The sequence below is a fragment of the Methylobacterium sp. TK31 genome (genome assembly GCF_055361545.1).
This window is the reverse complement of sequence record NZ_CM143964.1, coordinates 4,665,216-4,719,945: the sequence shown is the minus strand read 5'-3', so window position 1 is coordinate 4,719,945 and position 54,730 is coordinate 4,665,216. Positions and strand designations below refer to the sequence as shown.

Below are 54,730 nucleotides of genomic sequence, written 5' to 3'. Positions count from 1 at the left end.
CGGGGATGCGCGGCGCCGTCAGGCCCCAAAGCCACCGGTGGTATACATCCGCTGACGGCAGCTCAATAAGTCGCGATCTTCCGATGCCGGAGCATGCTGGGACGCATTTGCGTCCGCCGGGTCCCGTGGATGTACCGACTCGTTCGTCCGGTCCCGGGCCGCGCGCACGGCCTGTCAGGCAGCGGGAGATCGGATGAGAAAGGATCGCCCCGGAGACTACCGGAGGCCGGGATCGCACCGGACGACGGCTCGGGGTCGCGCGATCAGGCGGATGCCGAAACAAGTCGCGCCGCCCGCCGATCAGTCCCGTCCCGTCGGCGCGCGGGCCGCATGGCGACGGGCCTGAAAACACAAAAGCTCCGGACGATTGTCCAGAGCTTCGGTCGCTTGAGAGATTTGGTGGGTGCACAAGGGTTCGAACCTTGGACCCGCTGATTAAGAGTCAGCTGCTCTACCAACTGAGCTATGCACCCAACGCCTTGCGGCGGTCGCTGCGGCCCACCAAGTCCGCCGCGACGAGGGGGCTGATAGCAAACGCCCCGGGGGGTGTCCACCCCCGGGGCGTTATTTTCTCGGCTAAACCGAGGCCGGACTCTGGGCGTGCAGGCGCACGGCCCAGGCTTCGAGCTTGTTGAGGGCCGAGAGGTAGGCGCGGGCCGAGGCGACCAGGGTGTCGGGGTCGGCGCCGCGGGCGGTGACGCTGCGCTCGCCGCTCTTCAGGCGCACCGAGACCTCGGCCTGGGCGTCCGTGCCCTCGGTCACCGCATGGACCTGGTAGAGTTCGAGGTCGGCCTCGTGCGGCACCAGGGCCTGGATCGCGTTGAACACTGCGTCCACGGGGCCGTTGCCGTCAGCCTCCTCGGTGACGACCCGGCCCTCGATGTCGAGCTTGAGCGTCGCCCTCTGCGGGCCGCGGGTGCCGGCGATCACCGACAGCGAGACGAGGCGGATGCGGTGGTGCGCCGTGGCGAGGTTCTCGTCGACCAGCGCCTCGATATCCTCGTCGTAGACGTGCTTCTTGCGGTCGGCGAGCGCCTTGAAGCGCTCGAACACGTCCTGCAGCTGGTTGTCGCTCAGCACGAGGCCGAGTTCGTCGAGCTTCGAGCGGAAGGCGGCCCGGCCCGAGTGCTTGCCCATCACGAGCGAGGTCTTGGCGACCCCGACCGAGGCGGGCGTCATGATCTCGTAGGTCTCGGTGTGCTTGAGCATGCCGTCCTGGTGGATGCCGCTCTCGTGCGCGAAGGCGTTCCGGCCGACGATGGCCTTGTTGTACTGCACGGGGAAGTTCGTGGCGTGGCTGACGAGCTTCGAGGCGCGGGTGAGCATGGTGCTCTCGATGCCGGTCTCGTAGGGCATGACGTCGCCGCGGGTGCGGATCGCCATGACGATCTCCTCCAGGGCGGCGTTGCCGGCGCGCTCGCCTATGCCGTTGATGGTGCACTCGACCTGACGGGCGCCGCCCTCGATCCCGGCCAGGGAGTTGGCGATGGCGAGCCCGAGATCGTCGTGGCAATGCACCGAGAAGATCGCCCGGTCGGCGTTCGGCACCCGGTTCCGGACGTCCTGGAACATCCGGCGGTACTCGTCCGGCGTGGCGTAGCCCACGGTGTCGGGCAGGTTGATGGTGGTGGCCCCCGAGCGGATCGCCGCCTCGACGCAGCGGCAGAGGTAGTCGATCGGCGTGCGGGTCGCGTCCATGGCCGACCACTCCACGTCCTCGACGAGGTCGCGGGCCTGGGCCACAGTCTTGAGGATGATCTCCACCACCTCGTCCTCGGACTTGCGCATCTGGTGCGCGAGGTGGATCGGTGAGGTCGAGACGAAGGTGTGGATGCGCCCGCGCCTAGCCTGCCGCACCGCCTCGCCGGCCCGGGCGATGTCGGCCGGGATCGCGCGGGCGAGGCCCGCGATGGTCGCGCGCTTGGCCCGGCGGGCGATCTCCGAGACCGCCTCGAAATCGCCGTGCGAGGCGATGGGGAAGCCCGCCTCGATGATGTCCACGCCCATCGTGTCGAGGAGTTCGGCGACCGCGAGCTTCTCGTCGAGGGTCATGGTGGCGCCGGGGCACTGCTCGCCGTCGCGCAGGGTGGTGTCGAAGATGAGGACGCGGTCCTTGGGGCGATCCTTGGGGCGGTCCTGTCCGCGGGCTTCGGGCGCCGGGGTCGGGGAAGTGGTCATGACGGATGTCCTGTCGCGGCGCAGTCCGGGGAGGGACGCGGCGCCCTGAAGATCGAAGGGGTCCGGGCCGAGCGCCGCAATGCCGGCGCGGGCCTTCGCGAAATGCGCTCCCCTGAGAGCCCAGGCGCACGCGCCCGGACGGCCCTCAGGGGCGGATAAGGAGCAGCAGGGCGGCAAGAGACGCGCGCGACCGGGCGGCCGCGAAGGCGGCGTCGGTGATGCTGCGCGTGGAGCCGGCGCTGGCCAAGGCTCGTCTCTCCCGAGGGGCAGGGGCGCACCGCGGCGGCGCGCGAACCCTTGCGAAGGCGGTGTACCTAGCCGCTGAGGGCCGGCTTGACAAGGTTCGACCCGGCGACCCCGCCCCGTGCCCGGCCACGGGACGGGGACGAAGCCGACCACCGGGCCCGGTTGCCCACAAGGTCTTGACGGAATGCGCGATCGTTTCGGCCGGACGCATTGCCGTCGCGGCCGCGCCGCCTAGCTTCGCTGGTAGATCGAATACGATCCGGCGGCGCAATCAGTCCGTCCACGCAAGAAAAAATCTGGAAGGAACCCCCATCATGTCGCGGACGCTCTCGCGCACCCTCGCCCTGCCCGCCCTCGCCCTGCTCGCCGGAACGGCGCCGGCGCTGGCGCTCGATGCCGCCAAGACCATCGACGTCGCCGCGCCCCCGGCCAAGGTCTGGGCGACGATCGGAGACTTCTGCGGGATCGGCCAGTGGCATCCGGCCATTGAGAAGTGCGTGCTATCGCAGGACGGCGGCAAGACCCTGCGGACCCTGAGCCTCAAGGGCGGCGGCACCATCGTGGAATCGCAGACCAAGCGCGACGACAAGGCGATGTCCTACACCTACGCCATCGTCTCCGGCCCGCTGCCGGTGAGCGACTACTCCTCGACGATCTCGGTGATGCCGAAGGGCTCGGGCTCGACGGTGAACTGGACCGGCAGCTTCAAGGCGAAGGGCGCCCCGGACGCCGTCGCCATCGACGCGGTCTCGGGCATCTACGATTCCGGCCTGAAGGCCATCGCCGACAAGTCCAAGTAACCGACAGGTCCAAGTAAAATAGACCGCAATTCGACAGACCAAGGTCACGCGGACCAAGATCGTGGGCGGCTCTTCCCGGGCCGCCCTCCCCTCACATCCGTTCCGCCGCGCACCCGATTGACCGGCCGGAGCGCACGGCGCAAAACCGCCCCGGATCAAGCTGTGCCGTTTCCCGGCACGGGTACAGTCAGGAGCCGCCGTGTCCCGGGTCAGCCTCGCCGTCGCCGTCCTTCTCTCCGCCGCCCTGCTCGGCGCCTGTAAGCCGACCGCCTCGGCGCCGCCCGCGCCCGTAGTCGCCGCGGCACCCGCGGTCGCTGCCCCCCTGCCCCAGGGCAATGGCTGCGGCCCGGCCATTGCCCGCACCCAGGCGGTGGTCGACAGCGACGTCGCCACCGGCAACCTGAACCCACCGGTGGGCGAGCGCTTCAGCGCCGACCTGCGCCATGCCGCCGACGCCTGCGCGGGCGGCCGCGAGCGCGAGGCCCTCGGCCTCCTGGGCGCGGCCAAGGCGCGCTACGGCTACCGCTAGCGCATTTTCCTCACGCGAGCCGGCATCCACCTCCCTGGAAAATGCTCTCGTCGCCCGCGAAGGCCCGGGCGAGATAGGCGCGCACGAAGCCGGGCATCCGGGCGGCATCGAGGTCGTCCGGTCCGCGAACGACGGTGAAGCCCGCGAGTTCCGGCGCGGCCTCGCCCCGGCGATACGCCTCCATCCGGTCGTGCAGCGCCGCAGCGGTCTCGGCGAAGCGCACCGGGCGCAGGAAGGCGTGCTGGCTCTGGCCCGAGACCAGGACCCACGACGCCTCCGGCGCGTCGCCGGGAAGGGCAAGGCCCGTCTCCTCCAGGAGTTCGCGCGCGGCGCTGCCGGCGAGGTCGACGCGCCCGCCGTCGCGGATGTCGGCCCGGTCCGGGGTTCCGCAGGGAAAATAGATCTGCCCGGCATTGGCGGTGTGGCCGCCCATGATGCCGAGGAGGGCCGCGCCGTCGACGCTCCAGGGCACCACCGCCGCGAAGGCGTTGCTCACCGCCGGATCGGGGGAGCCCTCCTGGCGGAAGGCGAGGAACTGGGAATACGCCACTTCGAACAGGTCGATGAGGCAGGTCGATCCGTCGATGCGGCAGTCGCGGGCAAGGAGCACCCGCCCGTCGAACAGGTCCGGCCGCTCGGCGCGCCGGCCCGCCCAGATCTCGGCGATCGTCTTGGCCTGGTCGCGGGCCCAGGCCCAGTCGGACGCCACCAGCCGGGCTTCGATCCGCCGGAGCGGCGTCAGCGTGAAGCCGTCAGACAAGCAGCGTACCTTCGCTCACCAGGACCGCCGCCCCGCTGATCTCCACCGAGCGCAGGGCGCCGGCCTCGATCACGAGCTGGACCCCGATCGTGCTCGGCCGGCCCATGGCGACGCCCTGGTGCAGGACGATGTCGTGCTCGCCGTCGCCGAGGGGCTCGAACTGCATCATCACCCCGGCGAAGGCCGCCGCCGCCGAGCCGGTGGCCGGGTCCTCCGGCACGCCGAGATGGGGGGCGAACATCCGGGCCTGGTAGCGGTGGCCGACCTCCTCGGGATCGAGGGTGTAGCAGTAGAGCGCGGCCGGGGTGCCGAGGTTGTCGAGGGCGGCCGGTACCACGCGGGCCCGCTCGAGGGCCGCACGGCTGGCGAGGGGCACGAACAGGAAGGCGGGCCCGGCCCGGTGCCGGCTCGGGGCGTGGCGGCCAAACCCGATCTCGCCCGGCTCCAGGCCCAGGGCGGCCGCGACCGCATCCGCCTCGGGCCCCGCCCCCAGATATTCCGGCAGCACCGGCATCTTGAAGCGCCCGATGCCACGCCCCTCCCCGGGCTCGACCACGCAGGCCAGGGTTCCCAGCGCGGCCTCGAGCCCGAAGGCCACCGCGTCGGCGAGGCCCGCCCGCTGGTCGCGCAGGGCGAGCAGGATCGCGGTGCCGAGGGTGGGATGCCCGGCGAAGGGCAATTCGGAGGCGGGCGTGAAGATGCGCATCCGGGCGCGGTGCCGGGGCGCTTCGGGCGGGAGCAGGAACACCGTCTCGGAGAGGTTGAACTCGGCGGCGAGGGCCTGCATCGCGGCGGTGTCGAGACCCTCGGCATCGAGCACGACCGCGAGGGGATTGCCGGTCAGCGCGGTGTCGGTGAACACGTCGAGGGTCACGAAGCGGCGTGGCATCGCAGGGTCTCCGGGCTTCAGGAGCAGCGACCTTAGACGGTGTCGACCGGGAACGTCTCGCTCGGCGTGACGAACTCGTCCTGCGCCGCCACCGTGAGGATTTCGCGCGAGCCCGCCTCGGCCGTGCGGCGCAGGAGGCCGTAGATCGAGGCCCCGGCCATGCCGAGCGCCAGGGCGGCCGAGCGCGTCCGGGCGTAGTGCACCAGGAACAGGGCCGCGATGGCGTCGCCCGCGCCGTTCACGTCGAGGTGCAGGCGTGGCGTGCGCAGGCGCCAGACATGGCCGCCCTCCCCGGCCAGGAGGTCGATGGCGTCGTCCGGCGTGTCGTCGGTGATCAGCGAGGTCACGAGGACGACGCGGGGCCCCAGCGCCTGGACCGAGGCCACCGCCCGCTTGGCCTGCGCGAGGGTGCCGGTGGGCAGGCCCGAGAGGTGGTTCAGCTCGAACTGGTTCGGGGTCACGATGTCGGCCGCCGGCACCGCCTGCCCGCGCATGAATTCGGGGATGCCGGGGCGCACGTAGATGCCGCGGTCGGTGTCGCCCATCACGGGGTCGCAGGCGTAGAGGGCCTGCGGGTTGAGCGCCCGCACCGAGGCCACCGCCCGCACGATGGCGGTGCCGATGTCGGCCGAGCCCATGTAGCCCGACAGCACCCCGTCGCAGGTGCCGAGCACGCCGCGCTCGGCGATGCCGGCCACGAGATCCTCGATCGCCGGGCCGTCGAAGACCCGTCCGCGCCAGGCGCCGTAGCCGGTGTGGTTGGAGAACTGCACCGTGTGGATCGGCCAGACCTCGACGCCGAGGCGCTGCATCGGAAACACCGCGGAAGCGTTGCCCACGTGGCCGAAGGCGACGTGGGACTGGATCGAGAGGATGTTCATGCCGGTATCTCCCGAAGTCGCACGGCGAAGGAGCGGTGGCGCCAGCCCTTAACCCGGTTTTCCGGTCCGACGCACCCCCACGGGCGCCCTGCGCGCTTGCCCCGATGCGCACCCTCGGTCACAGCGAGGGCCCGAACCTCGAGCGAGATCCATGGACTTCGACGCAATCCGCACCAGCACCCTCGCCTTCGTCGAGGCGAACCAGGGCTGGACGCCGCTCATCGTCGGCGTGCTCGCCTTCTGCGAGTCCCTGGCTTTCCTGTCGCTGCTGGTGCCCGCAACCTTCCTGCTCCTCGGCATCGGGGCGCTGATGGGCTCGATCGGCATTCCGTTCTGGCCGGTGATGCTCGCGGGCGCCCTCGGGGCGGCGCTCGGCGACTGGGTCTCCTACGAGTACGGGCACCACTACAAGGAAGGCGCCAAGCAGATGTGGCCGATGCGGCGCTATCCCGCCATCGTCGCCCGCGCCGAGGAATTCTGCCGCAAGTGGGGAGCCGGAGGCATCCTGATCGGGCGCTTCATCGGGCCGGCCCGGGCCGTGGTGCCGCTGATCGCCGGGGTGTTCGGCGTGAAGCGCCTGCCGTTTCAGGTCGCTAACGTCACCTCGGCCCTGGCCTGGGCCTTCCTCATGCTGGCGCCGGGAGCCGGGCTTCTCGGCTACCTGAAGGGCTGAGGCGCCGTGCGCCGGTTTCCGCCCGAGCGCATCGTCTGCCTGACGGAGGAGACCGTCGAGACGCTCTACCTCCTCGGCCAGGAGGACCGTATCGTCGGCGTGTCGGGCTACGCGGTTCGCCCGGCCCGGGTCCGGCGGGAGAAGCCGCGGGTCTCGGCCTTCACCAGCGCCGACCTGCCCAAGATCCTGGCCCTCGCGCCCGATCTGGTGCTCGCCTTCTCCGATCTCCAGGCCGCGATCGTGGCCGACCTCGCTCGGGCCGGCATCGCCGTGCACCTGTTCAACCAGCGCGACCTGGCCGGCTGCTTCGCGATGATCCGGACGGTGGGCGCCCTGACCGGCGTGCCGGCCGAGGCCGAGTCCCTGGCGACGCGCCTCGCCGAGCGGATCGCCCGGGCGGCCGCGGAGAATGCCGGGCAGCCGCGTCCGCGCGTCTATTTCGAGGAATGGGACGCGCCACTGATCTCCGGCATCGGCTGGGTCTCGGACCTCGTCGCGGCGGCCGGCGGCGACGACGTCTTCCCCGAACTCAGCCGGCAGGCGGCGGCCCGGGATCGGATCGTGAGCCCGGAGGCCGTGATCGCGGCGCGGCCCGACGTGATCCTCGCCTCCTGGTGTGGCAAGCGCGTGAACCGCGAGCGCATCCGCGCCCGCCCGGGCTGGGACGCGATCCCGGCGGTGGCCGCGGGGCGCATCCACGAGATCAAGTCGACGCTCATCCTGCAGCCGGGGCCCGCCGCCCTCACGGACGGGTTCGACGCGATCCGCGCCGCCCTGCGGGACACCCTGGGGAACGGGGCCTGAACGCCCTCACGCGGCCGGCAGCGGATCGGCCTCCCGCCAGCGCGCTGCGACCCGCTCCCGACGGGGCCGCGCGCCAAGCCCGCGCTCCAGCCTGGCGGCGGCAAAGGGGTCGCAGGTGACAAGCCGCGTCGCGGCTGGTTTCCTGGGCGGCGTCCCGATTCGGGACGTCGTTCCGATGCATCAGAGCCGTATGTCCGCAGCCCTCGCGTCCGTGATCCTCCCGCCCGACCGGCGCCAGTCGGCCACCGCGCTCCAGGTCCAGCGCGGCGTCCGGCGCCTGTTCGCCGAACTCGGCCACGTCACCATCCCGGAATTCTCCCTGGCGAACGGACGGCGCGCCGATGTCATCGCCCTGTGCCCGGCCGGACGCCTGACCATCGTGGAGATCAAGTCGAGCGTCGCCGACTTCCGGGCCGACCGGAAATGGCCGGACTACCGGGATTACTGCGACCGCTTCTACTTCGCGATCCCCGAGACGCTCTCCACCACCCTGACCCCGGAGGATGCCGGTCTCATCGTCGCCGATGCCTTCGGCGCCGCGATCCTGCGCGACCCGGCGGACCACCCCCTGAGCGGCCCCCGGCGCAAGGCCGTCACCCTGCGCTTCGCCCACAGCGCCGCGCGCCTGCTGCACGCCCTGGCCGACCCCGGCGCCATCCGCGAAGGGGCGCTCTGAGCCACGGCGAATCGCCGCCGCTGCGCCGGCGGCCCGGCATGGTAAGGAGCCACGCCCACTCACCGACGGCCGAAGACATGCGCCTGCCCTCCCGTCGCCGTCCCAACGACGGCGATCCCACCATCCTGCGACGGCTCCAGGCCGCCTCGGGCCGCCGCTCCCTGGTGCTCTACCTCGTCATCGTCCTGGTGCTCGTGGCCACCGCCCAGGGCTACGACGGCTCGAGCCATTCCACCCATCACTGGATCGGCCTCGGAATCTACGCGGTGTTCTCCCTCGGCCTCGGCATCGCCGACTGGCGCGCCTCGCAGCGCGACGGCGGGGCGGAGCCCGGGACGGAATGGCTGGCCTGGACCGCGACCCTGCTGAATGCCGGCGTCGCGCTGTTCCTCATCGTCGAGCACATGCTGATCGGCGCCGTGGAGACCGAGGAGACCGCCACCGCGGTGAGCCGGCTGCCGGCCTTCCTCCTCCTGCTCCAGACCGGCCTGAGCATGCGGGTCTGGCACACCGTCGTCTTTTCCGGACTGGTGAGCCTCGCCTGGGGCATCACCATCCTGGTCGCCTACCTCGCCCCCGAGAGTGCCCTTCTCGGCCCGCACGTCACCCTGGAGGAAGAGGTTCCGGGCCTCCTGACCTTCCTGGCCGCGAGCCTGGTGGTGATCGACGGCGTCCGCCGCCTGCAGATGGCGGTGACGACCGCCCTGCGGATGGAGCGGGAGCGCACCAGCCTCGCGCGCTTCGTGCCGCGGCGGGTGGCGGGAGAACTTGCCGAGAGCGGCGGCGGCCTCGGCGCGGTCCAGTCCCGCCATGCCTGCCTGTTCGGCCTCGACCTGCGCGGCTTCTCGGCCTTCTCCCGGGATCACGACCAGGCGGAGGTGGTGCGGGCCCTGCTCGATGTCCGCGCCCTGACCCATGTGGCCGTGAGCGAGCACGGCGGCATCGTCGACAAGTACGTGGGCGACGGCATCCTGGCGCAGTTCATCGTCGGGCGACCGCAGGCCCAGGCCGAGGCGGTGCTCGCCTGCGCCCGGAGCATCGTCGCGCGCCTCGCGGCCCTGAACGGAGAGCGGCGCCGGGACGGCCGGCCGGAGCTGCGCATCACCATGGCGCTGCATGCCGGCGAGGTTCTGGTCGGGGTCTTCGACGATGGCCACAGGGCCGAATTCACCGTGCTGGGCACGGCGATGAACCGCCTCGCGCGGATCGAGGCCCGGGCCAAGGCCGCCGACCTGACCCTGGCGGCCTCGGACGAGGTGATCCGCCTCCTCGCCCCCGCCACCCGGGCGTCGCTGCAGCTCTCGGGGATGCCGCCGTCGGATTGCCGGGACACCCGCGACATGCAGCTCTTCGCGGTGGACTGGGCCGAGGGCGTCGCGGCGTCGGAGCGACCGGTCGCCTCCCTGGCGTGAGACGGCGCGCTCAGCCCGAGAACGAGCCGAAGCCTTCGAACCCGATGCGCTGGCTCGCGGCCTCGTCGGCCTTGGGCCGCTCGAGGAGTGCGGGATCGATCTCGGGGGCCGGGGCCTCCGGCCAGCTGGTCCGAGGCGGCGGGACATCGTCCGGGACGGAGGGCCAGATCGGACGGTCGGGCTTCAGGGTCTGGTTCATCGGGACACCCCTGGCATGCGCTGACGCTGGTCAGTGAAATACAGTATACCAGAAATGCCGCAAGCCAAGCCGCGTTCCCCTGTGGCTTGGGGAGAACCGATCCGGCTCAGCCCTCGGCCCTATCGCGCGGCCCGTCGGGTCTGTCGCGTCCGCGCCCTGGGCGGTCGCGGCCGGAATCGGCGATAGGGTCTGTCGGCGGGGTTCCCCCGACCGGAGAACGCCGCCCGTTGGGAGCCGGTTCGGATCAGGTCCCGCAGAAGGTCTGCAGCACCCGCTCGTGCGGCTGGGGCGGCTCGACATAGGCCGCGAAGGCGGGCTGGTCGTCGTAGGGCCGGGCCAGCACTGTCACGAGTTCGTGGAACGGCGCGAAGTCGTCGCGGGCGATCGCCGCCTGGATCACCGCCTCGACCCGGTGGTTGCGCGGGATGAAGGCCGGGTTGACCCGGTCCATCGCCGCCCGGCGCGCGGCCGGGTCCAGCGGCTCGGCGGCGAGCCGCGCCCGCCAGCGGGTCGCCCAGGCGTCGTATACGGTGGAGTCGCCGAACAGGTCGCGCACCGGTCCGTCGTTCTCCGGGCCCAGGGCGGCCTGCCCGAGGCGCCGGAAGGTCAGGGTGAAGTCGGCGCCTCCGGATTGCATCGCCTCCAGCAGGGCGCGGCCGAGTTCGCCGTCCGCGTCCTGGTCCGTGGTGAGGCCGAGCTTGGCCCGCAGGCCGCCGTAATAGGCCGCCTCGAACCGGGGCCCGAAGGCGGCGAGGCCATCCTGCGCCACGGCGATGCCCGCCTCGGGCTCGTGGGCCAGCAGGGGCAGCAGCGCCTCGGCGAACCGCGTCAGGTTCCAGTGCAGGATGCCCGGCTGGTTGCCGTAGGCGTAGCGGCCGTGCTCGTCGATGGCGCTGAACACGGCCGAGGGGTCGTAGGCGTCGAGGAAGGCGCAGGGGCCGAAATCGATGGTCTCGCCGGAGACCGCGCAGTTGTCGGTGTTCATCACCCCGTGGATGAAGCCGACGAGGAGCCAGCGCGCGACGAGGTCGGCCTGGCGCTCCACCACCCGGGTCAGCAGGGCGGCGTAGGGGTTGGGGTCGTCCGCCAGCTCGGGGTAATGCCGGCCGATGACGTGGTCGGCGAGCGCCCGCACGCCGTCCACGTCGCCCCGCATGGCGAAGTACTGGAAGGTGCCGACGCGGATGTGGCTGGCGGCGACCCGGGTCAGGACCCCGCCGGGCAGCACCGTCTCGCGCATCACCGAATCCCCGGTGAGCACCGCCGCCAGGGCGCGGGTGCTGGGGATGCCGAGTGCCGTCATGGCCTCGCTGACCACGTATTCGCGCAGGACCGGCCCGAGGGCGGCGCGGCCGTCGCCCCGCCGGGAGAACGGCGTCGGGCCCGAGCCTTTCAGCTGGATGTCGCGGCGCAGGCCGTCGCGCCCGACGACCTCGCCGAGCAGGATCGCCCGCCCGTCCCCGAGCTGCGGCACCCGGTTGCCGAACTGGTGGCCGGCATAGGCCATGGCCAGGGGCTCGGCGCCCTCCGGCACCCGATTGCCCGCCAGCACGGCGACGCCCTCCGGGCTCTCGAGCCAGGCGGCGTCGATCCCGAGTTCGGCGGCGAGGTCCCGGTTGACCCGGATCAGCCGCGGCGCCGCCACGGGCGTGGGATCGACCGACGCGAAGAAGTGCTCCGGCAGGCGGGCATAGGTGTTGGCGAAGGGGATGGCGGCTGTCATCGAGGGCTTGGGTCCCGTATGCGGCGCGGCGGCCGGCTCTGGCCACGAGGTGGGGCGCCGCGCCCCACAAGGCAAATCATGCCGGCCCTGATGTCCAGCCCTCCGGCGGGACTCTCAGCGGTCGGCGTGCCGTCCCCGGGCCGTGTGGTGGCGGACGGCGCGGTGGCGCCGACGCGGCGGAGCCTCGACCGCGTCGTCCGGCGCGAAGCGGGCACCGCGCAGGCCGTATCGCTGTCCCGGCCCGATCCCCTGCACGGCGTCGTAGGGGCCGCGCCCCGTGCGTGCGCGATAGGCGGCTCCGGCGAAATCGCCCGGGGTCGGCGGCGTGCCCGGCTGCGAGAAGCTGGTCTCGGGGCGATAGGCCGGACCCCAGCCGATCTCGTCGTCGCCGGCCGGGTCCTTGCCGGGAAAACCGGTGACGTAGCCGGTGCTCTGGGCCGCGACCGGCAGCGGCAGGGCGCAGGCCCCGGCACAGGCCAGGGCCGCCGCGAATCCGAGGCTGGGACAGCGCATGTCGATCCTCTCCGGGATGGGGCCACTCGGGCTGGGGCTACTCGGGATGGGACTACTCCGGGACGGGGGCGCACGGGCCGCGGCCCCACGCCCTCATCCCGGACAACGCGACCCGCACGGGGCGGGTTCGGGCCTGCGGCCCGATGGCCGGGCGCGGCGCCCCCGCAGGATCGCGCGTCCGCCGATGACCGCGACCGAGAGCACGAAGCCGGCGAGCAGGTCGGGCAGGTAATGCCCGCCGGCCCCGAGGGTCGCCACGACGACGACGGCGTTGAGGGCGATCGCCAGGGGGCCGAGGATCGGGATCGGCGCCAGCGCCCAGGCGGTCAGCACCGCGAGGCAGACGTGGAAGGAGGGAAAGGTCACGAGGCCGCGGATGTCCTCCAGGGCCAGGATCCGCAGGGTACCGGCGCGCAGGTGCTCCAGGGCGTCGAGGTGCCAGAGGGCGCCCAGGGTCTCGATCGACCCGTCTGGCACGGTGACGAGACCATACTGCACGAAGGGGCCGGCGGCCGGCACCAGGGCGGCGACGAGCACGACCGCGAGGAGCAGCACGGCGAACATCCGCACATAGGCCCAGAGCCGGCCGACCCGGAGGGTGGCGCTGAGCGCGATCACCGTGAGCCCGACCTGCGGGCCGCTGGTGTGGTAGGCGAGCGCCAGCCACCAGGCGAGGCGCGGATGCGCCTGCAGGGCGGCGAGGTAGGCCGGCCAGTCGAAGCCGAGGGCGGCCTCGGCCCGCGCCAGCCGCGCATCGGCCAGCGGCAGGGCCCAGGTGGCGGTGAGGTAGTGCAGCACCGCGAGCGGCACGGTCACGGCGATCAGGCTGGCGCTCGCCAGGGCCATGGCCCGCAGCTTGGGCTCGGACAGGATCGGGCCGAACAGGACCGCGAGGGCGAGGAGCGCCGCCACGAGGCCCGCCGCCAGGCCGAAGCCGGCCGGCGCCAGGGCGATCCCGGCCCGGCGCAGCCAGACCGCGTCGAGGAGGGCGACCGCCAGGGCGAGGCCCCAGAGCGCCGGATGCGGCGCCGCCAGGGCGGCCGAGATCCGGCCGATAGGGAGGACGGGTCTCGCGGGGGGGAAGCGCGTGAGCGGAGTGGGAGCGGAGTCGGCGAGCCAGCGGCGCGTCCCGCGCGCGGGCATCGAGATCGGTGTTGCGTCGCTCACCCGGGGTCCTTCGCAATTCGTCGAAGCCGGAACTCGGCTTTGCGCCGGTTTGTTGCCCGGCGTCGCTTCTTTTCCCATCCCGAGCCGGTTTCCGCCCCGAGGGTCCCGCCTTGAGCCGCATCGCCTTCCTGGATTTCGAGGCGTCCTCCCTCGCCAGGACCAGCTACCCGATCGAGGTCGCGTGGGTGTTTCCCGAGGGCGATTCGGAGAGCTTCCTGATCCGCCCGGCCCCGGGCTGGACCGACTGGGCGCCCGAGGCCGAGGCGGTGCACGGGCTCGCCCGGGAGCGCCTGGTGCGGGAGGGAATCGCCCACGACTGGGTGGCCCTGCACATGCTCACGGCCCTGCGCGACGTCACGCTCTACGCCTCGGCGCCCTCCTGGGACGGCCAGTGGCTGAGCCGGCTCCTGCGCGCGGCCGGCCTGCCGCGCCACGCCCTCCGGCTGAAGGCCACGGCGGAGGCGCAGCGCCGCGCGATCGTCGACGTCCTGACGACGGGCGGCCTCGCCCCGACGACGCGCGACGCCCTGGCGGGCAAGCTCATGGCCTCTTTGCGCCAGGATGCGCGGGACGATCCGGCCCCGGAGCACCGCGCCCTATCGGATGCGCGCCGCGAATGCCGGCGCTGGGCGCGCGCCCGCACCCGCGCCGAGGCGCTGCTCCGCGAGGAGGTCGCCCGCGGGGTGGGGTAAGCGGTCCGACCGCGGCTGGGCCGAGCCCTTGGCGTCCGCGGGTGCGCTTTGCTCAGACCGAGGGCGCTCCCTGCGTCGTCCGGCCGCCGTCTCAAGACCGATCCGAAGGGCTGACAGGCGTCGGTCCGCTGTCGACACCCGCCGGTCGCAGGCCCTGGCCCCGCTCGGTCCGGCGAGGGATCGCGGAGGCCGAGGGCGAGACGGGCCGCTTCGTGACGACCCCTCCGGACTGTGACCCTTCGGCGCCGAGACCCTGATCCCGAGGGTCGCCCTCCCCTCCGCTTGACCGTGTCGACGGCTGCGGAGGGTTAAAGCAGCCTCTGGGTCTTCGCCCCAAGGCAGACGGTCCGCCACGGACCCCACCCGTCCGCGCCGACAGGAATCCCGGCGCCCTGGCGCCGAATGTACCGCGCCGTCGTGGTCCCGAACGCCGGCTGGCGCAACGCACGCGCCGCGAGACATCGGTTGGCGCTACGAACGCAGGCCGGTGCGACCCTCGACCCGAGATCGGAATTTGGAATTATTCGCACTTGAGTGCATCCTGCCGGGGCGCCGGGCCGGCCCGCTAGAACAATAAAGCGAGACGCTCGGCCGTGGAGGAAACATGAACGAGATCGTCAAGCCCGACTCCCTGCTGGTCGCCGAGGCCGAGAGCCTGACCGAGACCTTCTTCGGCGGCTGCCCGCACGATTGCCCCGATACCTGCTCGATGCTGTTCGAGGTCAAGGACGGCGAATTGCTCGGCGTACGCGGCAACCCGGACCACCCGATGACCCGGGGCGGCCTCTGCGTGAAGCTCAAGGACTACGAGAAGCGCCACTACCACCCCGACCGGCTGCTCTACCCGATGAAGCGGGTCGGGCCGAAGGGCTCGAAGCAGTTCGAGCGCATCACCTGGGACGAAGCCCTCGACACCATCGTGTCGCGCTGGAAGGCGATCATCGACCAGTACGGGCCGCAGGCCATCGCGCCCTACAGCTACCTCGGCAACCAGGGCCTGGTGCACGGGCTGAACGGCGGCGACGCCTTCTTCAACCGCCTGGGCGCCACCGTGACCGAGCGCACCTTCTGCGGCGAGGGCTCGTGCACGGCCTGGCTGCTCACCGTCGGCCCGACGGCGGGCCTCGACCCGGACAGCTACATCCACTCCAAGTACATCGTGATCTGGGCCTGCAACTCGGTCAGCACGAACCTGCACCACTGGGCCATCGTCAAGGACGCTCAGAAAAAGGGGGCCAAGGTCGTCGTCATCGACGCCTACGCCTCGCGCACCGCCAAGGCCGCCGACTGGCACATCGCGCCGAAGCCCGGCACGGACGGCGCGCTCGCCATGGCGCTGATCAACTCGATCATCGAACAGGGCCTCGTCGACCAGGACTACGTCGACAACTACACGGTCGGCTTCGAGGAGCTGAAGGAGCGGGCCAGCACCCGCACGCCCGAATGGGCCGCCGGGATCACCGGCGTTTCCGCCGACGACATCCGCAAGCTCGCCCGCGAGATGGCGACCGAGCAGCCGGTCGGCATCCGCATGGGCGTGGCTTTGGAGCGGCACTACGGCGGCGGCCAGACCATCCGGGCGGTGTCGTCCATTCCGGCCCTGACCGGCGCCTGGCGCCATGTCGGCGGCGGCGTCACGCAATTCGGCGTCTGGGAACATCCCTACAAGTTCGACGTGATGTGCCGGCCCGACCTGATCCCGGAAGGCACCCGCGTCATCAGCAACCTGCAGATCGGGCGGGCGCTGACCGGCGAGCTGAAGCTCGATCCGCCGATCCTATCGATGATGTGCTGGAACTCGAACCCCGTCACGCAGGCGCCCGAGACCGACAAGATCGTCGAGGGGCTGATGCGCGAGGACCTGTTCATGGTCTCGGCCGAGCACTTCATCTCGGATACCGCCTCCTACGCCGACATCGTGCTCCCGGCGACGATGGGCGCGGAGATGGAGGACATGATCCTGTCCTGGGGCCACCTCTACCTGACCTACAACACCAAGTGCGCGGACGCCCCCGGTGAGGCGATCCCGAACAACGAGATCTTCCGCCAGCTCGCGGCCCGGCTCGGCTTCGAGGAAGAGAACTTCAAGTGGACCGACACGGAGTGCCTGGAGCACTACGTCGATTGGAACGCCCCGGCCTGCGAGGGCATCGACCTCCAGTACATGCGCGAGCACGGCTTCGCCCGGCTGAAGGTCGGCACGCCGGACGACCGCGCCCCACACCGGGAGGGCAACTTCCCGACGCCGACCGGCAAGTGCATGTTCATGGTCGAAGGGGCCACGAACTTCGTCGCGCCGCCGTTCCGGCAGATGTACGAGGGCTTCCAGCCCGGCGAGGCGCTCGATCCGCTGCCCGACTACCTCGGCCCGCGCGAGTCCCACACCAACGACCCCGAACTGGCCAAGCGCTTCCCGCTCAACATCGTCTCGCCGAAGAGCCACTACTTCCTGAACTCCTGCTACGCGAACATGGAGGACAAGCAGAAAGGCCAGGGCGAGCAGTTCGTGATGATCAGCCAGCACGACGCCGATGCGCGCGGCATCCGGGATGGTGACCGGGTCCAGGTCGCCAACGACCGCGGCGCCTTCAAGGGCGTGGCGCGCATCACCGAGGACGTCAAAGCCGGGATCGTCGTCGCGACGCTGGGCTACTGGCGCCAGCTCAACGAAGGCACCGTCAACAGCATCTCGTCGGGGGCCTTCACCGATATGGGCCACGCCCCGTCGTTCTCGGACAACCTCGTCGAAGTCGCCCGGGCGAACTGACGTCGCCGCCGATCGGCTGAACGACCCATCCGATCGACCTCACAAGCGCCCTGTCGGGCGCTTGTTTTTCGGGAGGACGCGAACAGGGCGCTTCGACGCCGAGCGGAACACGAGAACCCGAGGCCGATCAGCCTGACGGCAAGCGGACATTCGCAGCGTCCGCACACGGTCGAAGGCCACCCCGCCTGAATTGGAACGGACTGGAATCCGGCCCGACGGCTCCGCCTCCGGGGTCAGCGCAGACCGGCGCGCGAAAACGGCGTCGGCGATGCGCCGACGCAGCCCGGCCCCCCGTCAGGCGGCGCCCAGATAGGCGGCTTCCAAGCCGGCATCGGCGCTGAGTTCGGCGGCGGTGCCGGCGGTGACGACGCGGCCCTGCTCCAGCACGTAGCCGCGATCGGCCACCGTCAGGGCCAGGGCCGCCATCTGGTCGACGATCAGGATGGTGACGCCCTGGTCGCGCAGGTCCGCCACCACCGCGTAGAGGGCATTGATCATCGCCGGCGCCAGGCCGAGGGAGGGCTCGTCGAGGAGGAGGATGCGCGGCTGCGCCATCATCCCGCGGGCGATGGCCAGCATCTGCTGCTCGCCGCCCGAGAGCAGGCCGGCGCGGCTCGTGGCCCGGTCGCGCAGGCGGGGGAAGCGGGTGAGCAGCGCCTCGATCTCGGCCGGGTCGATCGGCGCCGCGCGGCCATGGGCGCCGAGCCGGATGTTCTCGATCACGGTCAGCTCGGGAAACACCTGCCGGCCCTCCGGCACCAGGGCGAGGCCGAGGCGGGCGATGGCGTGGGCCGGGAGATGCGCGATGCTGCGGTCCTCCAGGACGATGCGGCCGTCCACGGGGCGGAGCAGGCCGGCGAGCGCCCGCATCGTCGTCGACTTGCCGGCGCCGTTGGCGCCGAGCAGCGCTACGGTCTCGCCGGGGCGGACCTCGAGGGCGACGCGGTCGAGGACCGGGGCGGCGCCGTAGCCGGCGGTGAGGCCCTGGGTGGAGAGCACCGCGTCGGCCGGCGGCTTCCAGGGGGCGGCGCGGGGCCGCGCGGGCGTGTCGGCCCCGCCGAGATAGGCGCGGATCACCGCCGGGTCGCGGCGGATCGCGGCGGGGGTCCCGTTGGCGATCGGCCGCCCGGCATCCATGACCAGGATGGCGTCGGAGACGCCCATCACCAGGGGCATGTCGTGCTCCACCAGCACCACGGCGAGGCCCTGCCCGGCGATCCGGCGCAGGAGGCCGCCGAGCGCATCGGTGTCGGCCCGGGTCAGGCCGGCGGCGGGCTCGTCGAGCAGGAGGATGCGCGGCCGGCCGGCGAGCGCCCGGGCGATCTCCACCAGGCGGCGGTCGACATGGGGCAGCTCCGCGGCCGGCCGGTCGAGGTCGCCGGCATAGCCGACGAAGTCCAAGAGCGACGCGGCGGCGGCGCGGTCGCCCTTGCCGGAGCGGCGCCAGAGGCGGCCGGGCTCGAACGCGAGGGCGACGTTGTCGAGGACGCTCAGCGAGCCGAACAGGCGCGTGGTCTGGTAGGTTCGGGCGATGCCGGCCCGGGCGATGGCGTGGGCCGGGGCCCCGGCGAGGTCGCGACCGCCCAACCGGATCGCCCCGGCCTGGGGCCGGTAGAAGCCCGAGACCATGTTGAGCACGGTGGTCTTGCCGGCGCCGTTGGGGCCGATCAGGCTCGTGACCGCCCCGGCCGCCGCCGTCACCGAGACGCCCTCGGCCGCGCGGATGCCGCCGAAGCGGATGCCGATGCCCTCCACCACCAGAGGATCGCCGCCGCGCTGCCCGATGAGCCGGCCGAAATCGATCGCGGCCGGACGGGCGCCGCTCCGCGGCCGCGGCAGCAGCCGGGCGGCGCTGCCGACGATCCCGGCGGGCACCAGCCAGAGCACCACCAGGGTGGCGAGGCCGAAGAACAGCAGCCGGTACTCGGCGAGCCCGGCCAGCGTCTCGGGCAGCAGCACGGTGACGAGGGCGCCGAAGAGCGGCCCGAGCACGGTGCCGGCGCCGCCGACCACCACGGAGAGCACGAACAGGATCGACTGCGAGAACGGGAACGAACTCGGGGCGATGAACAGCATCAGCGGCGGCAGCACCGCCCCGGCGAGGCCCGTCAGCGCCGCCGAAATCGCGAAGGCGAGCGTCTTCACCCGGACCGGGTCGAAGCCGAGGGAGGCGGCCGCCACGTCGGCGTCGCGCACCGCCCGCATCGCCCGGCCGAGGCGGCTGCGGGCGAGGCCATGGAAGCCGTAGAGGCTCAAGCCCGCGCCGAGCACGGCGAGGAACGCCAGCTCGCGCTCGGCGAAGGGGTGTCCGAACAGGCTCGGCCCGGCGGTGACCACGAGGCCGTTCTGGCCGCCGGTGAGGGACCCGCCCTCGATCAGGGCGTGCTCGATGATGAAGCCGAACGCGATGGTGACCATCGCGAGGTAGGGGCCCTTCACCCGCATGGCCGGCACCGCGAGCCCGGCCCCGACCAGGCCCGAGAGCAGGCCGGCCGCCGGCACGGCGAGCCAGAAGGTCAGGCCGGCCCCGGTGAGGATCGCGCTCGCATAGGCGCCGATGGCGTAGAAGCCCGCATGCCCGAAGGAGATCAGCCCGGTCAGGCCGAGGAGGACGTTGAGCCCGGTCCCGGCGACCGTGGTCAGGGCCACGAGGGCGATCACGAAATGGCTGTAGCCTCCCGTCAGCCCCACCAGGGCGAGGCCCGCCAGGGTCAGGGCCAGGATCGTCAGCGGCATCGCCGCCGGGGCGCGCAGGGCGTGCATCGGGCTCAGACCTTGTTGATCGCGGCGCGGCCGAGGAGCCCATCGGGGCGCAGGGCCAGGGCCAGGATGATCACCGAGAAGACCACGAGCTGGGTGTAGGTGGAGCCGAGGGTCGCGGTGACCCCGGCCTCGAGGAGCCCGTAGAGCAGGCCGGCCAGCACCACGCCGGTGGCCGAGCCGATGCCGCCCAGGATCGCCACCGCGAAGGCCTTGATCCCGAACAGCGCCCCCATCTCGGCCGAGACCGAGAACAGCGGCGCGATGAGCAGGCCGGCGGCCCCGGCCAGCAGCGCCGAGAGCGCGAAGGCGCAGGCCACCGTGCGCCGGACGTCGATGCCCATCAGCCGCGCGGCGTCGGCGTTCTGCGCCACCGCCAGCAGCACCCGGCCCAGATCGGTGCGGCGGAACAGGACCTGGATCGCCGCCGCCACCGAGAGCCCCACCACCGGGATCAGGAGCTGGAGCGGGTAGATGCCGGTGCCGAGGATCTCCACCGGCGTCACCGCCAGGGACGAGGGCAGGCTGCGCGGCTCCTTGCCGAAGGTGAACAGCATCGCGTTGTCGAGGACGATGCCGCCCGCCACGGTGGCGAGCAGCCAGGCCTCCGAGCCCTTCTCGACGAAGGGCCGCACCAGGAGGCGTTCGACCGCGACCCCGAGGAGCGCGCAGCCGAGCAGCGCCCCGAGGATCGCCGCCGGCATCGGCCAGCCCAGCGTGACCGCCAGGGTGTAGCCCAGCACCGCCCCGAGGGTGACGGCGCTCCCTTGCGCGAAGTTCACCGTGCCCGAGACCGCGTAGGTGATGTGGAAGCCGAGCGCCACGAGCCCGTACATGCTGCCGAGGCCGAGGCCGGTGATGAGCGTTCCCGTGAGCATCGGCCCGGCGCCTTCAGTTCGTGACGGCGACGATCTCGCCGTTCTGGAAGCGGGTGAAGACGTAGTCCTGCGGCCCGAGGGCGTCGTGCTGGCCCGGCGCGAAGGGCTTGTCGTAGGTCTTGATCAGGCCCGGATAGGCCGCGACCTTGTAGAAGCCGTCGCGCACCTCCGGCCCCTTGGTCGAGCCGGCGGCCTTGATCGCCAGGGCGAGCAGGTGGGTGGCGTCGTAGGCGTTGGCGATGCCCACGGCCGGGGTGACGTCGGCCATCGACTTGATCGCCGGGTACTTCTTCTTGAGGGCGTCGAGGACGGCCAGGGCCTTGGGGCTGGTGTTGCCCGCGAAGGTGAAGGTCTGGATGAAGTGGACCTTGGCCGCGCTCGGCCCGGCGAGCTCGTCGAAGCGCCCGCCGGCCGGGCCCCAGTGCGAGACCACCGGCACGCTCCAGCCCATCCGGTCGAGGGACTTCACCACCTGGGCCGAGGGCCCGACATTGCCGACGAGGAACAGCGTGTCGGCGCCGGCCTCCCGCAGGCGGGTGAGCTGGGGCACCATGTCGAGGTCGGCCGCCTCGTACTTCTCGATGCCGGCGGCGGGCAGGCCGGCGGCCTTCAGCGCCGCGGTCAGGCCCTGCTGGTTCGACTCGCCCCAGGCGTTGTTGACCAGGATCATCCCGGGCTTCTTCGCCCCGTGCGTCTTCACCGCGTAGGCGACCAGGGCCTCGTCCACCAGGGCGTCCACGGCCGAGACCCGGAAGGCGTAGTTGTCGGACGCCCCGTTGCGGGTGATGCCGGTGCCGGCGGCCCAGGGGCCGAGGAAGGGCACCTTCATCTGGTTGGCGATGGGAACCAGCGCCATCGAGACCGGCGTGTCGAGGCCGCCGACCAGGGCCACCACGCCGACCCGCTGGATCAGCTCGCGGGCGGCGAGCACGCCCTTCGACGGGTTGGCCTCGTCGTCCCGCGCCACCAGTTCCAGGGGCCGGCCGAGCACGCCGCCGCCGGCGTTGATCTCGTCGATGGCGAGCCCGATGCCGCGGGAGATCGCCTCCCCGGACTTGGCCGACTGCCCGCTCAGCGCCGTGACGAGGCCGATCCGGATCGGTTCCTCGGCCCGGGCCGCGCCGGCCAGCGGCAGCCCGAGGAGCAGGCAGGCGCCCAGGGCGAGGCGGCGGGTCAGGGGCGGCATCGGACGGCTGCGCATGGGGGTGTCTCCGACGGGTGCTTCGCGCTCCGGTCCGCAACCCCCGTGCCAGCGGCTTCGGCCTTGACCTTGCTGGCGAAATTTCGCGACGCCCCGGCCCGGTGCCTCCGGAAGCGCCAAAGTGCATACACTTATTGCATGCACTTTGGCGGCATTTGCGGCAGGGAGGAGCGTGCCCCCGGAGATTCCGCCATGACCGCGCTTTCGACCGACACCACCGCCAGCGCCACCGCCCGCGACGCCGCCAACGTCACCGCCTATCTCGAAGCCTCAATGGTGCCCGACCCCGAGCGGGCGGCGACCTACATGGCGCCGGGCATCACCATCGTGTTCACGGGCGGGCGCACCTTCGGCCATCCCCGCGGGGTCACGGCCTTCAACGCCGGACGCTACGCCTGGGTGAAGAAGCGGATGGAGCGCCTCGACGTGGTGCCGGGCGAGGGCGTCACCACGGTCTACAGCCTCGGCACGCTCTACGGCGCATGGCCGGACGGGACGCCCTTCGAGGGCAACCGCTACGTCGACCGGTTCACGGTGCGGGACGGCCTGATCGTGACCATGGAGGTCTGGAACGACAGCGCCGAGCGCATCCTCAGCCGGCACGGCCTGAACACCTGAGCGACCCTCAGCCGCCCACGGGCTCGATATAGGGCGCGAGCAGGCGTCCGAGGTCGCGCTCCCGCGGCGGGGTCGCGACGATCCGGGCCCGCTCGGCCACCGCGTCGAGGTGGTGGTCCATCAGCGCCATGGCGCGCTCAAGGTCGCCCGCGACCAGGGCGGCGACCAGGGCGCGGTGCTCGCTCACCCCGCACTCGGCGGAATGCGGCCGGCTGTAGAGCGAGAGCACCAGGGCGCAGCGATAGCCGAGCTCGGCCACGTAGCGCTCCAGCACCGGGCTGCCGGTCATCTGCGCGAGCAGCAGGTGGAACTCGGTGGCGAGCCGGATCGAGGCCCCGTCCGCGCCGCCCTGGGCCGCCTCCTCCCGGCCGATATGGGCGTCGAGCGCCGCCTGCTGGTCCGGCGTGAGCCGGCCGGCGAGGCGCGCGACCACGAGGCGCTCCAGGCTGATGCGCACGTCGAAGGTGTCCCGCGCCTCCGCCCAGCTCGGGGTCGCCACCACGGCGATGCGGTTGCGCCGCAATTCCACCAGCCCCTCCCCGGCCAGCTGCCCGAGGGCCTGGCGGGCGATGGTGCGGCTGACGCCGAAGCGCTCGCCCAGCGCATCTTCGGGCAGGCGGTCGCCGGGCATGATCGCCCGCTCGACGATGGCCCGGCGCAGGGAGCGGCAGATCGAGCCCACTCGGTCCCGGCTCTCCACCCGTGTCTCGTCGTCCTGCATGTCGCTTCGATCCGTCTCGTCACCGTGCCCCGCTCGGAAGCAGGACTCCCGGAAGCAGGACTCTTGAAAGCAGGAGTGGGACCAGATCCGGTCCGGGTCAGGGGCGGCGCGCGTCCTGCGCCGCGGTGACCAGGGCGGCGGCGAGACAGCCGAGGCCGACCAGCAGGGCGGGGCCGAGGCGCTCGCCCAGCAGCAGGGCGGAGGACAGGAGGCCCACCGCCGGAACCCCGAGGGTGGCGTTCGCCATCGTGAAGCTGTCGATGCGCCGGCCGATCGTCGCGAAGATCACGAAGCAGAGCGACGTCGCGACCGGCCCGATGAAGACCAGGAGCCCGACGAGGCGCGGCGACCAGGCGACGGCGAGCGGCCCCTCCACCGCGAAGGCGGCGACGGCGAGCGGGACCGCCGCGAGCAGCATCTGCCAGGGGGCGAGGTCGAGGGGATGCGCCCGCCAGCGGTGGCGGCGGACATGCAGGATGACCCCGGCCCAGCAGAGGGCACAGACGAGCAGCAGGCCGTTGCCCAGGAGCACGTCGGGATCGGTCCAATCCATGCCCATCGGCGAGCACACCACGGCGACGCCCACGAGGCCGAGCAGGATCGCGACGCCCTGCCGGCGCGACGGGCGCTCGCGCAGCACCAGGCCGGCACCGAGCAGGACCCAGACCGGCGTCGTATAGGCCAGCAGCGCCGCCCGGCCCGCATCGGTGTGGCGCATCGCGATCAGGCCGAGGGCCGTAAAGGCCATCATCTGCAGGAGTCCCACGCTGGCGAGCACCGGCCAGTCGGCCCGGGGCGGCCAGCGCAGGCGGCCGGTGAGGCCGAGGAGCCCGAACAGGACCGCTCCGGCGCTGGCGAAGCGCAGGGCCGCGAGCCAGAGGGGCGGAGCGGCCTCGAGACAGAGCTTCATCGCCGGCCAGCTCAGACCCCAGAACAGCACCATCAGGCCGAGCCAGACCCCCGTCGGCACGGCGATGCGGGGACGGGCGGGTGCCAAGGGTGGCGAGGCCAGACGCGGCGAGCAGGAATCGGCCATGGGGAGGGTCCGCGGACAGGTCGCGGACGGGGCCGCATCCTGGGATGTTTATGTCCCGCGAGCCGGTATGTTCGTCCCGGTTTTCCGGCTAGAGCGGGACAATCGGAAGAACATGCCGCGTTCTACCGGCTCGGGGACAGATCATGCCGCCACGATCGATCACGCTGGATGACGCCTCCCTGCGCATCCTCGAACGCCTGCAACGGGACAGCGAGATCAGCGTCGCCGAGCTGGCCCAGGAGGTCGGGCTCTCGACCTCGCCGTGCTGGCGCCGGATCAACGACCTGAAGGCCAGCGGCGTCATCCAACGCTCCGTCGCGGTGGCCGATCCGATCGCCCTCGGGCTGACGGTCAACGTCTTCGTCCACGTCACGCTGGAGAAGCAGACCCAGACCACACTCAAGGCCTTCGACGAGGCGGTGCGCCACCGTCCCGAGGTGATGGAGTGTTACCTGATGAGCGGCGAGGCCGACTACATGCTGCGCGTCGTGGTGGAGGATCTGGGCCAGTTCCAGAAGCTCGTGCTCGATTACCTCACCCGGATCCCCGGGGTCGCGAGCATCCGCTCCAGCTTCGCCCTGGGACAGGTGAAGTACACGACCGCCCTGCCGCTCGGCCATCTTCGGCGCTGAGGGAGCCTCCGTCTTCGACAGCACGAAACCGTGGACGCGGACATCCCACGTGTCTTCGCAGACCAGGCCATCATACCGGACAGATCGCAAGACTTCTCGACACACGAAGCAATCCGCTAAACATCTCGGAATCAAAATCTGCCCAAAAAAACCAATTGCATTTCAGCCTTTCGCCGGAAGATCGACCTTCGAACATCATGCTTGCCCGAGCCGACTTACGATTGCCTATTGTCATACCATTGCACAGAACGTTCTCCTGCGCCTCGGTTAACCTGTCATTGAGCCTTGCGGTGGCATGAGTCGGGAGATTTGCAACCGGATCGCCGACCATGCCGCAAGGCTTTCACCGCCACCGCTTCCGACAGGGCCGTCCCGCCGTCGGTGCGCTGAGCCGCCCGGCCACGGCGGCGGACTGGCCGTAGCGATGGCCCGCTCCCTTCGACGCCCGCGGTCTCGCCTCCGCCTCACGGCCCTCGCCGGATGCGTCGGGCTGGCCCTCGCGGCGCGCGCACGCGCGGGCGAGGCGGACGCACCGGCCCCGGCGAGCCGGCAAGCCCCCCGGCAGATCACCTGGACCGTCTACACGGCCGCCCCCTACATGATCACCGAGGGCCCCGAAGCCGATACCGGGATCTCGGATCGGGTTCGGCAGCTCCTGATGACGCACCTCGACGACTACGCGCACCAGACGATCACCGTGCCGTTTCCCCGCGCGATCAGCGGCATGAAGCAGGGCGCGGCGTGGTGCTTCGTGGGCGGCGTCCGGACGCCGGAGCGCGAGGCCTTCGCGTATTTCTCCCGGCCCACGGGCCTGTTCTATCCCCTGCGCATCGTGGTCCGCGAGGACGCGCGCGCCCGCTTCGACGCCCTCTCGCCGCTCTCGCTGCGGAGCTTGCTCACGGAGCATCCGGAGCTCCGCACCAGCGTCCTGCGCAACCGGTCGATGGGGCCGGCCATCGACCCGATCCTGCGGGAGGCCGGCGCGCCGCAGCTGCATTCCGAGTTCGACGAGGCCTTCCGCATGTTCCAGAACGGACGCCTCGACTACGTGATCGAGTACGCCGACATCGCGGCCTACTACGCCCGGGCGCTGGGCGAGCCCCGGCCCTGGATCGGGCTGCCCATGACCGAGAATCCGGCTCCGGTCTTCAGCCGGGTGATGTGCGCGCGCACGCCCTGGGGGCGGGCCGTCATCGACCGGATCGACGCGATCCTGGCGGAGGTCCGCCCCACGGACGCGTTCCGGCAGATCGTCGAGGCGTGGTCCGCGCCGGAGGACCGCGCCACCCTCCGGGCGGTCTACGATTCGTCCTTCCTCTCCAGCGAGTAGGGTCGCCGATGCGCCGATCGCCGTTCCGTCGATGGAGGGCCGCGCCCGCCGGTCCGCCCGCGGGCGTCGAAGTCCCGATCCCCAGCCGCGCCCTCGCGACCCGCCTGATGCGGATCATCTTCGGCTGCTACATCGTGGTGGCGGTGGCCCTCACGGGGGTCCAGATGGCGATCGAGTACCGCCGCGCCAGCGATCGCCTGCAGGAGGACCTGTCCGCCATGGAGCGGACCTTCAGCCCCGGGATCGAGGACGCGCTGTGGCGCTTCAACGCCGCCGTGCTCACCGGCATCCTGACCGGCATGACGGAGCTGCCCGCCGTGCTCGGCGTCGAGGTGCGCGACGAGAGCGGCCGGCGCGTCCAAGCCCTCGGGACCGTGACCGGGCCGGACGGCAGCGCCGTGCGGGTGGCGCGCGACGGCGGCGAGACCCCGGTCGACCCCGGCTACGGCCGGCCCATCAGCCGCACCTTCGCCCTGGTCCACACCGAGCGCGACGGCCAGCGCTATCCGACCGGCGCGTGGACGCTCCACTCGAACGACGCCATCGCCATCGACCGGGTCAAGAACACCCTGATCGTGATCCTGATCAACTCGGCGCTGAAGTCGCTGGTGCTCGGGCTGATCTTCTTCATGGTGATCCGCCACATGGTCGGCCGGCCCCTGGCGCAGATCAGCCGCTTCCTGGCGCATCTCGACGCCGATACCCTGGGCGCGCGGCCCCTGAAGCTGACGGCGGGGGGACGCCACGAACTGCATGCGCTGGCGACCACGCTCAACACGATGGTCCGGCGCCTGCGCCGCGCCTTCGAGGAGAATGCCCGGCTGATGCAGGACCTGCGCGAGATGAACGCCTCGCTGCAGGTCCGCGTCGCCGAGCGCACGCGTGACCTCGAGCGCCTCGCCAACACCGATCTGCTCACCGGCCTCGACAACCGGCGCCGGCTCGACGGTGCCCTCGAGGCCGCGGCGGAGGCGGCCCAGGCGCAGGGCGCGCCGCTCTGCGTGATCCTGGCCGACGTCGACCACTTCAAGGCGATCAACGACCGCCACGGCCACAAGGTCGGCGACCGGGTGCTCGTCGCCCTCGCGGCGGTCCTGGCGGAGGGCGTGCGGCCCGCCGACACCCTCGGCCGCTGGGGCGGCGAGGAGTTCATGATCGTCTGCCCGGGGACCGGCCTCGACGCCGCCATCGCCCTCGCCGAGCGCCTGCGCCAGCGCCTGGCGGCGACGCCCCTGCCCGTCGCCGGCGCGCGCACCTGCTCCTTCGGGGTCGCGGAGTTCCGGCCCGGCGAGACCAGCGACAGCCTGGTGACCCGGGCCGATGCCGCGCTCTACCGCAGCAAGCACAACGGCCGGAACCAGGTCACGGCGCAGGCGACCGACCGCGTGGTCGGGACGGGCATCATGGCCCGCGGCGCCGCCTGACGGCGCCGGCGCCCCGCCACCGCGGCCCCTCGCCGCGCGGGCCCGGCCGAGGCGAAACAAAGCGATCCGGCGGCGGTTATCGACTCGGCGGTGGCAGCCTGCGGAAGACCCGACGGGGTCGGGCACGCCCCGATCCCGCCCGACGATCCCCGCGGCGCGGTCTCCGGCCAAGCCGATTCCGTCACGCCAGCCGTCCCGTGATCCTTGGATCCCGTGATCCATGCCATCCTGTGATCCCCCGCCCCGGAGCCCCGCGATGTCCGATACCCGCAAGCCGTCCGACGCCCCCGCCCGCCCGAACCTGCGCGACTTCGACCCCTACACCGATCGTAACGGCCAGGATCTGGGCCAGGACGAGGCCCGGGACGTCGGATTGCCGGACCGCCTGCAGCACACGCTGCAATCGGACCCGGGCGGCGAGGCGGAAGCGGCCCGGATCGCCTCCGACTTCCCGCGCCGGGATGCCGTCTCGGGCGGATCGATCGCCAGCGTCGAGGCGGTCGAGGCGGCGACCCCGCCGGAGAATCTGCGCCACATCTCGGACCCGAGCCCGAAGCCGAAGGGCGACGCCTCCGACCGGTCCTGAGCCCGCGTCGCGCGCCTGCGTCGCTGGGCGGCGGCGAACGGGCGAGGCCATGGCGCGTTGCCCCCTCGACCGATACGCGCCCCGACACGGAGCCCCCGATGACCTTGCGATCTGAAACGCCGCCCGCCCCGGGCAACCTCGCGGTCGAGACGCCGCCCGATTCCGACCGGCCCACCACCGCCATGCTGAAGGCGGACATCGACAGCGGCCGGACCGGCGACAAGGTCGCCCATTACGATCCCGGCCTGTCGCAGCTCGGCACCGACGACGAGGCGGCGGGCAACGCGCCCTCGCATGAGCGCATCGCCCTCGCCCGCAGGACCGAGGCGGCGCCGCCGAAGGCGCGGGAGGCCGCCAAGCCCGAGAACGGCAGCGGCTGGATCATGCCGCTGTTCATCGGCGTCGTCGCCCTGGTCCCGGTGGTGGTCGGTGTGTCGCTGTTCGTCTTCGCCCGCTGAGCCGGCGGGCGCGGGAGGTCAGGTCGTCCGGCCGCGCCGGCGGGCCACTTCCGCCAGGGCGGCGAGGTCCTTGTCGGCGTCGCCGTGGTCGATCGCCTCGATGAGGTTGTCGCGCAGCACGCTGGCGAAGGGCATCGGCACGCCGGCCGCCCCGGCGGCGGCGAGCGCCAGACCGACGTCCTTGGCGCCGAGCTTGAGGTTGAAGCCCGGCGGCTCGTAGCGCCGGGCGGCGATGAGGCCGCCGTAGTTCTTGTAGACCGGCGAGGCGAACAGCGTGCTGGTCAGGAGGTCGAGGAGATCGGCCCCCGCCACCCCGTGCCCCTCGGCCAGGGCCGCCGCCTCCCCCATCGCCTCGATCGCCGCGATCAGCATGAAGTTGCCCGCGAGCTTGACGGCGTTGGCACGGTGCGGCGCGGGCCCGAAGCCCCAGGTTCGGGCGCCCATGGCGTCGAGGAGCGGCTGGGCCCGGGCGATCGCCTCCGGGTCGCCGGCCGCCACGATGTTCAGGGCCCCGGCCTCGGCGACGTCCGGGCGTCCGAAGACCGGAGCGGCGATGTAGGGCACGCCGGCGCGGTGGTGGATGGCGGCGAGATCCTGCGCCAGGGCCACCGAGATCGTGCTCATCGAGAGGTGCAGGCCCGGGCGGGTGCCGCCGTCGAGGAGGCCGCCCTCGACGATCACGGCCCGCAGGGCCGCGTCGTCCGCCAGCATGGTCACCGCCGCGTCCCCCGCGAAGGCCTCGGCGGCGCTCGCCACCGGCGTCACCCCCGCGAGCCCCTCCGCCGCGCCCGGCGAGCGGTTCCAGACCCGGACCCGGTGCCCGGCCCGGACCAGGCTGGCGGCCATGCCGCGGCCCATCCGGCCGAGGCCGATCACGCCGACATCGAGGCTCTGACTCATGACGTATCTCCCGTTGCGGTGGCCCGGCGCTCAGTGACCGTCGAGGAATTCGAGCGTCAGGGCGTTGAATCGGTCCGTCGCTTCCATGTGGACGAGGTGGCCGATGCCCGGCAGCACCACGGCGCGGCCGCTCGGCATCTGGCCGGCCAGCGTCCGCGCATGCTCGGCGTTGCGCCCCATTCCGGCCCGCAGGGCCTCCGGCGCGAAGGGCTTGCCGGGGGCGTTGTGGTCGTTCTCGCCCATGACGAAGAGCGTCGGGACGGCGATCAGCGGGATCTCGTGCACCACCGGCTGGCCCCAGATCGCCTGGTAGGAATTGACGAAGGACTGCAGCCAGCGCGGATACTCGCCCGACCCCTTCACGCGCTCGCGCAGCGACACGAAGGGCTCGATGGCCGAGGCCGGCAGCGACAGGGCGTAGTTGGTCATGAGCTGGCGGCGGTAGGATTCCGCCGTGGCGTCGCCCTCCAGGCGCAGCAGGGTGGCGTCGGAGACCGGCGGCACCGTGAACCGGTAATCCTCCAGGCCGATCGGCGCCTCGAGGACGAGGCTGTTGACCCGCGTCGGGGCATTGCGCGCGAGGCGCACCGCCAGCATGCCGCCCATGGAATGCGCCACCACGTCGACCCGCGCCAGGCTCAGGGAATCGAGCAGCGCCACGGTGTCGGCCGCCATGGCGTCGAAGGTGTAGGGCCCGACGGGTTTCGCCGACTTGCCGAAGCCGAGCTGGTCGACCGCCACCGCGCGGTAGCCCGCACGGCTGAGCGCCTGGATCACCGGCTGCCAGTAGCTCGACGGGAAATTGCGGCCGTGCAGGAGCAGGACGGTGCGCCCGTTCGCCTGCCCCTCCGCCGGCACGTCCATGTAGGCGAGGCGCTGGCGCTCGCCGTCGCGCATCCGCTCCAGGAAGAAGACCGGGTAGGGATAGGCGAAGCCCTCGAGCCCGATGCCGAGGGGCGTCGCCTCCGCGGCGGCGGAAGTCTGGGCGGCCGGCTGGGCAATGGCGGGCGCCAGGGACACAGGCATCAGGGACATCTGGGCCGCCAGCACGAGGGCGGAGATCTTGAGAAGCGCGTCCATCTGAGTTCCCGGCAGCGGCGCGCAGCGGGGCGCGTCCGCCGTGACATAGGGCGGATCCGAGCCGAGCACCGCCCGGCCGAGGTGACAAAGGACACCTCGGAACGCGCCGCCCCTTGCGAAACCCGGCGCCGCGTCCCAGGGGTCCGTCCATGACGAAGGATGCCCCAAGCGCCGAAGCGAAGCCCCCGACGGAGGGCGGGATGGATGGCGGGACGGACGGGTTGCCGGTGCGCGAGCGCATGCTGGCGCTGCTCGCGATCGGCCTCGCCATGACCATGGCGGTGCTCGACGGGGCCATCGTCAACGTCGCCCTGCCGGTGATGGCCAAGGACCTCGCGGTCGAGCCCTCCGCGGCGATCTTCGTGACCAACAGCTTCCAGATCGCGGTGACGGCCTCGCTACTGCCGCTGGCCTCGCTCGGCGACATCCTCGGCTACCGCCGGGTCTACCTGACCGGGCTCGTCCTGTTCACGGCGGCCTCCGTGGCCTGCGCCTTCGCTCCCAGCCTCGACTGGCTGGTGGCGGCGCGGATCGCGCAGGGGCTGGGCGCGGCCGGGATCATGAGCGTGAACATCGCCCTGGTGCGCTTCATCTATCCCCACCGGCTGATCGGGCGCGGCGTCGGCAACGTCGCCCTCGTGGTGGCGATGGCCTCCGCCGCGGGGCCGACGGTGGCGGCCGCCATCCTCTCCGTGGCGACCTGGCCCTGGCTGTTCCTCGTCAACCTGCCGGTGGGCCTGATCGCCCTCACGGTGGGGGCCCGCACCCTGCCGGTGACGCCCCGCAGCGGCGGGCGCTTCGACATCCGCAGCGCCGTCCTCAACGCCCTCACCTTCGGGCTCCTCATCATCGGCGTCGACGGGCTCGGCGACCCGGCGAGCCGGGGCGTGGCGCTGGCCGAGATCGGCGCGGCGGTGGCGGTGGGGGCGGTCTTCGTCTGGACCCAGACCCGGATGGCGCGGCCGCTCCTGCCGGTCGACCTCCTGCGGATCCCCGCCTTCGCCCTGTCGATGGTGAGCTCGATCGCCTCCTTCGGCGCGCAGATGATGGCCTACGTCGCCCTGCCCTTCTATTTCCAGGACGTGCTGCGCCTGTCCGAGACGCAGACCGGCTTCCTGATGACGCCCTGGCCCATCGCGATCGCCCTGATGGCCCCGATCTCCGGGCGCCTCGCCGACCGCTACGCGCCGGGCCTCCTCGGCGGCGCCGGCCTCGGCCTGATGGCCTGCGGCCTGACGGCGGTCGCCCTGCTGCCGCCGGGCGCGTCCCACCTCGACATCGCCTGGCGCCTGACCCTGTGCGGCCTCGGCTTCGGGCTGTTCCAGTCGCCCAACAACAAGGTCATCATCACGAGCGCCCCGCGCGAGCGCAGCGGCGGGGCGAGCGGCATGCAGTCGACCGCCCGCCTCACCGGCCAGTCCTTCGGCGCCGCCCTGGTGGCGGTGATCTTCGGCCTGCACCAGGGCGGCGCGCCGGCCGGTCCGGTGGCCGCCACCCTGTGGTGCGCCGTCGGCCTCGCGAGCCTCGGCGCGGTGGCCAGCGTCCTGCGGCGCAGCCCGCGGGGCTGAGCGGCCGCGCCGATCGCACCAGCGCCCGTCCCGCGCGTTGAACCGGACGAAGGCCACCCGTGGCCCGGCCCGCGGGCGGGCAGAGGCCGCACGGGGGCCGGGCCCTCACGAAGGACGATCCCATGCATCTCGACCTGTCCGGCAAGCGCGCCCTCGTCAGCGGCTCCACCAGCGGAATCGGCTACGCCATTGCCAAGGCCCTGGGCGAGCTCGGGGCGAACGTGGCCATCAACGGGCGCACCCAGGACCGCGTCCGCGACGCCGTGGAGCGCCTGAAGCGCGAGACCGGCCATGCCGGCTTCATCGGGGCGCCCGGCGACGTCGCCAACCCGGACGGGGCGGCCCGGGTGGTCGCCGGACTGCCGGACGTCGACATCCTGGTGAACAACACCGGCATCTTCGAGCCGAAGCCCTTCTTCGAGATCCCGGACGAGGACTGGCACCGGTTCTTCGACACCAACGTGATGAGCGGCGTGCGCCTGTCCCGGGCCTACACCCCCGGCATGGTCGAGCGCGGCTGGGGCCGGGTGGTCTTCATCTCCAGCGAATCCGGCGTGAACATCCCGGTGGAGATGGTCCATTACGGGATGACGAAGACGGCCCAGCTCGCGGTGGCCCGGGGCCTCGCCGAGACCGTGGCGGGCAGCGGCGTCACCGTGAACAGCGTGCTGCCCGGCCCGACCCTGTCCGAGGGCGTCGCCGAGTTCATGAAGAGCATGGCCCAGGGGCAGGACGGGGGTACGGGCGGCGCGGTCGACCTCGACGCGGCCGGCCGGGCCTTCGTCGCCGAGCACCGCCCGACCTCGCTGATCGGCCGCCTCGCCACCGTCGAGGAGGTCGCCAGCATGGTCGCCTACATCTGCAGCCCCGCCGCCAGCGCCACCAGCGGGGCGGCCCTCCGGGTGGATGGCGGCGTGGTGCGCAGCATCGTGTGAGGATACGCCCCGGGGGCGGGGCCGCCGGTTAAGACATTCGTAACGCCTCCCGCCGACCCTGGCCCGCGCGGACGGGAGGAATGGCGAATGGGGGATTATGCGCTGGAGGGACCGCGCTGGGGCGCGGGCGCGGCGGGCACGGGCGGCGGCATCGTCACCTGGGCCTTCGACGGCACGATCCCGTCCTCCTTCGTCGGCATCCTCCAGAGCGCCTTCGCGGCCTGGGCGTCCTACGCCAACATCACCTTCCAGCAGGTCGCCTCCACGGCGGCGGCGCAGATCGACTTCACCCTCGGGGGCATCGACGGCCTCGGCAACACGCTCGGCTACGCGAACTACTCCTACAGCGGCCAGCGCATGCAGTCGGCGGCCGTGACCTTCGACAGCGGCGAGGGCTGGCACGCCGCCGGCGCCCGGGTGGTCAGCACCCAGAACGTCGACCTCGCGGTGGTGGCCCTGCACGAGATCGGCCACGCCCTCGGCCTCGACCACTACAACGCCAAGCCCGAGGTGATGAACGCGGTCCTGAACCCCTCCATCACCGCCCTCGGGGCGGGCGACATCGCGGGCATCCAGGCCCTCTACGGCGCTCCGGTGGTCCCGGCGGCGTCCGTGACGCCCGTCGCGAGCCCCACCGTCACCAGCCCTCCCGTCGCCAGCGCCCCGGCCGAGGGCGCCGTCACGGCGGTGTACCGGTTCTACGACACCCATACGGGCGACCATTTCTACACGACGAGCACGGCCGAGAAGGCGCAGATCCAGCAGACGCTGCCCTGGTTCAGCTACGAGGGCACGCCGTGGGCGGCCCCGGCCAAGGGCGCGGGCACCGTCGACGTGTTCCGGTTCTTCGACACCGCCTCGAACGCCCACTTCTTCACCACGAGCGTGTCGGAGCGCGACCAGGTCATCAAGACCGCCCCGACCTACAAGTACGAGGGCGTCGCCTTCGAGGCCTATGCGGATGCGGGTGCGCCGGGGAGCGTGACCCTGGAGCGCTTCTTCAACACTCAGACCGGCCAGCACCACTTCGCCGGCAATGCCGAGGAGGCCGCCGGCATCAACCACGGCGCCGCCGGCCCGGGCTGGATCGACGAGGGCAAGGCCTTCACCGTGCACCTCCCCACCGACACGATGCTTTTCGCCTAGGCGGCGGGCTCGGCTGTTCGCCTGAGGGCGGGCTTGGCCGTTCGCCTAGCGGCGGGCTTGGCCGTTCGCCTGAGGGCGGGCACGGCTCGGCGCCGGGTCGGCTACTCCGCCTCCGCCTCGAACATCTCGTCGAAGGAGTAGCCCGAGCCGCGCACGGTGCGGATCGGATCGCTCTGGCGCGGGCGGTTCAGGGCCTTGCGCAGGCGCCCGACATGGACGTCGACGGTCCGCTCGTCGATGTAGACGTCGTGGCCCCAGACCCCGTCGAGGAGCTGCTCGCGGGAGAACACCCGGCCGGGGCTCTGCATCAGGAATTCGAGGAGCTTGAACTCGGTCGGCCCGAGATGGATCTCGCGGCCCTCCCGGCGGATGCGGTGGCTGACCCGGTCGAGCTCGATGTCGCCGGCCACCAGCAGGTTGGCCACGTGGGCGGGCTTGGCCCGGCGCAGCAGGGCCCGGACCCGGGCGAGGAGCTCGGGCACCGAGAACGGCTTGACGATGTAGTCGTCCGCCCCCGTGCCGAGGCCGCGGATGCGGTCGCCCTCCTCGCCCCGCGCGGTGAGCATGATCACCGGCAGCCGCTCGGTCTCGCGCCGGGCGCGGATGCGGCGGCAGAGCTCGATCCCCGACAGGGCCGGCAGCATCCAGTCGAGCAGGACGAGGTCGGGGACCTGCTCCTGCAGGCGCAGGTCCGCCTCGTCGCCGCGGGCAGCCGAGTCGACGACGAAGCCCTCGGCCTCGAGGTTGTAGCGGAGGAGGAGGGTCAGGGCCTCCTCGTCCTCGACGATCAGGATACGCGTACTCATCGTGCGCTTTCGATCAGATCGGCGCGGGGTCAGACCGTGCCGGGCAGGTCCACGGTGGCGTAGTTGGACGCGTCGTTCTTCGGGCGCTCGCGCTCGGCCAGGAGGTTCTCGCCGGTGACGAGGTAGTGGATCGTCTCGGCGATGTTGGTGGTGTGGTCGCCGATGCGCTCGATGTTCTTGGCCACGAACAGCAGGTGCGTGCAGAACGAGATGTTGCGCGGATCCTCCATCATGTAGGTCAGGAGTTCGCGGAAGAGCGAGTTGTAGAGCGCGTCGATGGCGTCGTCGCGCTCCCAGACGTGGAGGGCCGCCTTGATGTCGCGGCCGGTATAGGCGTCGAGCACGTCCTTGAGCTGCTCCTGGACCAGGTCGCTCATGTGCTGGACGCCGATGACGATCTTCTGCGGCTGGATCTGGTCGGCGATCGCCACCACGCGCTTGGCGACGTTCTTGGCGAGGTCGCCGATGCGCTCGATGTCGTTCGAGACGCGGATCGCCGTCACCGTCTCGCGCAGGTCGATGGCCAGGGGCTGGCGCCGGGCGATGAGCAGGATCGCCCGCTCCTCGATCTCGCGCTGGAGGGTGTCGAGCCGGGCATCGGCGGCGATCACCGCCTGGGCCAGGGCCGAGTCGCGGCGCACCAGGGCCTGTCCGGCCTCGGCCATCATCTTCTCGGCGATGCCGCCCATCTCGGAGATCGAGCGGCGCAGATCCTCGAGGTCGGTGTCGTAGGAGGTGACGATGTGGTCGGGCATGGGTGTGCTCCTCGATCGGGCCTCCTGTCGGGTGCCCGCCCTGATGGTGTCTGGCGCGGGCCGGAACCGGCCCGCACGGGTCGGTTCCGACCTGCCGAGGATCAGCCGAAGCGGCCGGTGATGTAGTCCTGCGTCTGGCGCTTCTCGGGATTCATGAAGATGCGCGTCGTCGGCCCGAACTCCACCAGTTCGCCGAGATACATGAACGCGGTGAACTGCGAGATGCGCGCCGCCTGCTGCATGTTGTGCGTGACGATGACGATCGTGAATTCCGAGCGCAGCTGCTCGATCAGCTCCTCGATGCGGCCGGTGGAGATCGGGTCGAGGGCCGAGGTCGGCTCGTCGAACAGGATCACCTCGGGACGCTGGGCCACGGTGCGGGCGATGCAGAGGCGCTGCTGCTGGCCGCCGGAGAGGCCCATGCCGGACTGCTTGAGCTTGTCCTTCACCTCGTCCCAGAGGGCGGCCTTGCGGAGCGATTCCTCGACGCGCACGTCGAGGTCGGCCTTGGGCAGCTTCTCGTAGAGGCGCAGGCCGAAGGCGACGTTGTCGTAGATCGACATCGGGAACGGGGTCGGCTTCTGGAACACCATGCCGATGCGCGAGCGCAGCTCGTTGAGGTCGACCCGGGAATCCAGGACGTTCTGGCCGTCGAGGAGGATCTCGCCCTCCGCGCGCTGCTCCGGATACAGGCTGTAGATCCGGTTGAAGGTGCGCAGCAGGGTCGACTTCCCGCAGCCCGACGGGCCGATCAGCGCCGTGACCTGGCGGTCGTGGAAGTTGAGGTTCACCGACTTCAGGCCATGGAAGCTGCCATAGTAGAAGTTCAGGTCCTTCACGGCGATGCGGACCGGAGAGGTCTCGTCGGCCTTGTGGCGTCCGGTGAGCTGCGCGGACGTGATCCCGGGGGCGGCGTTCATCGGTTCAAGATCCTGTCGGTCGGAAGGCGGGGGATTGCGGCGCGCCGGAGGTCAGCGCGAGCGCTCGGACTTGATGACGAAGCGGGCCACGATCGACAGGGCGAGGATCGTGACGGTGATCAGCAGGGCGCCGGCCCAGGCCAGCTGCTGCCAGTTCGGGTAGGGCGAGAGCGCGAACTGGTAGATCATCACGGGCAAGTTCGGGATGCCGCCCATCAGGTTGCCGCCGAACCAGCTGTTGTTGTTCAGCGCGGTGAAGAGCAGCGGCGCGGTCTCGCCGGCGATGCGGGCGAGCGCCAGGATGATGCCGGTGACGATGCCGGCGCTGGCGCCGCGCCAGGTGATGCTCTTGATCACGATGGAGGGCGGGGCGCCCAGCGCCGCGCCGGCCTCGCGCAGGGTCGCGGGCACGAGGCGCAGCATGTCCTCGGTGGTGCGCACGATGACCGGGGTGGCGATGATGGCGAGCGCCACCGCGCCGGCCCAGCCGGAATAGGAGCCCATCGGGCGCACCATCAGCGTGTAGACGAACAGGCCGATCAGGATCGAGGGCGCCGAGAGCAGGATGTCGTTGAGGAAGCGGATGACGTCGGCGAGCTTCGAGTTGCGGCCGTACTCCGCCAGGAAGGTGCCGGCCATCACGCCGACCGGGGTCGCCACCAGGATGCCCAGGAGGGTCATCACCAGGCTGCCGAGGATCGCGTTGGCGATGCCGCCGCCCTCGGAGCCGGGGCCCGGCGTCGGCTCGGTGAAGAGGGTGGGCGAGAAGCCCTTGATGCCCTCGACCACCAGCATGAACAGGATCGAGCCGAGGACGACGATGCCGACCAGGGTCGCGAGGGTGCTGGCCAGGATCAGGGTCTTGTCGGCGATCCGGCGGCTGGAGCGGATTCGGCTGATCCGGGCCGGCGGGGCGGTGGTGGCGAGGGGGTTGGCAGCGTCCATGACGGGTTCCTGACGTCTCGGAGAACGGGGGGAGGCTTCAGGCGATCGGCCTCACGCGACCTTGGCGCGGCGGGTGAGGATGCGGGCGATGATCAGGACGAAGAAGGTGATGACGAAGAGGATGCAGCCCAGCGCCATCAGCGAATTCAGCTGCAGGCCGTCGGCCTCGTTGAACTCGTTGGCGATGCGCGAGGCGATGGTGGAGCCCGGGTCGAAGACCGAGCCCGAGAGCCGGTTGGCGTTGCCGATGACGAAGGTCACCGCCATGGTCTCGCCCAGCGCCCGGCCGAGGCCGAGCATGATCGCGCCGATGATGGAGACCGAGGCCTGGGGCACGAGGACGTAGCGCACCACCTCCCAGGTGGTGCAGCCGATGCCGTAGGCGCTCTCGCGCAGCACGGTCGGGATCTGGTCGAGCATGTCGCGGGTGATCGAGGCCACGAAGGGCACGATCATGATCGCCAGGATGATGCCGGCGGTGAGGATGCCGACGCCCGAGGGGACGCGGGCGTAGAACAGGGTGCCGACGATGGGCATGCCCTCGACCAGGTTCGAGACCGGCACCTGCACGAAGCGGGCGAAGAGCGGCGCGAACACGAACAGGCCCCACATGCCGTAGATGATGCTCGGCACGGAGGCGAGGAGCTCGATGGTCATCGAGACCGGCTTGCGCGCCCAGCCGGGGCAGAGCTGCGTCAGGTAGACGGCGATGCCCAGCGAGAGCGGCACGCCGATGAGCAGGGCGAGGACCGCCGAGGCCAGGGTGCCGACGATGGCCACGAGGGCGCCGTACTGCTCCTGCCCGATGTTCCAGGCGCTGGAGGTGATGAAGCCGAAGCCGAATTCCGCGAAGGCCGGCCAGGCGCCGTAGGCGATGGAGCCCAGGATGCCGGCGAGCACGAACAGGACCAGGAGCGCCGCGCCGTAGGAGGCCGCGCGGAAGAGCGAGTCGCCGAGGCCGCCGGGCTTCTTCCGGGCCGAAGCGCGGTCGCGCGTCAGGGCGATCTGGTCAGTCAAGGCGGCCATCCGAATGTCTTCTCTTCACCGGGCGGCGTCCTACCCCGCGCCGGGCGCCGGCGCGAGAGGGGACCACCGGATCGTTGCCAAGGGAATCGCCAAGGGCGTTGCAAAGGGAATCGCCAAGGGCGTTGCAAAGGGAATCGCCAAGGGCGTTGCCAAGCGGCTTGGCGGGGGGAGCCCGGCGCCGCGGGGCCGGGCTCGTCTGTCGCGGAGCGTGAGGGCGCGGTGGCTCGCCCCCGGGGTCTCGCGGGCCGGGGCCCGCGAGGTCCGGCTCACATGTTGAGGACGGGCTTGCCGTCCTTGCCCTTGATCTCCTTCCACGCGTCGTGGATCTGGCCGACGACGGCGTCGGGCAGCGGCACGTAGTCGAGGTCGGTGGCGAGCTTGTCGCCGTTCTTGTAGGCCCAGTCGAAGAACTTCAGCACGTCGGCGGTCTTGGCCGGGTCGACCGGGTCCTTGTGGACCAGGATGAAGGTCGCGGCGGTGATCGGCCAGGCGCCCTCACCGGCCTGGTCGGTCAGCGAGATGCCGAAGCCGGGGGCGGACTTCCAGTCGGCGCTGGCGGCGGCGGCCTGGAAGGCCTTGTCGTCGGGCTGCGGGAACTTGCCGGCCTTGTTCTGGATCAGGGTGTGGCTGAGCTTGTTCTGCTTGGCGTAGGCCGACTCGACGTAGCCGATGGCGTTGGGGACCTGCTTGACGGTGGCGGTGACGCCCTCGTTGCCCTTGCCGCCCTGGCCCACGGGCCAGCTCACCGTGGTGGCCGCGCCGAACTCCTTCTTCCAGGCCTCGGAGGCCTGGGAGAGGTAGGTGGTGAAGATGTTGGTCGTGCCGGAGGCGTCCGAGCGGTAGACCGGGGTGATGTTGGCGTCGGGGAGCTTCAGGCCCTCGTTGAGCTTGGCGATCTTGGCGTCCGACCACTTGGCGATCTTGCCGGCATAGATCTCGGCGATGAGCTCGCCGGTGAGCTTCAGCTTGCCCGGCTCGACGCCCGGGATGTTCACCACGGTGACGACGCCGCCCATGACGGTGGGGAACTGGACGAGGCCGTCCTTCTCCAGGGCGGGGCCCTTCAGCGGCGCGTCGGTGGCGCCGAAATCGACGGTCTTGGCCTGGATCTGCTTGATGCCGCCGCCCGAGCCGATCGACTGGTAGTTCAGGCCCATGCCGCTGTCCTTGCGGTAGGCCTCGGCCCACTTGGAGTAGACCGGGAAGGGGAACGTCGCGCCGGCTCCGGTGATGTCGGCCGCCTGGGCGGGCGCGAGGGTGGCGAGGCCGAGGCCCGCGAGGGCGGCGAGGGTCGTGAATTTCATGTGCTGGTCTCCTGGGGGAGCGTGCAGCGGCCCGGGAACGAGGTCCCGAGCCGTTGTGCACTGCGCCATACGGTCGCTTGGACAAAGGCGGTATGACGATTGCGCGACAGTTCGATGACAGACGCCCCCGGCGGGGCGGACGGGCTGCGATCCGGGCATTTTACCGGGGATGGCCGGACGCGAACCGGCGCACCGCCCGGCCCGCGACCACGCCTTGAATCGCGCTACGCGGGAGGCTATCGCCGAATCCGCGGATCGAGTCGGCCCGGACGGGAGCGAACCGGCCTCGCCCGCCGGGTGCGGTCGCACGGCGCCCGATCCCCGACCGCCAGCCAAGGGATGCGCCATGACCGAGATCCGCCCGCGCCGCAGCGTCCTGGCGATGCCGGGGTCGAACCCGCGGCTGCTGGAGAAGGCCCGCACGCTCCCCGCCGACGTGGTGATGATCGACCTCGAGGACGGGGTGGCGCCCGAGACCCGGGCCGCCACGCGGGAGGCGGTCGCCCGGGCGGTGTCCGAGGGCGGCTTCGGCCCGCGCGAGGTCGTGGTCCGGATCAACGCCCTGGAGACGCCCTACGGCGAGGCCGACCTCGCCGCCATCGCGCCGGCCGGGCCCGACGCCATCGTGGTGCCGAAGGTGACGGGCGCCGATGCCCTGGTGGCGGTGGGCTCGCGCCTGCGCCGCCTCGGCGCGCCGGACCGGACCCGGACCTGGGCGATGATCGAGAGCCCGATGGCGATCCTGCACCTCGCCGACATCGCGAGCTCGGCCCGGGACGTCGACACCCGCCTCGCCTGCCTGATGGTCGGGCCGAACGACCTCGCCAAGGCCAGCCGGCTGCGCCTGGGCGTGCCGGGCCGGCCGGCCCTGATGCCCTGGCTGATGAGCGTGATCGCGGCCGCCCGCGCCTACGAGATCGACGTGATCGACGGCATCTACAACGATTTTCGCGATGCGACGGGCTTCGCGGCCGAGTGCGCGCAGGGGCGCGATTGCGGCTTCGACGGCAAGATGCTGATCCACCCCGACCAGATCGCCCCGGCCAACGCCGCCTTCGGTCCGGGCGCGGACGAGGTCGCCTGGGCCCGGCGCATCCTGGCCGCCTTCGCCGAGCCGGAGAACCGCGCCCGGGGCGTCATCGGCCTCGACGGCCGGATGGTGGAGCGCCTGCACGCGGCCGAGGCCGCCCGCACCGTCGCCCTGGCCGACGCCATCGCGGCCCGGCCCGCGTGAACCCCGACCTCGCCGTCGAGATCCGCCTCCTCGACGCGCGCCTCTCCGGCTGGGGCTTTCCCCGCTGGGGCTCGGCCCAGGCCGCGGGCCTCGACCTCCATGCCTGCCTGGACGCGACCCTGGAGCTGGCGCCGCAGGGGCCGCCGGCCCTGATCCCGGCCGGCTTCGGCCTGGCGATCCGCGACCCGGCCTGGTGCGGCCTCGTCTTCCCGCGCTCCGGCCTCGGCCATCGCGAGGGCCTCGTCCTCGGCAACGGCACCGGCGTGATCGACGCCGACTACGAGGGCCCGCTGATGATCTCGGCCTGGAACCGCAACCCGGACGGGCCCGGCCTGCGCATCGAGCCCGGCGACCGCATCGCCCAGCTCGTCTTCAGCCGCGTGACCCGGCCGGCACTCACCATCCGCGACGCCTCAGGCGCGGGGGAATCCTCCGGAGAGCCCGGCACGCGCGGCAGCGGCGGCTTCGGCTCGACCGGACGGCGCTGACGGGGCGCCCTCAGACGATGCCGCTGCCCTCGAAGGGCCAGGGCCGGCCGAGCTGCGCGGCCACCTTCGCGGGATCGTGGCCCACCGCCGCCACGGCGGCCTCGACCTCCTCGCGCGGCACCTCGAAGCGGCGGGCCCAGTAGGCTAGGGTCCAGGGCTCGGAGACGTTGACGGTGGCGGGCTCGTGGTCGTTGCCGGAGGTCGGGGGGCTGCTCATGGCGGGTCTCGCGGAGGGATCGGTCCCTCCCTAACGCGCGGGCCGGCCGCCGGTGCGATTCTGCCGCGCGCCGACCGACCCGCCCGAAGCCCGCTGTCCTGCCGGCCCCGCGCGAGCGATCCTGCCAGCCCCGCGCAAGCGATCCTGCGTAGGTCCGCTGCATCGGATTTCTCACCCCCATCGGAGGCGTAGAGCCTTGGGCGTTCTGATCGGCCTCGTCATCGCAATCGGCTGCATGCTCGGCGGCTTCGTCGCCATGGGCGGCCACCTCGTCGTGCTCTGGCAGCCCTGGGAGTTCGTCATCATCGGGGGGATGGGGGCGGGCACCTTCGTGATGGCCAACCCGATGAAGACGGTGGTGGATTCGGGCAAGGCGAGCATGGACGCCCTCACCGGCAAGGTGCCCAAGCGCAAGGACTACCTGGCGATCCTCGGCCTGCTGCACGCCCTGATGCGCGAGCTGAAGACCAAGCCCCGCAACGAGGTCGAGCCGCATCTCGACGACCCGGCCAATTCCGAGATCTTCAAGGCCTATCCGGACGTCGCCAAGAACGCCGACCTCGTGCTCTTCATCTGCGACTACGCCCGCCTGATCCTGATCGGCAACGCCCGCGCCCACGAGATCGAGGCGCTGATGGACGAGGAGATCAGCGGCTACCGCAAGGACCGCCTCAAGCCCTACGGCGCCGTGACCACGGTGGCCGAGGCGATGCCGGCGCTCGGCATCGTGGCGGCGGTGCTCGGCATCGTGAAGGCGATGGGCGCCCTCGACCAGTCGCCCCAGATCCTCGGCGGCCTCATCGGCGCCGCACTCGTGGGGACATTCTTCGGGGTGTTCATGTCCTACGGCGTGCTGGCCCCCTTCGCGATCAAGATCAAGACCATCCGCGAGAAGCAGAACCACGTCTACGTCATCGTCAAGCAGACCCTGATCGCCTACATGGGCGGGGCGGTGCCGCAGATCGCCGTCGAGCATGGCCGCAAGGGCATCTCGTTGGGCGACCGGCCCACCATCGACGAGGTCGAGAACGCCACCGTCAACGGCGGCGCACAGCGCGAGGCCGCCTGAGTATGGATTCCTCCGCCGGGAACGCCGCCGACATCCGGGCGCGCCTGATCGAGGCCGGGGGCCTGTCCCTCGACCGCATGCCGATGCTGAGCGTGGTGTTCGACCGCCTCACCTCGGCCTGCTCGGACAACCTCAAGCCCCTCGTCGCCTCGCCGGTCTACTTCGCCTTTCACGGCTTCGGCAGCGGCCGCTTCGGCGAGATGCTCGACGCCTACGAGAACAACGCAGTGGCGGGCATCTTCCACGCCCCCGAATGGGACAGCCACATCCTCGTCGGCCTCGACCGGGACTTCCTCTTCACCCTGCTGGAGGCCCTCTTCGGCGCCGACGGGGCCGAGCCGCCGGTGGAGGACGAGCGCGCCTTCTCGGGTCTCGAGATCCGGCTGGCCCAGACCATCCTCGAACAGGTCGGCAAGGCCCTGGAATCCTCGTTCTCCCTCGTCTCCGCGACGCCGTTCCGGCTGGAGCGGACCGAGACCCGGATGGAATTCGCGGTGATCGGCGGGCGCAACAACAAGGCCGTGGAGGCCAAGTTCACGATCCAGGCGCTGAACCGCGGCGGCGAGATGTTCCTCATCCTGCCCCAGTCGGTGATCAACCCGATGCGCCCGGCCCTCTCGAAGGTGCTCACCGGCGACACCGCCGCGCGCGACCCGAAATGGACGCAGCAGATCGCCAGCGAGGTGCAGAAGGCGGAGGTGACCCTGCGGGCGGTGCTCGAGGAGCGCCTGCTGACGCTGGGCGAGATCGCCGACCTGAAGGTCGGCCAGATCATCGGCCTGGACGCGACGCCCACGACGCGGGTGAAGCTCGAGGGCAACGACCGGCCGCTGTTCTGGTGCCACATGGGCCAGGCCCAGGGCTCCTACGTGCTGCGGGTCGACGAGGCCATCGCACAGGACAAGGAAGGCAGGGCCGATGACACCGTGGGTTGACACCATCCTCCTCGTGGCCCTCGTGGCGACGAGCGCCTGCGTGGTGCCGATGTACCTCAAGCTGAAGCGCCTCGACCGGACCCAGGCCGAGTACGGCCGCATCCTGACCCAGTCCGGCCACGCCCTGGCCCAGGCGGGCGACGCGGTGCGCAATTTCAGCACCGAGGGCCGCGCGATCCTGGAGGACCTCGACGAGCGCCTGGGCGAGGCCCGCCAGATCCTGGCGGAGCTGGAGGCCGTCCGGCGCGGTCCCGCGGCCACAGGCGGCACGCAAGTGGCCGCGCACGGCACGCAGGGCCGCTAATGCGCGCCGATCCGCTTGCGCCCCGGCCGACTTTCCCCGATCCTTTCCCCTCCGCTGCCAGCCGACTCTCCCCTGACCTTCGATTGCAGCCCCTGACGAGCGGACGATGAGCAACAGCCCCTTCGACGACGCGGACCTCTCCGCCGCCCCCGCCGCCGCGGTATTCCCGACCGTCTCCCCCGTCGGGGCCGGGCCGGAGGTGGCGGACGCGCGCATCGGCGACGGCCGCAACCTCGATTCGATCCTGCGCATCCCGGTGCTGATCCAGGTGGTGCTCGGCTCGGCGACGATGCCGGTGGCCAACCTGATGAAGCTCGGGCGCGGCGCCATCGTGCCCCTCGACCACCGGGTTGGCGAGCCCGTCGACGTCACGGTCAACGGCCGGGTCGTGGCCCGGGGCGAGATCGTGGTGGTGGAGGAGGACAATTCCCGCTTCGGCGTCTCCCTGACCGAGATCGTCGGTCCGGCCGATGCCGGCCAGAACGGCTGAGGACGAACCCGTGGCGAGCGTGCCGATCCCCCACCGGACGCAGGGTGTCCACCGGCACCTCAACCCCGTGGACGAGGTCGCGGCCCTGCTGCTCGCCATGGGCAAGCCCGCGGCCGGACGCCTGCTGAAGTATTTCGAACCCGAGGAGATCAAGCGCATCACGCGCTCGGCGACCCAGCTCGGCACCGTCAGCGCCCACCAGCTCGACGACATCGTCGAGATGTTCTCCCACGAATTCGCCGCCGACGGCCGCCTCGTCGGCACGGCCTCGGAGGTGGAGAAGCTGCTCACCGGCCTGCTGCCCGCCGACCAGATCGCCGAGATCCTGGCCGATGTCCGGGGCGATGCCACGCGCTCGGTCTGGGAGCGCCTGGCCACGGTGCCCGAGGGCGTGATCGCGAGCTACCTCGTCAAGGAGCACCCGCAGACGGCGGCCCTGGTCCTGTCGCGCCTCAAGCCCGCGGCGGCCGCCAAGGTGATGGCCCACCTGCCCCAGCCGACCCGCAACACCGTGATGCGGCGGATGCTGAGCTTCAAGCCGGTCGGCGACAGCGTGATCGAGCTGATCGAGCGCGCCCTGCACGAGGACCTGCTCGCCAACGGCGCGCGCAATTCCGGGGCCGACACCCACGCCAAGATGGCCGACATCATCAACAAGATGGAGCGCACCCAGATCGACGAGGTGCTGACCAGCCTGTCCGAGTCGCGCCCGAAATCGGTGGAGATCCTGAAGGGGCTGCTCTTCACCTTCGACGACATCGTCAAGCTGCAGCCCCGGGCCCGCACGACCCTGTTCGACGCCGTGCCGAACGACCGCTTGGTCCTGGCCCTCAAGGGCACCGACGCGGAGTTCCGGGGCGTCATCCTGAGCGCGCTCTCCGCCCGCGTGCGCCGCATGGTCGAGCACGAGCTGAACGGCGGCGAGCCGGCGGCCCAGAAGGACGTCACCGAGGCGCGCCGCAGCATCACCGACCTCGCCCTGGAGATGGCCGGGCGCGGCGAGCTGGAGATCAATTCCGGGGGCGAGGTCGAGGCCCTCGTCCGCTAGGGACGGCGGCCTGACCCGGCTTCGCGATGTCAGACGAGGATCAGGAGAGCAAGACCGAAGCCGCCTCCGAGCGGAAGATCCGCGAGGCGCTCGACAAGGGCGACGTCCCGTTCTCCCGGGAGGCCCCGATCTTCGCCTCGATCCTCGGCCTGCTCATCGCCCTGAGCTTCGTGGTGCGCGACGCGGTCGGGCCGCTGCTCCAGTCCCTCGCGCCCTTCCTCGACCATCCCCGAGACTTCGCCCTGGAGAACAATCAGGACGTCGCCCGGATCTTGGAAGGAACTGCGCTGGCCGCCGCGCGCTTTCTGATTCCGGTCGTGCTGATCCTCGGCCTCTGCGGCCTCGTCTCCGCCCTCGTCCAGAACGTGCCGAGCCTCGTGGGCGAACGCATCCGCCCGCAATGGTCGCGCGTCTCGCCGATGGCGGGCTGGGGACGAATCTTCGGAAAAGCGGGTCAGGTCGAGTTCCTGAAATCGGTCCTTAAATTTTTAAGCATCAGTCTCGTCTGCCTGCTGCTCCTGCGCTCGGAGGGCAGCAAAGCCGTGAGTGCCATGTTCTCCGACCCGAGCCAGATCCCGGATCTCATCCTCACCGTCTCGATCCGGCTCATCTCGGTCGTCTGCATCGCCACCATCGTCATCGTGGCGGCGGACCTCGTCTGGTCGCGCCTGCGCTGGCAGCGCTCCCTGCGGATGTCGAAGCAGGACCTCAAGGACGAGCACAAGCAGACCGAGGGCGATCCGCTGGTGAAGGGCCGCCTGCGCTCCCTGGCGCAGGACCGCTCCCGCAAGCGCATGCTGGCCAACGTGAAGCAGGCTACCGTGGTCATCGCCAATCCGACCCACTACGCCATCGCGCTCCGGTATGCGCGGGACGAGCAGCCCGCTCCCCTGGTCCTCGCCAAGGGGAAGGATCTGGTGGCGCTGCGAATCCGAGAAATCGCCGAGGCCAACGGCATCGCGGTCGTGGAAGACAAGCCTCTGGCAAGGTCCCTGTACGACAGTGTCGAGGTGGACCAGATGATTCCCGCGGAGTTCTACAGCGCAGTGGCTCAGATCCTGTTCTTCCTGTTCTCGAAGGCCCGCTGATGTCCGAGGCGTTCTCCTCCTCTTCCGATGCCGTTTCGACGGATGTTCCGGACGTGCTCGCCGATGCCGAGCGCGTCTTCGCCAACGCGATCCGGGACTTCATCGCCGAACTCTGCCTCCTCGACGGCGGCATCCTGATCGGCTGGGTGCAGGCGGCCCGCCACGGCAACATCGCCGATCTCGTCGCCTCCTCCGCAGAGCCCTACTTCAAGGAGGCCACCATCGCGTATGCGGACGGGGCCGACGTGCGCTTCGACTGGGGCCGCTCGCTCACCGTGGTGCTCGACATGGAATTCGTCACCGAGCCCGTGACGGTGTTCTTCAAGCTCATCCTCGACGGCGTCTATGTGGGCGTCGCGATCCAGCGCATCCTGGCCGACCAGGGGCCGGATTTCTGCCTGAACGGCTTCGAGAGCGCGCTGGCCGACGCCCGCCTGAGCCGCGCCGCCGCCTGATCCGCGCGGCTTCCCGAGCGGGGCGCCGTCACGCGACGCGCAGTGCCGCGACGGTTTGCGGCCGCCCGAAATGCGTGATCACATCCGCGTGTGCTGCGAACGTCATTGACGGCACCGGCGATGCCCGACATTGCTGAATGATGGGCGACTCGGACAGTCGCGTCGAAATGGCCTGCGAAGGCTATGGCCCGGCACGACTGGAGTTCGTCCTGTTTCCCGTCCGTAATTCAACAGAGATCCCGACTGTCGCAAGCTCATCCGGAGATTGATGATGTATGTCCTGGTCGACGAGCGGCCGTCGGTGAATTCAGGCTACAAGGCGAGTTTCGACCGCGAGGGCATCTCCTCCCTCGGCCTCGACCCGCAGGAATTCACCCACTGGTTCCAGTCCTCCTCCCGGGTCGACCGCGAAGCGATCCAGGGATTCCTCCTCGGCGACTTCGCGGGCCGGGCGAAGTGCGCGACCCTGATCCGCAAGATGTCGCGCGCGCCGATCATCGCCCTGAGCGACGTGCGCTCCCTCGACCAGACCCTGCAGCTCTTCGAGGCCGGCATCGACGACGTGCTGCCCAAGCCCGTCCACATCCGTGAGATCCTGGCCCGCTCGGAGGCGATCTGGCGGCGGGTGAACGCCCAGGCGAGCCCGGCCCGCGAGGCGGCGCCCGAACCCGAGCGCCTCAAGGTGCATTTCGACGGGCGCGACCCCGAGGTCGACGGCGAGGTGCTGCCGCTGCCGCGTCGCGAGCGCCACATCCTCGAATGCCTGGTGCGCAACCGGGGCCGGCGGATGACGAAGTCGCAGATCTACAACATCGTCTACGGCGTCTACAGCAACGGCGTGGAGGAGAGCGTGATCGAGGGCCACGTCAGCAAGCTGCGCAAGAAGCTGAGCCAGCGCCTCGGCTACGATCCGATCGAGGCCAAGCGCTTCATGGGCTACACCTTCGTCGGCTGAGCCCGGCGGGCGGCGGCACCCGCGAGGCGATCGCCGCTCCGGCTCGCGAGGCGGTCACGAGCCGTTCCGGAGCGGCCCGCGTGTCACGCGCAAGGCGCCACCCGTGGCCGAACCCGATCGACGCGGCGGGCTCACCGGGGCCGGACGAGACCGCCCGACGAGCCGGGTGTTCACGGGGCCGGACAGCGGACCAGGGTCGACGCTGTCCGTCGGCCGTTCGGCCGCTCAGAAGGAACCGGTCGTCTCGACTTCGCCGGCGACGTTGGCGGTCTTGGGCGCGGCGACGGACTTCGCCGGGGCGACGGGCTGGGGGGTGGTGGTCAGCTCGCTGACGCTGCGGACCTGCTGGGTCTCGCGGGCCTGCTCGCGGAACAGCGGCGGCGTCAGGTAGAGGGCCTCGCCCGCCATGGCGGCGCCGGTGGCGAAGGTCGCGGAAGCAAGGACGGTCAGGGCAATGAAGCGGGTCGCGCGCATCTGAAATCTCCGGTTTGGCGAGCGACGGGCCCGCCGTTGAGGAGATAGAACCACATTTTTGTGCGCTGCGACTTGCTGATTTTGCAACGCACCATAGTGCGTCACCCGGTGATTCCAGCCACTATAACGCATGCTTCCGAGGAGGGGGTGAAGGGTTCACGGTCCGTAGCCATGCCCTCAATGCATGAGTGCAAAATCCTCGAATTCGGTCTCCAAATTAAATTTTGCAGCGTCTCAAGTGTACTTTGAGATGAGCCGGTGCGCTCCGGCACATCTGCTGCCTTTCGACAGCATTGGCCACCGATCCCGCCGACGCTCGACCGTACCGAGACCGGCCAGAACCTGCAGCCAGATGCGCAGAACCCGTGGTCCGCGGTTCGGGCCAAGTTCTCGCGGACCAGGAACCCACTCAGGGCACGGGGCCGGTCCCTCGTCTAGGTGGGACCGGCCGGCCGCGTGACGAGCGCATCCGGACGCTTCACCTCGATCTCGACGAAGGCGATCGGGTGCGCGGAGCCGTTCATCACGTCGTGGCGGATGCCGGCCGGGCGGCCATAGGCCTGTCCGGCCTCCAGGGCGGTGTCCGTGACCCGGTCGCCGTCGTGGACCCTGAGGGTTCCGGCCACCAGCATCACCACGAAGTAGGGCCATCCGTGCTCATGCCAGCCGGTGACCGCGCCGGGCGCGAAGTCCCACCGGGTGATCCGCACGGTCGCGTCGTCCTGCTGCACGGTGGCGACCGCAGGGATGGTACAGGCGAAGGCCATCGGCGTTCCCTTCCGAAGTGGATGTGCGTTCCAAGATGGATGTGCGTTCCAGGATGGATGTGCGTTCCGAGGCGGAGCCGAACTCGGCGCTGGATGGGGGCGACGTCATCGGTGTCGGCTGCCCCGGAGGACGTCCGGACCCCATCGGTCCCACGGGCGGGCGTACCGGGACAACGCTTCGGTGCGTCCCCGAGCCCGCGGGCGCCCTACTGACAGAAGCTGCGCGCGCCCGGCGTCCAGGCGCCGAAGCCGGTGGCGACCATGTTGGTGATGACCCGGCAGACATACTGCTTCTGGGCCGGATTGTTGTTCGGCCCCGCATGGTAGCGCGCCACCGCCAGGGTCCAGCTGCCCTCGCGCGCCTTCAGCTGCTTCAGGAACAAGGTCGCGTACTCGACGTTCTGGCGCGGGTCGATCATCGCCTCCAGGCTGGTGAACTTCTCGCGGTGATAATGGTGGTTGATCTGCATGCAGCCCAGATCGACGAGCTTGATCCCGCTGGCCCGCGCCTGGGCGAGCTGGCTCATCACGTCGGCCGCGCTGGTGCCGAAATAGGCCCGGCCCTGGATGTTCATGGCATAGGGCTGCAGCGAGCCGCGCTTGCCGCTCTCGGTCAGCCCGACCGCGTAGAGCACGCCCAGCGGCACGCCGTGCTTGGCCGAGGCGCCCGCCATCTCGCGCTCGCAGATGTTGGCCGAGGCGGGCAGCGAAGCGGCCTTGCCCGGGGCCGGGGGCGCGCTGTTGGCGAGGGCTGCGCCGAGGCTCAGCAACGCCCCGCCGAGGCCGGGGAGGATGCCGCCGCGGCTAGAGGTAGACGCCGCTGCGCTCAGGGCTGCTCGAAACGCTCTCATGCATCCGCTCGTGGCTGTCGGGGACGGTCGGATCGCCCTCCGGGGAGGACCGGCGCCCGGCCTGGTCCGGGCTGGGTCGGCCCTGGTTCGCACCGGCTTCGCCCTGGCCCGGGAAGGCTTGTGCGCCCTGTCCCTGTTGCGAGCCTGGATTCCCCTGGGCCCCGCGCCCGTCCGCGCTGCTCGACGCGACCGTGACGGTGACGCTCTCGGGGCGGTAGCCGCCCTGGCGCAGGAGATCATTGAGGACCTCGCCGCCCTCGCGGAGCAGGCGGGCCGAATCCTCGCTCCTGGCATGCAGGCTCATCTCGAGCTGCCCGTCGCGCAGGCGCATCCGCACCAGCACGGTGCCGAGATCGGCCGGATGGAGCTGCAGGGTGAGGAGCTTCAGGGGGCCCTCCCCCGCCGGGGCGCCGGGCAGGCCGCCGGCCGCGGCCGGGCCGCGCGACAGTTCCGCCAGGACGGCTTCGGCGACCTGCTGGGCCGGCGCGGAGGCGGGACCCGGCAGGGCTCCGGCGGCCGGCGGTACGGCGGCCACGCCCGGCTCGGCGAGCCCCGGCAGGGCCGGCTCGGGGCCGGGACCGGCCGCGCGGGCGCTGCCGAGGGAGGCCGAGACCGGCTCGGCCCGCAGCATCGGGGTCGGCGCCGTGGCCTGGCCCTCGGCGGCCTCCGTGCGCGCGATCCGCGGCGCAGGCGCGCGCCCGGGGGCCACGACCTCGCCCGGGGTCGGAACCGGCGGAGGCTGCGGGCCGGACGCGGCGGCGGCGAGGGCAGCGGGCACCGCCAGGGTGGCGGCCGGCGCCGCCGGGAGCGCGGCGGCGGGCGCGGCCGGGGCTTGCTGCGCGGCACCGGAGGCCGGCGATCCGGCGAGGGCCGGCCCCGCCAGCGTGGTCCACGGGGCCGCCTCGGACGTCCCCGGCAGCGCGGCGACGGCGCTCGCCGACGCGGCCGCCGCGACCGGTGCGGGCGTTCCGCCGGAGGCCTGGAGCGCGGCGGCATCGGGCAGCAGCGGTGCGGCACCGGGCAGCGCCGGCGCGGCACCGGTCGTCGGTCCGACCGTGGCCGCGCGCTGGGCCGCCTGCGATCCGCCGAGGAGGCTCGGGAGCACCGGCGCGAAATGGGTCTCGCGCTGGAGCACGGCGACGCGGGTCCGGGCCTCGCTGCCCGCGGGCTGCGGCACGAGGCCGGCGACGACCGGCGCCATCCCGGCCATCAGGTCCGGCCCGCGCGCGGTCTCCGGTCCTCCGGCCGGGACCCCGGGGGCGCCGGCGCCCGCCTGCCCCGGGGGCACGGCCGCACCGGCCGGCAGGGCGCGGGCGACCAGGGTCTCGAGGGAGATCGGCGGGGCCTTCGGGGCCGGCGCCCCGGCGGGCGCGGCCATCGGCGCCACGAGGGCCAGGAGCGCCAGTGGGTTCGCCTCCTCGCCGGCAGCCGGCGTTCCGGCGCCCTCCCCGGCCTCGTCCTCGCGGCGGCCCGCCGGCCGGTCGGCCTCGGCGGGGGCAGCCTCCTCCGGCGGGCGTCCGCCGGACAGCGCGCCGAGCACGGCGCCGAAGCCGTCGCGGCCCGTGTCCGGCGCGTCGGCGCCCGCGCCGCGGGGGCCGGGCGCATCCCCGAGGGCGCGGGGCCCGGGACTCGTGGCACCGAGAGTGTTCAACGCTCGCTCCTCCGCATGATCTCGTCGATGCGCCCGATGGCGTCCTGCGCCCGGGCGATGGATGGCGCGACCGGCAGCACCCGGGGGCCCGTCGGCGCCGCCTGGACCGGGACTGGCGCGGGCAGGCCGCCGCGAATCTCCCGGGCGGTCGACAGGGCGGCGTCGAGGAGGTCGCGGTCGGCCGGCTCCAGCACGGTGCGGTCGGTCATCCGCAGGGTCTCGACCGATTCCTCGAAGCGCCCGTCCACCACCACCAGGGCCGCGGCCCGGTAGAGGCGGGCGCGCACCGCCTCCACGGAGCCGGGCTCCGCCAGGGTGACGCCGCGCTCGGCCGAGAACACCGCCGTGGCGGTCTTGCCCTGGTCCAGGGCGGCGCGGGCGACGAGGAGGTAGAGCTCGCGCCGGCCCTCGACCTCGATCTCGTCGAGCATGGCCTGGAGCCGCATGAAGCGGGCATCGTCGCCAGCGAAGTCGAGGCGGGTGAGCGCGGCGGCGAAGCGCTGGCGGAAATTGCCGGCATAGACCGAGTGGCGGAAGCGGCGCAGGTACTGCACCGCCAGGGTCTCGAACCGGGCGAGGTCGTTGGCCTGGGCCAGCACGAAGATCTCGCGGCGCAGCGCCCCCTCCTCCACCAGGGTGCCGGGGGCGAGCAGGCGGGCGAGGTCGAGGAGCCGGATCGACTGGGTCGGGTCGTCGCGCACCACCAGGGCGGATTGCGCTAGGGCGAGCTGGGCGCCGAGGCTGACCGGCACCACCAGCGGATCGATCTTCACGAGGAGCGCGCGGGCCTCCTTCTCGCGCCCCTCGAGATAGGCCAGCGAACCGAATACCACCGGGCGCTCGGCCTCCGGCACCGTGCCCGCGGCGAGGAGGCGGCGCAGCAGCGCCGGGCCGCCGCCGCCCAGGGCGAAGGTCACCGCCGCGTGCACGCTGACGGGATCGGCCCAGACCTCGGGGGCGAGGCCGAGCATGCGCGACTCGGCCAGGGACAGGAAGGCGCGCTGGCCCTGATGGGCCTGGGCCGAGCCCTGGGCGATCCGGTCCTGGAGCAGCTGCAGGGTGCGCACGAGCTCGACCGGCACCGGGCGCGGGGCGACGGGCAGCGGCTCGATCGGGGCGGCCGGGGCCGCGCCCCCGCCATGGTCGCCGCCGCCGTGCGAATCCGCCGCCCGGGCCGCCGGGACGAGGCCGGACGCCGCGAGCAGAAGGCAGGCGAACCCCGCGCGGCGCAAGGCTGGCGCCCGCATCACTCGGGCCGCGCCCGCAGCAGGATCTCGATGCGGCGGTTCTCGGCCGCCTTCGGATCGGCGGGATTGCGCGGCTGCCGGTCGGCATAGCCCTCGATGCGCTCCAGCCGGGCATCGGGCACGCCGCCGCGCACGAGCATGTAGGAGGCCATCTGCGCCCGGGCCGAGGACAGGCGCCAGTTGTCGTAGACCTCGGAGCGGAACGGGCGCGCATCGGTGTGGCCGCGCACGACGATCCGGCCGGGCCGGTCCTTGAGGATGCGGGCGACCTGCTCCAGGGCCCGCACCACCTTGGCCTGGGGCTCGGCCGAGCCGACGCTGAACATCGCGAAGTTCGCCTCGTCGGTGAGGCTGATGAGGATGCCCTCGCCGGTCCGGCGGACCTCCGTGCGCGGCGCCGGGGTCCCGCCCTGCACGGGCAGCACCTTGGCGATCTCCGCCTTGATCTCGGCCATGGCCGCGGCCTCGGCGGCATCCGCCGCCTTCGCCTCGGCCGACTTGGCTTCGACGGATTTGGCTTCGGCAGACTTTGCTTCGGCAGACTTGGCCTCCGCAGACTTGGCCTCCGCAGACTTGGCCTCCGCCGACTTGGTTTCGGCCGATTTGGCGTCCGCAGCCGCTTTCGCCTCCTGCGCGGCCTTCACGTCCTGTGCGGCCTTCGCGTCCTGCGCGGCCTTGGCCTCCGCCTTCGCGTCCTTCGGCGGCTCGGCCTTGGCCAGCAGCGCCAGGACCTTGGCGTCGGATTCGCCGGGCAAGGCCGAGGCGACCTTGATCGCCGCCGGCTTCGTCCCGGGGGCGGCCGCGCGCACGTCGGGCCGGGCCTCCTGCGGCAGGGGCGTCACCGTGCCGGTGGAGCCGGCCTGCTCCGTGCGGGTCTTGGCCAGGGGCGCGACCTGCCAGTAGAGCGGATCGAAGGGATCGCGGGCGGCCTCGCCGCCCTTGATGCCGGGCTCGCCGGTCTCGGTCACCACGGCGTCGGCCGAGGCCGTCTCCGGGCCGGGCTCGAGCTCGGCGGCGAGCTTGGCCAGCACCGCGTAGGGGTCCTGGAACAGGGCCGCCTCGCGGGCGCGGCTGCCCGGCGGCCCGGAGGCGCCCTTGCCGTCGGAGGGGCCGTCCGTCTTGCCGCCCTTGCCCTCGGCTTTGCTGTCGCCGGTGCCGCCGTCGGGCTTGCCCTCCTCCGGCGCCGGCTCGCCGGGCTTGTTCTGGGGGTCGCGCAGGCCCTTCCGGTCGAAGCTGGCATCGGCGAGCTTCACCGGGTTGAAGTATTCGGCGATGGCCGACTTCGTCTCCTTGGTGGTGGAGCCGATGAGCCACAGCACCAGGAACAGCGCCATCATGGCGGTCATGAAGTCGGCGAGCGCGATCTTCCAGGCGCCGCCGTGGTGACCGTCCTCGTGGTCGCCGTGGCGCTTGATGATGATGATCTCGTGGTGGCCCTCGTCCGCCATCGGGTCAGGCTCCCCGCACCGCGGCGGTCATCAGGCGACCCCAGGCGCCGAGCTGGGTCTCGATCACGGTC

Annotated in this window: 56 protein-coding genes and 1 tRNA gene (1 of these 57 running past the window's edge); 27 read left to right on the top strand and 30 right to left on the bottom strand. The window is 71.8% G+C overall.

Going from position 1 to position 54,730, the window contains the following annotated elements:
* Positions 1-397: 397 nt before the first annotated feature.
* Positions 398-473: transfer RNA gene (locus ACXJY8_RS22045), tRNA-Lys, on the bottom strand.
* A 103-nt stretch (positions 474-576) separates the two neighbouring features.
* A complete protein-coding gene (locus ACXJY8_RS22040; protein WP_463773785.1) occupies positions 577-2,178 on the bottom strand; it encodes a 2-isopropylmalate synthase in 1,602 nt (533 codons plus the stop codon).
* 560 nt (positions 2,179-2,738) lie between these two features.
* Here ACXJY8_RS22040 and ACXJY8_RS22035 point away from each other — a divergent pair.
* Both ACXJY8_RS22035 and ACXJY8_RS22030 read left to right on the top strand, forming a co-directional pair.
* Positions 2,739-3,224, top strand: coding sequence for an SRPBCC family protein (locus ACXJY8_RS22035; RefSeq protein ID WP_463773783.1), 486 nt, complete (start codon positions 2,739-2,741; stop codon positions 3,222-3,224).
* A gap of 199 nt (positions 3,225-3,423) precedes the next feature.
* A complete protein-coding gene (locus ACXJY8_RS22030; protein ID WP_463773780.1) occupies positions 3,424-3,753 on the top strand; it encodes a hypothetical protein in 330 nt (109 codons plus the stop codon).
* A gap of 10 nt (positions 3,754-3,763) precedes the next feature.
* On the opposite strand, the gene ACXJY8_RS22025 is transcribed toward ACXJY8_RS22030, so the two are convergent.
* The 3 genes from ACXJY8_RS22025 to pdxY are packed head-to-tail and all read right to left on the bottom strand — an operon-like array spanning position 3,764 to position 6,283.
* A complete protein-coding gene (locus tag ACXJY8_RS22025; RefSeq protein WP_463773777.1) occupies positions 3,764-4,513 on the bottom strand; it encodes an NUDIX hydrolase in 750 nt (249 codons plus the stop codon).
* The gene (locus ACXJY8_RS22020) at positions 4,506-5,402 is read right to left on the bottom strand and encodes a PhzF family phenazine biosynthesis protein (RefSeq protein ID WP_463773774.1); all 897 of its coding nucleotides are present in this window, start codon (positions 5,400-5,402) and stop codon (positions 4,506-4,508) included. Before ACXJY8_RS22020 ends, ACXJY8_RS22025 begins: the two co-directional genes overlap by 8 nt.
* 32 nt (positions 5,403-5,434) lie before the next feature.
* Positions 5,435-6,283 (bottom strand): pyridoxal kinase PdxY, encoded by an 849-nt coding sequence (gene pdxY / locus ACXJY8_RS22015; protein ID WP_463773770.1) that lies wholly within the window; start codon positions 6,281-6,283, stop codon positions 5,435-5,437.
* 151 nt (positions 6,284-6,434) lie between these two features.
* Between pdxY and ACXJY8_RS22010 the strand changes: the two genes are divergently transcribed.
* The 4 genes from ACXJY8_RS22010 (at position 6,435) to ACXJY8_RS21995 (ending at position 9,848) form a co-directional block, all read left to right on the top strand.
* On the top strand, positions 6,435-6,956 hold the full coding sequence (locus ACXJY8_RS22010; RefSeq protein WP_463773767.1) for a DedA family protein: 522 nt from the start codon (positions 6,435-6,437) through the stop codon (positions 6,954-6,956).
* A gap of 6 nt (positions 6,957-6,962) precedes the next feature.
* Entirely contained in the window at positions 6,963-7,760 is a 798-nt protein-coding gene (locus ACXJY8_RS22005) for a cobalamin-binding protein (RefSeq protein ID WP_463773764.1), read from the top strand.
* Between the two features lie 190 nt (positions 7,761-7,950).
* Positions 7,951-8,436: an MmcB family DNA repair protein gene (locus ACXJY8_RS22000; RefSeq protein WP_056477827.1), complete on the top strand. Its 486-nt coding sequence runs from the start codon at positions 7,951-7,953 to the stop codon at positions 8,434-8,436.
* 77 nt (positions 8,437-8,513) lie between these two features.
* Positions 8,514-9,848 (top strand): adenylate/guanylate cyclase domain-containing protein, encoded by a 1,335-nt coding sequence (locus ACXJY8_RS21995; RefSeq protein WP_463773758.1) that lies wholly within the window; start codon positions 8,514-8,516, stop codon positions 9,846-9,848.
* 10 nt (positions 9,849-9,858) lie between these two features.
* Here ACXJY8_RS21995 and ACXJY8_RS21990 read toward each other — a convergent pair whose 3' ends face one another.
* The 4 genes from ACXJY8_RS21990 to ACXJY8_RS21975 form a co-directional block, all read right to left on the bottom strand.
* A complete protein-coding gene (locus ACXJY8_RS21990; protein ID WP_463773756.1) occupies positions 9,859-10,047 on the bottom strand; it encodes a hypothetical protein in 189 nt (62 codons plus the stop codon).
* Between the two features lie 244 nt (positions 10,048-10,291).
* Positions 10,292-11,770, bottom strand: coding sequence for a protein adenylyltransferase SelO (locus ACXJY8_RS21985; RefSeq protein ID WP_463773752.1), 1,479 nt, complete (start codon positions 11,768-11,770; stop codon positions 10,292-10,294).
* Between the two features lie 114 nt (positions 11,771-11,884).
* Complete coding sequence (locus tag ACXJY8_RS21980; protein WP_463773749.1) at positions 11,885-12,283, bottom strand: hypothetical protein; 399 nt, start codon at positions 12,281-12,283, stop codon at positions 11,885-11,887.
* A gap of 93 nt (positions 12,284-12,376) precedes the next feature.
* Complete coding sequence (locus ACXJY8_RS21975) at positions 12,377-13,450, bottom strand: phosphatase PAP2 family protein (protein ID WP_463773747.1); 1,074 nt, start codon at positions 13,448-13,450, stop codon at positions 12,377-12,379.
* A gap of 110 nt (positions 13,451-13,560) precedes the next feature.
* Here ACXJY8_RS21975 and ACXJY8_RS21970 point away from each other — a divergent pair, with 110 nt between their 5' ends.
* Both ACXJY8_RS21970 and ACXJY8_RS21965 read left to right on the top strand, forming a co-directional pair.
* Positions 13,561-14,142 (top strand): 3'-5' exonuclease, encoded by a 582-nt coding sequence (locus tag ACXJY8_RS21970; RefSeq protein WP_463773743.1) that lies wholly within the window; start codon positions 13,561-13,563, stop codon positions 14,140-14,142.
* A gap of 604 nt (positions 14,143-14,746) precedes the next feature.
* The gene (locus ACXJY8_RS21965; protein ID WP_463773740.1) at positions 14,747-16,909 is read left to right on the top strand and encodes a molybdopterin-containing oxidoreductase family protein; all 2,163 of its coding nucleotides are present in this window, start codon (positions 14,747-14,749) and stop codon (positions 16,907-16,909) included.
* Between the two features lie 294 nt (positions 16,910-17,203).
* Here ACXJY8_RS21965 and ACXJY8_RS21960 read toward each other — a convergent pair whose 3' ends face one another.
* From ACXJY8_RS21960 to ACXJY8_RS21950, 3 genes are read right to left on the bottom strand one after another with little or no spacing between them, the layout of a single operon-like run.
* Positions 17,204-19,672: a branched-chain amino acid ABC transporter ATP-binding protein/permease gene (locus ACXJY8_RS21960; protein ID WP_463773737.1), complete on the bottom strand. Its 2,469-nt coding sequence runs from the start codon at positions 19,670-19,672 to the stop codon at positions 17,204-17,206.
* Positions 19,673-19,677: 5 nt separating this feature from the next.
* Positions 19,678-20,547 (bottom strand): branched-chain amino acid ABC transporter permease, encoded by an 870-nt coding sequence (locus tag ACXJY8_RS21955; protein ID WP_463773733.1) that lies wholly within the window; start codon positions 20,545-20,547, stop codon positions 19,678-19,680.
* A gap of 13 nt (positions 20,548-20,560) precedes the next feature.
* The gene (locus ACXJY8_RS21950) at positions 20,561-21,748 is read right to left on the bottom strand and encodes an ABC transporter substrate-binding protein (RefSeq protein WP_463773731.1); all 1,188 of its coding nucleotides are present in this window, start codon (positions 21,746-21,748) and stop codon (positions 20,561-20,563) included.
* Positions 21,749-21,940: 192 nt separating this feature from the next.
* Here ACXJY8_RS21950 and ACXJY8_RS21945 point away from each other — a divergent pair, with 192 nt between their 5' ends.
* Positions 21,941-22,366, top strand: coding sequence for a nuclear transport factor 2 family protein (locus tag ACXJY8_RS21945; protein WP_463773728.1), 426 nt, complete (start codon positions 21,941-21,943; stop codon positions 22,364-22,366).
* Between the two features lie 7 nt (positions 22,367-22,373).
* Here ACXJY8_RS21945 and ACXJY8_RS21940 read toward each other — a convergent pair whose 3' ends face one another.
* Both ACXJY8_RS21940 and ACXJY8_RS21935 read right to left on the bottom strand, forming a co-directional pair.
* Positions 22,374-23,087, bottom strand: coding sequence for a GntR family transcriptional regulator (locus ACXJY8_RS21940; RefSeq protein ID WP_463773726.1), 714 nt, complete (start codon positions 23,085-23,087; stop codon positions 22,374-22,376).
* A gap of 97 nt (positions 23,088-23,184) precedes the next feature.
* On the bottom strand, positions 23,185-24,123 hold the full coding sequence (locus ACXJY8_RS21935; protein WP_463773723.1) for a DMT family transporter: 939 nt from the start codon (positions 24,121-24,123) through the stop codon (positions 23,185-23,187).
* A gap of 143 nt (positions 24,124-24,266) precedes the next feature.
* On the opposite strand from ACXJY8_RS21935, the gene ACXJY8_RS21930 reads away from it, so the two are divergent.
* The 5 genes from ACXJY8_RS21930 (at position 24,267) to ACXJY8_RS21910 (ending at position 28,553) form a co-directional block, all read left to right on the top strand.
* On the top strand, positions 24,267-24,755 hold the full coding sequence (locus ACXJY8_RS21930) for an Lrp/AsnC family transcriptional regulator (protein WP_463773718.1): 489 nt from the start codon (positions 24,267-24,269) through the stop codon (positions 24,753-24,755).
* A 424-nt stretch (positions 24,756-25,179) separates the two neighbouring features.
* Positions 25,180-26,085, top strand: a complete 906-nt coding sequence (locus tag ACXJY8_RS21925) for a TIGR02285 family protein (RefSeq protein WP_463773714.1) — start codon at positions 25,180-25,182, stop codon at positions 26,083-26,085.
* Between the two features lie 107 nt (positions 26,086-26,192).
* The gene (locus ACXJY8_RS21920) at positions 26,193-27,509 is read left to right on the top strand and encodes a sensor domain-containing diguanylate cyclase (RefSeq protein ID WP_463773710.1); all 1,317 of its coding nucleotides are present in this window, start codon (positions 26,193-26,195) and stop codon (positions 27,507-27,509) included.
* A gap of 256 nt (positions 27,510-27,765) precedes the next feature.
* Positions 27,766-28,095 carry a hypothetical protein gene (locus ACXJY8_RS21915; RefSeq protein ID WP_463773707.1) on the top strand — a complete coding sequence of 110 codons (330 nt, stop codon included), beginning with the start codon at positions 27,766-27,768 and terminating at the stop codon, positions 28,093-28,095.
* 98 nt (positions 28,096-28,193) lie between these two features.
* Positions 28,194-28,553, top strand: coding sequence for a hypothetical protein (locus ACXJY8_RS21910; RefSeq protein ID WP_463773705.1), 360 nt, complete (start codon positions 28,194-28,196; stop codon positions 28,551-28,553).
* 18 nt (positions 28,554-28,571) lie between these two features.
* Here the strand turns inward: ACXJY8_RS21910 and ACXJY8_RS21905 are convergent, their stop codons facing one another.
* Positions 28,572-29,453: an NAD(P)-dependent oxidoreductase gene (locus ACXJY8_RS21905; RefSeq protein WP_463773703.1), complete on the bottom strand. Its 882-nt coding sequence runs from the start codon at positions 29,451-29,453 to the stop codon at positions 28,572-28,574.
* 30 nt (positions 29,454-29,483) lie between these two features.
* The gene (locus ACXJY8_RS21900) at positions 29,484-30,533 is read right to left on the bottom strand and encodes an alpha/beta fold hydrolase (RefSeq protein ID WP_463773700.1); all 1,050 of its coding nucleotides are present in this window, start codon (positions 30,531-30,533) and stop codon (positions 29,484-29,486) included.
* A 200-nt stretch (positions 30,534-30,733) separates the two neighbouring features.
* Between ACXJY8_RS21900 and ACXJY8_RS21895 the strand changes: the two genes are divergently transcribed.
* The 3 genes from ACXJY8_RS21895 (at position 30,734) to ACXJY8_RS21885 (ending at position 34,182) form a co-directional block, all read left to right on the top strand.
* A complete protein-coding gene (locus tag ACXJY8_RS21895; RefSeq protein ID WP_463780903.1) occupies positions 30,734-32,101 on the top strand; it encodes an MFS transporter in 1,368 nt (455 codons plus the stop codon).
* Between the two features lie 122 nt (positions 32,102-32,223).
* The gene (locus ACXJY8_RS21890) at positions 32,224-33,036 is read left to right on the top strand and encodes an SDR family NAD(P)-dependent oxidoreductase (RefSeq protein WP_463773696.1); all 813 of its coding nucleotides are present in this window, start codon (positions 32,224-32,226) and stop codon (positions 33,034-33,036) included.
* 87 nt (positions 33,037-33,123) lie between these two features.
* Positions 33,124-34,182 carry a matrixin family metalloprotease gene (locus tag ACXJY8_RS21885; protein ID WP_463773694.1) on the top strand — a complete coding sequence of 353 codons (1,059 nt, stop codon included), beginning with the start codon at positions 33,124-33,126 and terminating at the stop codon, positions 34,180-34,182.
* A gap of 101 nt (positions 34,183-34,283) precedes the next feature.
* On the opposite strand, the gene phoB is transcribed toward ACXJY8_RS21885, so the two are convergent.
* The 6 genes from phoB to pstS form a co-directional block, all read right to left on the bottom strand.
* On the bottom strand, positions 34,284-34,988 hold the full coding sequence (phoB, locus tag ACXJY8_RS21880; RefSeq protein ID WP_108035295.1) for a phosphate regulon transcriptional regulator PhoB: 705 nt from the start codon (positions 34,986-34,988) through the stop codon (positions 34,284-34,286).
* Between the two features lie 29 nt (positions 34,989-35,017).
* Entirely contained in the window at positions 35,018-35,743 is a 726-nt protein-coding gene (gene phoU, locus ACXJY8_RS21875; protein WP_463773691.1) for a phosphate signaling complex protein PhoU, read from the bottom strand.
* Between the two features lie 101 nt (positions 35,744-35,844).
* The gene (pstB, locus tag ACXJY8_RS21870; protein WP_463773688.1) at positions 35,845-36,663 is read right to left on the bottom strand and encodes a phosphate ABC transporter ATP-binding protein PstB; all 819 of its coding nucleotides are present in this window, start codon (positions 36,661-36,663) and stop codon (positions 35,845-35,847) included.
* Positions 36,664-36,714: 51 nt separating this feature from the next.
* Entirely contained in the window at positions 36,715-37,608 is an 894-nt protein-coding gene (gene pstA, locus ACXJY8_RS21865) for a phosphate ABC transporter permease PstA (protein WP_463773684.1), read from the bottom strand.
* Between the two features lie 51 nt (positions 37,609-37,659).
* Positions 37,660-38,634, bottom strand: a complete 975-nt coding sequence (gene pstC / locus ACXJY8_RS21860) for a phosphate ABC transporter permease subunit PstC (protein WP_463773682.1) — start codon at positions 38,632-38,634, stop codon at positions 37,660-37,662.
* A 266-nt stretch (positions 38,635-38,900) separates the two neighbouring features.
* Entirely contained in the window at positions 38,901-39,938 is a 1,038-nt protein-coding gene (pstS, locus tag ACXJY8_RS21855) for a phosphate ABC transporter substrate-binding protein PstS (protein ID WP_463773680.1), read from the bottom strand.
* Positions 39,939-40,284: 346 nt separating this feature from the next.
* Here pstS and ACXJY8_RS21850 point away from each other — a divergent pair, with 346 nt between their 5' ends.
* Both ACXJY8_RS21850 and dut read left to right on the top strand, forming a co-directional pair.
* Complete coding sequence (locus ACXJY8_RS21850; RefSeq protein ID WP_463773678.1) at positions 40,285-41,172, top strand: HpcH/HpaI aldolase/citrate lyase family protein; 888 nt, start codon at positions 40,285-40,287, stop codon at positions 41,170-41,172.
* Complete coding sequence (gene dut, locus ACXJY8_RS21845; protein ID WP_463773676.1) at positions 41,169-41,660, top strand: dUTP diphosphatase; 492 nt, start codon at positions 41,169-41,171, stop codon at positions 41,658-41,660. Before ACXJY8_RS21850 ends, dut begins: the two co-directional genes overlap by 4 nt.
* A gap of 10 nt (positions 41,661-41,670) precedes the next feature.
* Here the strand turns inward: dut and ACXJY8_RS21840 are convergent, their stop codons facing one another.
* Positions 41,671-41,877: a DUF3606 domain-containing protein gene (locus tag ACXJY8_RS21840; RefSeq protein WP_463773674.1), complete on the bottom strand. Its 207-nt coding sequence runs from the start codon at positions 41,875-41,877 to the stop codon at positions 41,671-41,673.
* 196 nt (positions 41,878-42,073) lie between these two features.
* Between ACXJY8_RS21840 and motA the strand changes: the two genes are divergently transcribed.
* The 8 genes from motA to ACXJY8_RS21800 all read left to right on the top strand — a co-directional run bounded on the left by motA (position 42,074) and on the right by ACXJY8_RS21800 (position 48,221).
* Positions 42,074-42,946: a flagellar motor stator protein MotA gene (gene motA / locus ACXJY8_RS21835; protein WP_463773671.1), complete on the top strand. Its 873-nt coding sequence runs from the start codon at positions 42,074-42,076 to the stop codon at positions 42,944-42,946.
* Between the two features lie 2 nt (positions 42,947-42,948).
* A complete protein-coding gene (locus tag ACXJY8_RS21830) occupies positions 42,949-43,881 on the top strand; it encodes a flagellar motor switch protein FliM (protein WP_463773669.1) in 933 nt (310 codons plus the stop codon).
* On the top strand, positions 43,865-44,185 hold the full coding sequence (locus ACXJY8_RS21825) for a hypothetical protein (protein WP_463773666.1): 321 nt from the start codon (positions 43,865-43,867) through the stop codon (positions 44,183-44,185). The genes ACXJY8_RS21830 and ACXJY8_RS21825 overlap by 17 nt, the downstream gene beginning before the upstream one ends.
* A 106-nt stretch (positions 44,186-44,291) precedes the next feature.
* The gene (gene fliN / locus ACXJY8_RS21820; protein ID WP_463773661.1) at positions 44,292-44,675 is read left to right on the top strand and encodes a flagellar motor switch protein FliN; all 384 of its coding nucleotides are present in this window, start codon (positions 44,292-44,294) and stop codon (positions 44,673-44,675) included.
* Positions 44,656-45,723, top strand: a complete 1,068-nt coding sequence (locus ACXJY8_RS21815; RefSeq protein WP_463773657.1) for a flagellar motor switch protein FliG — start codon at positions 44,656-44,658, stop codon at positions 45,721-45,723. The genes fliN and ACXJY8_RS21815 overlap by 20 nt, the downstream gene beginning before the upstream one ends.
* Positions 45,724-45,749: 26 nt before the next feature.
* Entirely contained in the window at positions 45,750-46,811 is a 1,062-nt protein-coding gene (gene flhB, locus ACXJY8_RS21810) for a flagellar biosynthesis protein FlhB (protein ID WP_463773655.1), read from the top strand.
* On the top strand, positions 46,811-47,266 hold the full coding sequence (locus tag ACXJY8_RS21805; protein WP_463773652.1) for a BspJ family T4SS effector nucleomodulin: 456 nt from the start codon (positions 46,811-46,813) through the stop codon (positions 47,264-47,266). Before flhB ends, ACXJY8_RS21805 begins: the two co-directional genes overlap by 1 nt.
* A gap of 271 nt (positions 47,267-47,537) precedes the next feature.
* A complete protein-coding gene (locus ACXJY8_RS21800; protein ID WP_463780900.1) occupies positions 47,538-48,221 on the top strand; it encodes a response regulator transcription factor in 684 nt (227 codons plus the stop codon).
* A gap of 225 nt (positions 48,222-48,446) precedes the next feature.
* On the opposite strand, the gene ACXJY8_RS21795 is transcribed toward ACXJY8_RS21800, so the two are convergent.
* From ACXJY8_RS21795 to ACXJY8_RS21765, 7 genes are all read right to left on the bottom strand, one after another.
* Positions 48,447-48,695: a hypothetical protein gene (locus ACXJY8_RS21795; protein WP_463773649.1), complete on the bottom strand. Its 249-nt coding sequence runs from the start codon at positions 48,693-48,695 to the stop codon at positions 48,447-48,449.
* Positions 48,696-49,129: 434 nt separating this feature from the next.
* Positions 49,130-49,462 (bottom strand): cupin domain-containing protein, encoded by a 333-nt coding sequence (locus tag ACXJY8_RS21790; protein WP_463773645.1) that lies wholly within the window; start codon positions 49,460-49,462, stop codon positions 49,130-49,132.
* 206 nt (positions 49,463-49,668) lie between these two features.
* Positions 49,669-50,169 (bottom strand): transglycosylase SLT domain-containing protein, encoded by a 501-nt coding sequence (locus ACXJY8_RS21785; protein ID WP_463780898.1) that lies wholly within the window; start codon positions 50,167-50,169, stop codon positions 49,669-49,671.
* Between the two features lie 97 nt (positions 50,170-50,266).
* Positions 50,267-51,964 (bottom strand): flagellar hook-length control protein FliK, encoded by a 1,698-nt coding sequence (locus tag ACXJY8_RS21780; RefSeq protein WP_463773642.1) that lies wholly within the window; start codon positions 51,962-51,964, stop codon positions 50,267-50,269.
* The gene (locus tag ACXJY8_RS21775) at positions 51,961-53,211 is read right to left on the bottom strand and encodes a MotC family chemotaxis protein (protein ID WP_463773637.1); all 1,251 of its coding nucleotides are present in this window, start codon (positions 53,209-53,211) and stop codon (positions 51,961-51,963) included. Before ACXJY8_RS21775 ends, ACXJY8_RS21780 begins: the two co-directional genes overlap by 4 nt.
* Positions 53,211-54,659 carry a MotB family protein gene (locus ACXJY8_RS21770; RefSeq protein WP_463773635.1) on the bottom strand — a complete coding sequence of 483 codons (1,449 nt, stop codon included), beginning with the start codon at positions 54,657-54,659 and terminating at the stop codon, positions 53,211-53,213. The genes ACXJY8_RS21775 and ACXJY8_RS21770 overlap by 1 nt, the downstream gene beginning before the upstream one ends.
* Positions 54,660-54,663: 4 nt before the next feature.
* Positions 54,664-54,730, bottom strand: the 3' portion of a protein-coding gene (locus ACXJY8_RS21765; protein ID WP_463773633.1) for a hypothetical protein. The gene runs 617 nt beyond the window's last position; only the last 67 of its 684 coding nucleotides appear in the window; the start codon falls outside the window, past its right edge; it ends in the stop codon at positions 54,664-54,666.

Coding starts and splice junctions, on each gene's coding strand:
- ACXJY8_RS22040 (WP_463773785.1), bottom strand. CDS start 2,178: ATGACCACTTCCCCGACCCCGGCGCCCGAAGCCCGCGGACAGGACCGC.
- ACXJY8_RS22035 (WP_463773783.1), top strand. CDS start 2,739: ATGTCGCGGACGCTCTCGCGCACCCTCGCCCTGCCCGCCCTCGCCCTG.
- ACXJY8_RS22020 (WP_463773774.1), bottom strand. CDS start 5,402: ATGCCACGCCGCTTCGTGACCCTCGACGTGTTCACCGACACCGCGCTG.
- pdxY (WP_463773770.1), bottom strand. CDS start 6,283: ATGAACATCCTCTCGATCCAGTCCCACGTCGCCTTCGGCCACGTGGGC.
- ACXJY8_RS22010 (WP_463773767.1), top strand. CDS start 6,435: ATGGACTTCGACGCAATCCGCACCAGCACCCTCGCCTTCGTCGAGGCG.
- ACXJY8_RS22000 (WP_056477827.1), top strand. CDS start 7,951: ATGTCCGCAGCCCTCGCGTCCGTGATCCTCCCGCCCGACCGGCGCCAG.
- ACXJY8_RS21995 (WP_463773758.1), top strand. CDS start 8,514: ATGCGCCTGCCCTCCCGTCGCCGTCCCAACGACGGCGATCCCACCATC.
- ACXJY8_RS21990 (WP_463773756.1), bottom strand. CDS start 10,047: ATGAACCAGACCCTGAAGCCCGACCGTCCGATCTGGCCCTCCGTCCCG.
- ACXJY8_RS21985 (WP_463773752.1), bottom strand. CDS start 11,770: ATGACAGCCGCCATCCCCTTCGCCAACACCTATGCCCGCCTGCCGGAG.
- ACXJY8_RS21980 (WP_463773749.1), bottom strand. CDS start 12,283: ATGCGCTGTCCCAGCCTCGGATTCGCGGCGGCCCTGGCCTGTGCCGGG.
- ACXJY8_RS21965 (WP_463773740.1), top strand. CDS start 14,747: ATGAACGAGATCGTCAAGCCCGACTCCCTGCTGGTCGCCGAGGCCGAG.
- ACXJY8_RS21960 (WP_463773737.1), bottom strand. CDS start 19,672: ATGCACGCCCTGCGCGCCCCGGCGGCGATGCCGCTGACGATCCTGGCC.
- ACXJY8_RS21955 (WP_463773733.1), bottom strand. CDS start 20,547: ATGCTCACGGGAACGCTCATCACCGGCCTCGGCCTCGGCAGCATGTAC.
- ACXJY8_RS21950 (WP_463773731.1), bottom strand. CDS start 21,748: ATGCGCAGCCGTCCGATGCCGCCCCTGACCCGCCGCCTCGCCCTGGGC.
- ACXJY8_RS21945 (WP_463773728.1), top strand. CDS start 21,941: ATGACCGCGCTTTCGACCGACACCACCGCCAGCGCCACCGCCCGCGAC.
- ACXJY8_RS21940 (WP_463773726.1), bottom strand. CDS start 23,087: ATGCAGGACGACGAGACACGGGTGGAGAGCCGGGACCGAGTGGGCTCG.
- ACXJY8_RS21935 (WP_463773723.1), bottom strand. CDS start 24,123: ATGGCCGATTCCTGCTCGCCGCGTCTGGCCTCGCCACCCTTGGCACCC.
- ACXJY8_RS21930 (WP_463773718.1), top strand. CDS start 24,267: ATGCCGCCACGATCGATCACGCTGGATGACGCCTCCCTGCGCATCCTC.
- ACXJY8_RS21925 (WP_463773714.1), top strand. CDS start 25,180: ATGGCCCGCTCCCTTCGACGCCCGCGGTCTCGCCTCCGCCTCACGGCC.
- ACXJY8_RS21920 (WP_463773710.1), top strand. CDS start 26,193: ATGCGGATCATCTTCGGCTGCTACATCGTGGTGGCGGTGGCCCTCACG.
- ACXJY8_RS21915 (WP_463773707.1), top strand. CDS start 27,766: ATGTCCGATACCCGCAAGCCGTCCGACGCCCCCGCCCGCCCGAACCTG.
- ACXJY8_RS21910 (WP_463773705.1), top strand. CDS start 28,194: ATGACCTTGCGATCTGAAACGCCGCCCGCCCCGGGCAACCTCGCGGTC.
- ACXJY8_RS21905 (WP_463773703.1), bottom strand. CDS start 29,453: ATGAGTCAGAGCCTCGATGTCGGCGTGATCGGCCTCGGCCGGATGGGC.
- ACXJY8_RS21900 (WP_463773700.1), bottom strand. CDS start 30,533: ATGGACGCGCTTCTCAAGATCTCCGCCCTCGTGCTGGCGGCCCAGATG.
- ACXJY8_RS21895 (WP_463780903.1), top strand. CDS start 30,734: ATGGATGGCGGGACGGACGGGTTGCCGGTGCGCGAGCGCATGCTGGCG.
- ACXJY8_RS21890 (WP_463773696.1), top strand. CDS start 32,224: ATGCATCTCGACCTGTCCGGCAAGCGCGCCCTCGTCAGCGGCTCCACC.
- ACXJY8_RS21885 (WP_463773694.1), top strand. CDS start 33,124: ATGGGGGATTATGCGCTGGAGGGACCGCGCTGGGGCGCGGGCGCGGCG.
- phoB (WP_108035295.1), bottom strand. CDS start 34,988: ATGAGTACGCGTATCCTGATCGTCGAGGACGAGGAGGCCCTGACCCTC.
- phoU (WP_463773691.1), bottom strand. CDS start 35,743: ATGCCCGACCACATCGTCACCTCCTACGACACCGACCTCGAGGATCTG.
- pstB (WP_463773688.1), bottom strand. CDS start 36,663: ATGAACGCCGCCCCCGGGATCACGTCCGCGCAGCTCACCGGACGCCAC.
- pstA (WP_463773684.1), bottom strand. CDS start 37,608: ATGGACGCTGCCAACCCCCTCGCCACCACCGCCCCGCCGGCCCGGATC.
- pstC (WP_463773682.1), bottom strand. CDS start 38,634: ATGGCCGCCTTGACTGACCAGATCGCCCTGACGCGCGACCGCGCTTCG.
- pstS (WP_463773680.1), bottom strand. CDS start 39,938: ATGAAATTCACGACCCTCGCCGCCCTCGCGGGCCTCGGCCTCGCCACC.
- ACXJY8_RS21850 (WP_463773678.1), top strand. CDS start 40,285: ATGACCGAGATCCGCCCGCGCCGCAGCGTCCTGGCGATGCCGGGGTCG.
- ACXJY8_RS21840 (WP_463773674.1), bottom strand. CDS start 41,877: ATGAGCAGCCCCCCGACCTCCGGCAACGACCACGAGCCCGCCACCGTC.
- ACXJY8_RS21830 (WP_463773669.1), top strand. CDS start 42,949: ATGGATTCCTCCGCCGGGAACGCCGCCGACATCCGGGCGCGCCTGATC.
- ACXJY8_RS21825 (WP_463773666.1), top strand. CDS start 43,865: ATGACACCGTGGGTTGACACCATCCTCCTCGTGGCCCTCGTGGCGACG.
- fliN (WP_463773661.1), top strand. CDS start 44,292: ATGAGCAACAGCCCCTTCGACGACGCGGACCTCTCCGCCGCCCCCGCC.
- ACXJY8_RS21815 (WP_463773657.1), top strand. CDS start 44,656: ATGCCGGCCAGAACGGCTGAGGACGAACCCGTGGCGAGCGTGCCGATC.
- flhB (WP_463773655.1), top strand. CDS start 45,750: ATGTCAGACGAGGATCAGGAGAGCAAGACCGAAGCCGCCTCCGAGCGG.
- ACXJY8_RS21805 (WP_463773652.1), top strand. CDS start 46,811: ATGTCCGAGGCGTTCTCCTCCTCTTCCGATGCCGTTTCGACGGATGTT.
- ACXJY8_RS21800 (WP_463780900.1), top strand. CDS start 47,538: ATGTATGTCCTGGTCGACGAGCGGCCGTCGGTGAATTCAGGCTACAAG.
- ACXJY8_RS21795 (WP_463773649.1), bottom strand. CDS start 48,695: ATGCGCGCGACCCGCTTCATTGCCCTGACCGTCCTTGCTTCCGCGACC.
- ACXJY8_RS21790 (WP_463773645.1), bottom strand. CDS start 49,462: ATGGCCTTCGCCTGTACCATCCCTGCGGTCGCCACCGTGCAGCAGGAC.
- ACXJY8_RS21775 (WP_463773637.1), bottom strand. CDS start 53,211: ATGCGGGCGCCAGCCTTGCGCCGCGCGGGGTTCGCCTGCCTTCTGCTC.
- ACXJY8_RS21770 (WP_463773635.1), bottom strand. CDS start 54,659: ATGGCGGACGAGGGCCACCACGAGATCATCATCATCAAGCGCCACGGC.